Source organism: Mycoplasma sp. CSL7503-lung (assembly GCF_025515455.1).
Taxonomy (GTDB): domain Bacteria; phylum Bacillota_I; class Bacilli_A; order Mycoplasmatales; family Metamycoplasmataceae; genus Mycoplasmopsis.
The window spans coordinates 1-56,490 of record NZ_JAOPHP010000004.1 but is presented as its reverse complement, the minus strand read 5'-3'; the positions used below and the strand labels follow the sequence as shown (position 1 = coordinate 56,490).

General features: G+C 25.8%; 32 protein-coding genes, 1 tRNA gene and 1 riboswitch. Of the genes, 13 read left to right on the top strand and 20 right to left on the bottom strand.

Annotated elements, in window-relative coordinates:
- Positions 1-160: 160 nt before the first annotated feature.
- The 11 genes from N9R85_RS01040 to N9R85_RS00990 form a co-directional block, all read right to left on the bottom strand.
- Positions 161-1,495: an ABC transporter ATP-binding protein gene (locus N9R85_RS01040; RefSeq protein WP_262858225.1), complete on the bottom strand. Its 1,335-nt coding sequence runs from the start codon at positions 1,493-1,495 to the stop codon at positions 161-163.
- Positions 1,488-3,362: an oligopeptide/dipeptide ABC transporter ATP-binding protein gene (locus N9R85_RS01035; RefSeq protein WP_396888735.1), complete on the bottom strand. Its 1,875-nt coding sequence runs from the start codon at positions 3,360-3,362 to the stop codon at positions 1,488-1,490. Before N9R85_RS01035 ends, N9R85_RS01040 begins: the two co-directional genes overlap by 8 nt.
- A gap of 6 nt (positions 3,363-3,368) precedes the next feature.
- Positions 3,369-4,346: an ABC transporter permease gene (locus N9R85_RS01030; RefSeq protein ID WP_262858224.1), complete on the bottom strand. Its 978-nt coding sequence runs from the start codon at positions 4,344-4,346 to the stop codon at positions 3,369-3,371.
- A 5-nt stretch (positions 4,347-4,351) separates the two neighbouring features.
- On the bottom strand, positions 4,352-5,431 hold the full coding sequence (locus N9R85_RS01025; RefSeq protein WP_262858223.1) for an ABC transporter permease: 1,080 nt from the start codon (positions 5,429-5,431) through the stop codon (positions 4,352-4,354).
- Positions 5,432-5,443: 12 nt separating this feature from the next.
- Complete coding sequence (locus tag N9R85_RS01020) at positions 5,444-8,437, bottom strand: ABC transporter substrate-binding protein (RefSeq protein WP_262858222.1); 2,994 nt, start codon at positions 8,435-8,437, stop codon at positions 5,444-5,446.
- Positions 8,438-8,449: 12 nt separating this feature from the next.
- A complete protein-coding gene (locus N9R85_RS01015) occupies positions 8,450-16,429 on the bottom strand; it encodes a PDxFFG protein (RefSeq protein ID WP_262858221.1) in 7,980 nt (2,659 codons plus the stop codon).
- A 17-nt stretch (positions 16,430-16,446) separates the two neighbouring features.
- Positions 16,447-19,638, bottom strand: coding sequence for a hypothetical protein (locus tag N9R85_RS01010; RefSeq protein WP_262858220.1), 3,192 nt, complete (start codon positions 19,636-19,638; stop codon positions 16,447-16,449).
- A 103-nt stretch (positions 19,639-19,741) separates the two neighbouring features.
- Positions 19,742-19,908, bottom strand: a riboswitch (Lysine riboswitch).
- Between the two features lie 327 nt (positions 19,909-20,235).
- Positions 20,236-22,392, bottom strand: a complete 2,157-nt coding sequence (nrdE, locus tag N9R85_RS01005; protein WP_262858219.1) for a class 1b ribonucleoside-diphosphate reductase subunit alpha — start codon at positions 22,390-22,392, stop codon at positions 20,236-20,238.
- The gene (gene nrdI, locus N9R85_RS01000) at positions 22,385-22,840 is read right to left on the bottom strand and encodes a class Ib ribonucleoside-diphosphate reductase assembly flavoprotein NrdI (RefSeq protein ID WP_262858218.1); all 456 of its coding nucleotides are present in this window, start codon (positions 22,838-22,840) and stop codon (positions 22,385-22,387) included. Before nrdI ends, nrdE begins: the two co-directional genes overlap by 8 nt.
- 1 nt (position 22,841) lies before the next feature.
- Positions 22,842-23,894, bottom strand: coding sequence for a class 1b ribonucleoside-diphosphate reductase subunit beta (nrdF, locus tag N9R85_RS00995; RefSeq protein WP_262858217.1), 1,053 nt, complete (start codon positions 23,892-23,894; stop codon positions 22,842-22,844).
- A gap of 390 nt (positions 23,895-24,284) precedes the next feature.
- Positions 24,285-26,174, bottom strand: a complete 1,890-nt coding sequence (locus N9R85_RS00990; protein ID WP_262858216.1) for a ribonuclease J — start codon at positions 26,172-26,174, stop codon at positions 24,285-24,287.
- Between the two features lie 131 nt (positions 26,175-26,305).
- Between N9R85_RS00990 and rsmD the strand changes: the two genes are divergently transcribed.
- Together rsmD and rlmD are read left to right on the top strand one after the other, a co-directional pair.
- Positions 26,306-26,854, top strand: a complete 549-nt coding sequence (gene rsmD, locus N9R85_RS00985; protein ID WP_262858215.1) for a 16S rRNA (guanine(966)-N(2))-methyltransferase RsmD — start codon at positions 26,306-26,308, stop codon at positions 26,852-26,854.
- Positions 26,847-28,157 (top strand): 23S rRNA (uracil(1939)-C(5))-methyltransferase RlmD, encoded by a 1,311-nt coding sequence (rlmD, locus tag N9R85_RS00980; RefSeq protein ID WP_262858214.1) that lies wholly within the window; start codon positions 26,847-26,849, stop codon positions 28,155-28,157. Before rsmD ends, rlmD begins: the two co-directional genes overlap by 8 nt.
- Before the next feature lie 22 nt (positions 28,158-28,179).
- Here rlmD and N9R85_RS00975 read toward each other — a convergent pair whose 3' ends face one another.
- Together N9R85_RS00975 and N9R85_RS00970 are read right to left on the bottom strand one after the other, a co-directional pair.
- Positions 28,180-28,380, bottom strand: coding sequence for a hypothetical protein (locus N9R85_RS00975; RefSeq protein WP_262858213.1), 201 nt, complete (start codon positions 28,378-28,380; stop codon positions 28,180-28,182).
- A gap of 3 nt (positions 28,381-28,383) precedes the next feature.
- Complete coding sequence (locus N9R85_RS00970; RefSeq protein WP_262858212.1) at positions 28,384-29,238, bottom strand: DegV family protein; 855 nt, start codon at positions 29,236-29,238, stop codon at positions 28,384-28,386.
- A gap of 143 nt (positions 29,239-29,381) precedes the next feature.
- Here N9R85_RS00970 and N9R85_RS00965 point away from each other — a divergent pair, with 143 nt between their 5' ends.
- From N9R85_RS00965 to N9R85_RS00955, 3 genes are read left to right on the top strand one after another with little or no spacing between them, the layout of a single operon-like run.
- Positions 29,382-29,747, top strand: a complete 366-nt coding sequence (locus tag N9R85_RS00965) for a PTS sugar transporter subunit IIABC (RefSeq protein ID WP_262858211.1) — start codon at positions 29,382-29,384, stop codon at positions 29,745-29,747.
- Complete coding sequence (locus N9R85_RS00960) at positions 29,737-33,780, top strand: AAA domain-containing protein (protein WP_262858210.1); 4,044 nt, start codon at positions 29,737-29,739, stop codon at positions 33,778-33,780. The genes N9R85_RS00965 and N9R85_RS00960 overlap by 11 nt, the downstream gene beginning before the upstream one ends.
- Entirely contained in the window at positions 33,761-34,129 is a 369-nt protein-coding gene (locus N9R85_RS00955; RefSeq protein WP_262858209.1) for an ArsR/SmtB family transcription factor, read from the top strand. The genes N9R85_RS00960 and N9R85_RS00955 overlap by 20 nt, the downstream gene beginning before the upstream one ends.
- Before the next feature lie 47 nt (positions 34,130-34,176).
- Here N9R85_RS00955 and N9R85_RS00950 read toward each other — a convergent pair whose 3' ends face one another.
- Together N9R85_RS00950 and N9R85_RS00945 are read right to left on the bottom strand one after the other, a co-directional pair.
- A complete protein-coding gene (locus N9R85_RS00950) occupies positions 34,177-35,445 on the bottom strand; it encodes a hypothetical protein (RefSeq protein WP_262858208.1) in 1,269 nt (422 codons plus the stop codon).
- Positions 35,432-35,809 carry an RNA-binding protein gene (locus N9R85_RS00945; protein ID WP_262858207.1) on the bottom strand — a complete coding sequence of 126 codons (378 nt, stop codon included), beginning with the start codon at positions 35,807-35,809 and terminating at the stop codon, positions 35,432-35,434. The genes N9R85_RS00950 and N9R85_RS00945 overlap by 14 nt, the downstream gene beginning before the upstream one ends.
- A gap of 160 nt (positions 35,810-35,969) precedes the next feature.
- Here N9R85_RS00945 and N9R85_RS00940 point away from each other — a divergent pair, with 160 nt between their 5' ends.
- The 7 genes from N9R85_RS00940 to N9R85_RS00910 all read left to right on the top strand — a co-directional run bounded on the left by N9R85_RS00940 (position 35,970) and on the right by N9R85_RS00910 (position 50,126).
- Positions 35,970-41,366, top strand: a complete 5,397-nt coding sequence (locus tag N9R85_RS00940) for a PDxFFG protein (RefSeq protein WP_262858206.1) — start codon at positions 35,970-35,972, stop codon at positions 41,364-41,366.
- Between the two features lie 18 nt (positions 41,367-41,384).
- Positions 41,385-44,429, top strand: a complete 3,045-nt coding sequence (locus N9R85_RS00935; protein ID WP_262858205.1) for an ABC transporter substrate-binding protein — start codon at positions 41,385-41,387, stop codon at positions 44,427-44,429.
- The gene (locus N9R85_RS00930; RefSeq protein WP_262858204.1) at positions 44,429-45,487 is read left to right on the top strand and encodes an ABC transporter permease; all 1,059 of its coding nucleotides are present in this window, start codon (positions 44,429-44,431) and stop codon (positions 45,485-45,487) included. The genes N9R85_RS00935 and N9R85_RS00930 overlap by 1 nt, the downstream gene beginning before the upstream one ends.
- Before the next feature lie 2 nt (positions 45,488-45,489).
- Positions 45,490-46,521: an ABC transporter permease gene (locus N9R85_RS00925; RefSeq protein ID WP_262858203.1), complete on the top strand. Its 1,032-nt coding sequence runs from the start codon at positions 45,490-45,492 to the stop codon at positions 46,519-46,521.
- Positions 46,522-46,527: 6 nt separating this feature from the next.
- On the top strand, positions 46,528-47,913 hold the full coding sequence (locus N9R85_RS00920; RefSeq protein ID WP_262858202.1) for an ABC transporter ATP-binding protein: 1,386 nt from the start codon (positions 46,528-46,530) through the stop codon (positions 47,911-47,913).
- A gap of 83 nt (positions 47,914-47,996) precedes the next feature.
- On the top strand, positions 47,997-49,229 hold the full coding sequence (locus tag N9R85_RS00915; RefSeq protein ID WP_396888736.1) for an ABC transporter ATP-binding protein: 1,233 nt from the start codon (positions 47,997-47,999) through the stop codon (positions 49,227-49,229).
- A gap of 144 nt (positions 49,230-49,373) precedes the next feature.
- The gene (locus N9R85_RS00910) at positions 49,374-50,126 is read left to right on the top strand and encodes a hypothetical protein (protein ID WP_262858200.1); all 753 of its coding nucleotides are present in this window, start codon (positions 49,374-49,376) and stop codon (positions 50,124-50,126) included.
- 42 nt (positions 50,127-50,168) lie between these two features.
- Here the strand turns inward: N9R85_RS00910 and N9R85_RS00905 are convergent, their stop codons facing one another.
- The 5 genes from N9R85_RS00905 to N9R85_RS00885 form a co-directional block, all read right to left on the bottom strand.
- Entirely contained in the window at positions 50,169-51,434 is a 1,266-nt protein-coding gene (locus tag N9R85_RS00905) for a hypothetical protein (protein WP_262858199.1), read from the bottom strand.
- 276 nt (positions 51,435-51,710) lie between these two features.
- Positions 51,711-52,682, bottom strand: a complete 972-nt coding sequence (locus N9R85_RS00900) for a DHH family phosphoesterase (RefSeq protein WP_262858198.1) — start codon at positions 52,680-52,682, stop codon at positions 51,711-51,713.
- Positions 52,682-53,647, bottom strand: coding sequence for a DHH family phosphoesterase (locus N9R85_RS00895; RefSeq protein ID WP_262858197.1), 966 nt, complete (start codon positions 53,645-53,647; stop codon positions 52,682-52,684). The genes N9R85_RS00900 and N9R85_RS00895 overlap by 1 nt, the downstream gene beginning before the upstream one ends.
- A gap of 8 nt (positions 53,648-53,655) precedes the next feature.
- On the bottom strand, positions 53,656-54,795 hold the full coding sequence (locus tag N9R85_RS00890; RefSeq protein WP_262858196.1) for a hypothetical protein: 1,140 nt from the start codon (positions 54,793-54,795) through the stop codon (positions 53,656-53,658).
- Positions 54,796-54,908: 113 nt separating this feature from the next.
- Positions 54,909-54,993, bottom strand: a tRNA-Leu gene (locus N9R85_RS00885).
- A gap of 438 nt (positions 54,994-55,431) precedes the next feature.
- Between N9R85_RS00885 and N9R85_RS00880 the strand changes: the two genes are divergently transcribed.
- Positions 55,432-56,331 carry a GIY-YIG nuclease family protein gene (locus tag N9R85_RS00880; protein ID WP_262858195.1) on the top strand — a complete coding sequence of 300 codons (900 nt, stop codon included), beginning with the start codon at positions 55,432-55,434 and terminating at the stop codon, positions 56,329-56,331.
- Positions 56,332-56,490 lie beyond the last annotated feature (159 nt).

Here is a 56,490-nt window from a genome sequence, read left to right as displayed (position 1 = left end):
CTTTTGATATTGAAAACAAAGTAATAATATTGATTTTTTAAGTAAAATTTTAGATTTTTTTAGATCGTTAAGATATAATAAAAATACCAAGCACGAAAGTGTTGCACTTGATATTTCATTTTAGGAAAGCAAACTAACTTTTATGTTTAGTTTACTTTTTTTAATTCGATTTATTTTTTTTATTTCTATATTCTATTGCTTTTTGTTTAAAACCTTCAATTTCATTTTCGGAAGCTAAAACAAAGTGCTGTTCACCAACTTGAATTCATTTAGGTTGATTTTCCTCATCATAATTATGAATATTGGGATCATATGTTTCTCCAACTAAAGAACCTTTTTCTGCTTCGATAGATGGAACTGCATCAAGTAAACTTTGTGTGTAAGGATGATGCGGATTATGAACTATTGTTTTAGCAGGACCGACTTCTAAAAGAGTACCTTTATTCATAACAGCAATACGATCTGATATATATTCAACCATACGTAAATCGTGTGCTATAAATAAAATTGTTAAATCATACTTTTCTTTTAACTCTTTAAAAATATTTATAACTTGAGCTTGAATAGAAACGTCTAGTGCTGAAATAGGCTCATCAGCGATTAAAATTTGTGGTTTAAGAACAATTGCTCTACAAATACCAATACGTTGTTGTTGACCACCTGAAAATTCTAATGGATATCTCCCTAATACCGTTTCATCCAAACCTACTGAACTTAATATTTCTCTAATCAATAATGCCTTAGCTTCCTTTTCAGTAAGTTTACTAATTCTTTCTCTTTCAATGATATATTTATCTAAAAACTTATTCAAATAATTATTTTTTAGTTCTCTAACTTTTGAATAAAAATCTCCGTAAAAAGCTTGATAAGCTTTTTGTTCATCAATTGCTAATTCTTTATCTAATCATTTTTCATATTCACCAAAAAATTCTTTGTGGTGAATATTACATAATTCTCCATAAATCTCTTTTTTAACTCTACTGTCATAATTATAAATATAGATTTCTTTCGCATTTTTTGTATTAGTTAGACCTTCACCAATAATTGATTCAACATCTTTAAATGGATTTAAACTATTAGTAGGATCCTGGAATATCATTTGAACTTTATTGACCATAAAGTTAATAATATCTTTTCCTTTTTTAGATCACTTAAATACTTTATTTTTATTTTTAGGTATTACTCTATCTAATATTTTAATTTGTCCAAAACTATGAGGAGTTAAGCCAATAATTGCTTTACCAGCCGTTGTTTTACCAGAACCTGATTCACCGACTAAACCTAAAACCTCACCCTTGTAAATATTTAAATTGAAATCTTTAAGTGCATAAAAAGTTTTAGCACCGTGTCCATATGTAACGTCCATATTTCTTATTTCAAGAATTTTTTCTTTATCAACAGAATTTAGCATTTGATCAGTACCTTCTCTAATTACACGGTACTGTTTTTTGCCAAGTCAATTAGATTCAACATAATATTTTTTTTCTTTATTCATCTACTTGCTCCTGTTCACTTTCTTCTTGTTTTTTTATTAATTCAACAACTTGCTCATTATACACTTCTGTTTCTTTTAATTTTTTCAAATATTCATTGTGAGTTACAAAATAATTATCTCCATAAAGTTTTTCTAAACGGTTAAAATATCTTTTTCAAAGATTTTCAATAATTTTATGCGGACGATAAAACGGAGCTTCTTTATCTAATAAACTAGATTTTACATAGTGAGTATCTGATAAATAATAAAAGTCAGATTCTTCCTCTAGATCTTTTCCTAATGCATAATCGTTACGGATAGCAAATGCATCTCCTTGAATATCATTAAGTGAAGATGGAACCGCACCTTTGATAACACTTAAACGCTCGTCATTATTGTAATCAGGCATTGACGAAATTAAACCTCAAGTATATGGATGTTGTGGGTGCATTAAAATTTCTTCACGTGTACCAGATTCAATTATTTGACCAGCATACATAATGTTAATAAATTCAGAAATAGAAGCAACAACTCCTAAATCGTGAGTAATAAACACAATTGCAATTTTAAATTTTTCTTGTAATTCCCTTACTATATCTAAAACTAAAGCTTGAACTGTTGGATCGAGTGCTGTTGTAGGTTCGTCCATAACCAATATTTTAGGTTTTAAACTAACTATGGCTGCTATAGCAATACGTTGAATCATACCACCAGAAAGTTCGTGTGGATATAAATTCATTACTTTTTCAGGGTTATTAATTTTAGCTAATTTAAGATACTTAATAGCCTCTTCTATTGCTTCTTTTTTGGTTTTTGTAATACCATTAATTAACATTCCCTCAGTAATTTGTCTCCCGACTTTCATTGTAGGATCTAAAATTGACATAGGGTTTTGGAAAACTGCACTAACAATTCTTCCTCTTAATTTTGATTTTTCTCAATTAAATAGGTTGAAATTATGAACTTCTAAACCATATAATTTAACAGAACCCGATTCTATAATAGAATTATTTCCTGTAAGTCCATATAAAAGTGAAGTTATAACTGATTTACCTGAACCTGATTCACCAATAATTGCGTGTATTTTTCCTTCATAAACCTTAAGAGAAGGCCCTCTTAAAACTAAGTTTTTTTCGCTTGGATTCGCAGGGTTTTTAAATGTTAAATAAATATCTTCTATTTTGGCAGCAACTTTTAAATCTTGATCTAGTACATGTTCTGTTTTTGCGTTATCAATGTATTTTTGAAATTCCAAAGTTGGATTTTGTTTTTTTAATTTAGATAAATTCTTTAATTTATTAAAGATATTTGATCAAAAATCTACAATACCTCTTAAAAATGATTTATTTTTATCTTTTCTAACTTCTAATAAATTCTTGGGATGAGGTTTTGCAAGTTTTTTAATTATTTCAGGATAAAGTTTTGTATATGGAGCTTTATTCAATTCAAGATTAGAACTTAAATTAGTATTCATTGTTGAAGAATAATATTTAATTTTTTCTTGATAAGATAATGTTTTTCAATTATCTATATTTATGTTCTTTACATCTATATTTTTAATTGTCTTTTCTTCTAATTCCTGTTTTGGTTCTTGAATAGTAGTGTTTTGCTCTTTGTTATTTTCTGTTTCTAATTTTTCTTCTTGGATAATATTTTTTTCTTCGTTAATCTCTATGTTTTTTTCGTCTAATTTTTCTTGTACTTCGATATTTTCATCGTTATTTTCGTCTGCTTCTGCATAAATAGTATTTTCTACTTCTTCTTGATTTGTTTCAGTTACATATTCTACTACATCTTCATATTGTCTAATAAATATATAATCTATTTCTTTTTTAGATTTTTTTGTCTTAAACTTAGGTTTTTTATATCTTTTTGATTTTACTTTCATATTTTCCTATCTTTGTCTTAATAATGAATCTTGGACACTTGCAGATATTAACTGAATTGAAGTTGTAAGTAAAACAAGCATAGTAGACGGAATTAAAACATATCTTGGATATGCTGTAAATACTTTAGAACCTTCTGAAATTAAGTTTCCTAAAGTAGGTATATCAATACTTAATCCAATGAATGCTAAGGATGTTTCACTAAGAATAACACCAGGAATGTGGAACACTATTTCTGTAACTAAAAGTGGAACTACAACAGGCAAATAATTAAGAAGAATTTTATAAGTAGGTGTACCTAAAATGCTTGAAGCTGCGACTCATTCGAAATTTTTAGCTCTTAAAACTTGAGACCTCATTTGATTTGCGATACCTGTTCAGGATGTAAAAGTAAGAGCGAATACTATAACTCAGAATGTAGGTTTTCAAACTATTGTTATAACAATTAAAATAATTATTGACGGCACATTAGAAATAATTTTAATTATGTATGTCATAATGGTATCAAAAATTCTAAAGTGACCCATAGTTATACCTATCAATAGTCCAATAGCAACCTGAATAATTGTAGTAACTAAAGCAAGAGCAAGAGAATACCTTAACCCTCATCATAAACGACCAAATAGATCACGACCTAAATAATCTGTTCCAAAAATAGAACCATTTTCAAAAAAGTTTTCATATTTATTTTCTATATGTAAAGTTTCAGGATTTCTTGTGAAAAAAGGAATTATAAGCGAACTAATAACGATTGTTAGAAATAATATTAGACCAAATACACCTGCATAACTTCTAGAATATCTATAAAATAATTCTGATCATTTATTTTGTTGTTTTTTAATATTTTTAGATTCATGGTATTCAAGTAAATTACCAATTAACTCTCATTTTTTATAATTAAGCGGTTGGATAAAGCGATTTGGAGCTAAATCTTTACCGTGTTCATTATTCGGTGACACATGTTGTTTTTTTGTTTTAAAAATCATTTTTCCTACTTTCTTCTTCTTACACGTGGATCAATTAATTTATAAAGTGCGTCACGAGTTGTATATGAGAGAATTGTTAATAATGAGAATACTGTAACCATGAATAAGATGATGTTGTAATCTTTTGAAGTAATAGCATTAAGTAATAAACCACCAGAACCTGTAATAAAGAATATTTGTTCAACAAACAAACTACCGATAAAACTACCAAAAATAACTACAGGGAAAAATGTTGCGATTGGGAATAATGACGGTTTAAGAGCGTGTGTTCATACAAATCTTGATTTTGATAGTCCTTTTAAATAACAAAACTTAGCATGTTGTGAGTTTAGCTCACGATTTAATTCTGTTCTAATATATTTAATATAAACAATAATTGAACCCAATGATAGTGCTAAACCAGGTAATATATAAGTTGTAATATCGGTTTCTACATATAAATAAGGTATATTAATGATACGACCTAATAATAATAGTCATAAGGCAAAAACTAATGATGGGATTGATGAGAAAATTGAAACAACCACAGTAGCAATATGATCAGGTAATTTATCAGGATTCATACCAACATAAACCCCAATTGGTATTCCAATAACTAAAGTTAACATAACCGAAAATATTCCGATTAAGAAAGATTTGTAAAATCTTACTCAAACAAAATCATTAATATTTTGTCCCGGAAATACTGAATATGAAATTCCAAAATTACCATGGAACAAGTTTTGTAAATAAATTAAATACCTTTGAAATAGCGGTTTATCCAAACCATATTGTGCTTCAATCGCTTTTTTTGACGCTTCATCTAATCCTGATGTTAAGGTTGTAGAACCAGGTATTGAGTTGATTAAGAAGAATGTAATTGTTACAACTATTCAAGCTATAGTAAAGAATTCAAAAGCCATAATAAAAAGTCTTCTTAATGCTCTAACTAAACTTGATTGAGTATTAAAAACTTCATTTACAAGTGATGTTTTTGGTTTAATTTTATTTGCAAAGTCAACAAATGAATTATTATTAATTAATTTTTTATCTTTAAAATTCAGTTCATTTTCCGTTACAAAATTATTTGTATTTTTTATTTTCATCTATTTTTCTCCTTATTTAATTATAGTTGGTAAATTAGCAACAGGTGGGTTAAGAACATCATAAGCATATTGTAATGAATATGAATATAATCCACTAACTCCATTAACTCTTGTAACTTCTCAATATGTATCTACTTCCATAAGTGGGATAACAGGCGCTGTTTCACGCACTATTTTTTCAAAACCTGCAATTACAGCAAAAGCAATAACCTCAGTTCATCCTTCTTCTTTTTCTTTTTCAGTAAACTGACTTGTAAAGAATCTTAAATAACGTTGAGTATAATCATTTAAACTTTCATCGTTGTACATAACTGAAAGATCGACTATTTTTTCTCAAACATTTGGACTTTTTGGCTTATTCGGTGCTTCTTCACCACCTAAAATTCTCAATCTTTGCTTAAGATCTTCTATCTTAACTTTGTCTTCTTCATTTTTGATAACTAAATTATTATTTTCATCTCTTGAATAACCTAAACCTTTAAAATAATCATTATAAATTCAACTTCCAACAGGATTATTTCTAAAACCGGTTGTTTTTTGTTGACTTGAATTTATTTCATCTGGTTTTAGGAAAACTCTTATGTAAGAATAAATATCACTTCCAAAGGTATCAAAATTACGATAAATTAAATCAAATTTACCTGTAGTTCTTCAATCTTCATAAACATTTTCTGGTAAGTTTTTAATATCGATTTCAATAAAATCACCAAAGGCTTTTTGCATAAAATCTTTAAGTGCTAAACCAGCATTTTTTTGTTCATCTGTAGAATTAGAAATAAATCTTAAAGTAACATGATTTACACCTGGATGTTTTTCTTTAAATTTATTTATATATGCTCTAGCAACATCTAAATGGTAACCTTTGTCGGTTCTATCAACTGTCTCAAATTTCATAGCTTTTGAAATATGATCAATGTGTGTATAGTTTTGAACAGGAATTGGTATTCCTCAATTGTTTTTATCTGCTTGTTCTTTAGATTTTTTAAATACTGTTTGGTTTAAATAATTCGATGAATCACTTTGATCTTGAGGATATGTTCCGTATTTTGCATACATATAATCATGTTCAAAACCAGCCTCTACAGCATCCCCAAAACTTGAAGAAGCTTGACCGAATGCAGTTCATGTTATAACAGGGAATGAGGTATTTCATCCAACTATATTTAACATTTCATTTCTATCAACGGCATAATAAATAGCATTTCTTAAATCTTGATCATTAACAAAAGAATCTTTATTAGTTTCCTTATCTAAATTAAATCCAAGAGCAATAGTACCAAAACCATTTGATTTATTCATGTATTTTCTTGTAGCTAAATTTGATCAATAATCTCATTGTAAAACCGATGGAATTCTTGTTGCTGAAATATACCCATCTTCAAACATAGCAGAATTAATATTTGGCTCATTTGAAAAGAATATTTTAATTCTATCACTTATTGTTTTAGAAGCAGAATAATACTGATTATTCTTAGTAAGCAACACATAACCTTGTGGACCTAAAACAAGATCATCAATGTTAAATGGACCATTAGTTAAAAAGTTTTCTTTTTTAAGTCCAAATTCTTTAATCCCACCTATTGACTCTATAAATAATCTGTTAACAGGGATTAATTCACCTTCTAAATCACGATATGCACTATTAATACTTGAAGGTTCATATTCGTCATAACCGATTCTTAAAGTATACTCATCAAGACCTAAAAGTCTATTTTTAAAATATTTTTTAGGGTTAAGTTGTCTAACAAAATCATTATCAAGTGTTGTTTGTCCGTTAGAAACTAAATTTTTATATAATTTATTAATTTTTTCAATATATTCATTTTTAGTTTCTTCAGAATACTTTAAATCACCCATTTTATGTTTTAAACTTCTTGATTCTTTTAATAATGATTTAAAATCATCAGAAACAGTTTGCTTAGGATCGAAATATAAATACTTTCTAATTCTTTTTGGTAATCTTTGTGGTATGGTTTCTAATTCTTTTTCAGTATGAAGTTTTAGTGAATATTCTGGATTAGGTAACATAATTAATGTATCTTCTGCTTCAAAATCAAAATCAGGAGAATAAGGAATAGCACTTAAAATTGTTTTATTATCATAATTTCAGTACATTCTACCAGAATATAAACCTAACGCTAAAGCGTTATTTTTAATTTTTAAAACTTCTTCATCATCTCCTATATTTTGCGATGCTCAAGGTTGATAATCAGGATTAAATACATCATATTCTCATTTACCATTAACCTCTATAACTGGAGGGTAAGCAAAAGGATTTTTAAAGGCAACATTATGTTTTTGAATATATTCTTGTTGAGCTTGCATTAATTCATTTGCATTTTGGAATTTACGTTGTAATGTAGATGTTATTCTTTGAGAACCTGTTTCTAAATCTAAAATATAATGGATTCCGTCGATATAATCATCTGCAGTAACAGAATCACCGTTACTTCACTTACTTTGTCCGTCATTTAAAAATATGTTTGATGTTAAAAATTTATTATTTGTAGTAATAATTGAATTTACTGAATAATATTCTGTTTGGTCAGTATTTATTGTTCCAGGAGCAGATCCAAAATTATCTAAAGAATAAAACATTCCTGAATTTTCTGGATTTGGATTCTCCTTTAAAAACGTATCAACTGTACCATCTTCAGATTGATATAACCCTCAGTTCATTCTTGGTATATTAGCGATTCTTTTAATAGCTTCATTAGGTCCAGATTTAATTGGTGATTCAACTAATGAAGGTAATATTTTATTAACAGAAGGGTACTTAATGTAATTTAAAGAGTTAATTGGATTAGCTGCAAGTCCTAAATTATAGTCTTTTACAGAATTTAATACACTTGCATTAAGTCTAACTTTTTCATTTTCATTCTTAAGACCGTTAACTTCTTTGTCTCCTTCTTTAGTTGAAGATTGCGAACAAGCAACACCAACAAGAGGAATTGAAAAAGAACTAATTGCTAATAAAAATGTTTTTATTTTTTTTCTTGATTTCATCTTTCTCCTTTTTTATTTAGTTCCATTAAATTGAACTCCAACTTTGAATACAGGTACTTTTTTACCATCAATTTCTTTTAAGTAAATTGATGTAGGTGCTTGTGAAAATGTCTTACCATTTTCTGAAATACTTTCCGCTGTACCTAAATCTATTTCTAATGTTTTTGTTCCTCTAGAATTATCTGAAAAGTAAATTTTATATTCATGATTTGGTGTTAATAATTTGTTTGAATAATTAGACATGATTGCATAATCACTTACTCATGCAGTAAACCCTTGTCCTTGATGATGACCATTTGAATCAGTATAATTATATCTTTCATCAGCTAATCAATGACGTGAAGTTGGATCGTTTTCATTATTAACATTTTGTGTTTTGTAATAAAACATATTACTACTGTTCTTTTTGTTAATTTTAACTGTTTTAATTTCTTTTGTTTCTAAATCTTCAAATACTAAATAATCAGCTTTATTTATATCTTCATTATTTAGATAACCAAACATAGCTATTGCATCTTTATCGGTGTTTCTTCAAATATTAGAAACATTACGTTTTCCAACACCTTGAGATTGAATATAGTATTCTCAATAAGCTTTAGCCCTATCTGCTACAACATTACCTTCTAAATCAGTAATACGTATTGTATCATCTTGAATTGAGTTACCTTCATCATCATAAAGTCTAAAATTAATAAAATCTCTATATCAACGATCTTTAAACCAACCATTATTAATTGATTGGAAACGTCCTAAATATAATGGAGATTTATTTTGATCATCAGAGAAATTATCGTTTGATGCTAAATCACTTGGTGAATATGATGTACCTATTTTTTCTGATCTATATTTATCTTCATTATCGTTTTTTTGTTCAAATTCAACAATTGTATTTTGAACAGTTTCTTTTTCTTCGCCTTTAAACTTAAACATTAAATCTCTTCATTTAGCTGTATATGAACCATCTAAAACATATTCTAAACCTGTGTTTGATTCATTTAACCCTGATAAAAAGCTTGGTAAGTTTCTATATTCATCTTGAGAAGGTGAATATGTTATTTGTAAGTTATCACGGTTGATTGTTTCAGCAAATGAATATGTATAATCTGAGAATAATTCATTAAATTTACGTTCTGTTTTTGTTTTGAAGTAAGCTTCAACATCAGAAGTTGGTTTAATTTTTTTGGTTTTTCCTCTTGCAAATGATAATAATATATCTTTAAATTGGAATTTTGAAAGTCTTAAATTGTATAAAAGCTGAGTTGTATACATTTGAATTTTATCGTCTAAAATTAAATCATCAAATAATGAAAATTGGTCTAAGCCAACCTGATTTTCATCCGCAAAACTTTGATATGTGTCAAAGAATTTTTTAACAGAAATTGATCATTGATCAGTTTCTCTTGCTTTGTCGCTTACAACAACACCGTCTGATTTAAATAAACCGTATCCTAAATCTTTATCAAAAATTCAACCGTATCTTAATTCATTTTCCTTACTTTCATTGATTTTATCTCTTATTTGTTTAAATGTATGATCTCTTGTAAATAAGTTTAATGATGAATTAGTGAATCTTTTCATTATTTCATTAGCATATTGTTGTTCATTATTGCTTTCTATTAATTTATTATAGTAAGCTTTTTCTTCAGAAGTTAAATTTTCTTCTTTAGCTAAAGCTATTTTTAATTCTCTTGCAAATTTAGGAATATCAAATCTAGCTTTAACATAGTCTAAATCTCAATTTACAACATTATTTTCAACATCTAAAATTGCTTTTGTTGTATCAACACTCGTGAAAGCAAGGAATGTATCAAAATCATTAAATTGAATATCGAAACCATAATTTTTGATTCCGTTAGTACCTGTTACATAGTAACTATTAAATAGATTGTTTTCAATATCTTTAGCAACAATTCCTTGATTAATTTTTAATGTACGAAATTCAGCAAAATTAGGAAGAGTTGGGTTTATAGTATTTTTTGAAACTACATCACCGCTTCCGTTAATCATTAAGAAACTATTATTTGCAACATCACGTCCGATAAATTTAGCAACAAAAGGACTCATTCAATCCATGAATTGTTTTTGTTCTAATTGTTTTAAAATATCAGCACTTAATTGTCCATCTAGAAAACCAGTTGTAAAAATTTGTTTTAAATTAACGTTTGGTAAATATTGTTCATTTTCGCTTAATCACAATACATGTTTACCACCGGCAGAAAGAGTTTCGTAAGTACCCCCTGTACCTAAATATAATTCAAGTATTACATCAACAAATGATGAATCTGCTTTTGATTTTTCAGAATATGGATTTAAATAAAATTCTTCTTGAACTAATGGGTTTTTGATAATATTGTTTTTATTAATTTTTGCGAATCTATCATAAAGAACTTCTCCATCTTCTCCATAATATTTAGCAATAAAGTAAGCTGCATTTATTCCGCCATCACTACGTTTTCTTGATTTTACGTTATCTAAATACGGTAATAATAATGTTTTATTGTAATTTGGACCAAGTTCTGTGAATAAAGTTCCTAAAAGTGGGAATTCAACACTAGTTTTTGGTTCTAACGAAGTGTTAGATGTATTCGAATCTCACCCATTAATTGAGTAATTATCTACAATAAGTGATTTAATTGTATCTTCAGCATCTTTAATTTGTTTGTTTACATATTGTAGTGTTATATTAACGTTTGTATTTGTTCCTTGTTTACCAATTTGATAAAAAGGGTTATTTTCGGCGGATGTAAAATCAATGCCTAAAGGAACATTTATAATAGGAGTTTTGTCTTTATTAAAGATTAAAACTTTATCTATCTTAATAAATTCACCCTTATCATTTCTTTCGCCTTCAACAATTTTAGGTAATATTTCTCCATTATATTCATAAAAATCTATTAAATTACCCATACCATCTTTAGCTTTACCTTTAAGCATATCTAAAGACGCTTTTTTAAATCTTCAAACTCCATCTACATCTTGAACCATATATTTTACAGGATATTGTTCATCTGAATTTTTTGATGGGTTAAGTGTACCTGAGTTTTGATCTAATGTATTCATCAATCATAGGTCAGAAACATTTAATCATTTTTTATCTTCTGCAGAAGTTAATCCGTTTTGTTCTCTACGTGATTCAGTTGCCTTAAGAAGACCTTCGTATGTTTGTAAAAATCTACGATTGTTATTTAATAACGCTTCTTTTAGGTTTTCATTACCAACTTTATTCCCTCAAACATTTTCAGGTTTTTCAACTGTTGACTCATCATTAATAATTTCGTTATTTTCTTTTTTAGGTAAATTAAATAATAAGTATTCTCCATCATTTTCTTCAGAAACAATATTAGGTTGATTTAGAAGTGGTGAAGAATTTAAACTTAAATGAGTTCTAGCTTTTAAGTATAAATCAATAACATCTCTTTTGTAATAATTTTGTATATTAGGTGTTGAACCAGGTGTTAATGCAGAACCAAAAATTGGTTTGTTACCTTTATCACCTAAATCTTGTGCTGAATTTAAAGTCATATGGTGACCATATTCATGGGCAGCAACAAATTTAAGAAAATCAGCTGCAAGCCCTTTGTAATTTTTGTTATTCATTGCAATTAATGATCAAATACCAACACGTGAATCCGGATTTAATCCAAAATATTTTCCGTTTTCTAAAACATATTCAAATTCACCTTCAGAATTTAATTTTCTTACTAAATGCTCTCCTTCAAGAGTTTCAGTTGCTCAAGGAACTTTTTTAACTAGCGAACTAGCAAAACCGTCATAAGCTTCTACATAAACACTATATGTAGAAACATTTTTAACACCTTCTGGTGTACTAATATTTTTGCTTCCTTCTTCTTTAATTGCGAATGGTTGCACTACTGATTTATATTCAATGACATTAAATAAATCTTTTACTTGATCAAGGATATCACCATTTTCTTTTTCATCAATATTTGCATCTACATTAAACTTAACAAATCTAGTATTTAAATAACTTTCAAAATCATTTCCTTCATTATTAACATATTCTTTAAGTGTTAGATAAAGTTTTGTCCCTTTTTTCTCTACTTTATTTAGTTTTACATTGAAAATATTATTTTCACTAAACTCTACTAAATTGGTCTCTGGTGTTATAATTCCAGCTTTAGTTAATTTTTGGATTAAGTCAATTTTAGAATTTGAAACATATAAAGGGTTTTCTTTTGAAATTGTTAATCCTTCAGAATTATTCATAGCTTCTAATCATACTTTTGAAGCAATATCTCTATTAATTATTTTCTTTGCGTTCTCAAAGGTTTGATCCATTACTGTTTTATATTTTGATTCAATTTCATTAAATGCATCAAAACTTAATTTTAATTGATCTGCGTAATCGGAACTTTTACGTGTGAAAGCTTCTGCTGAATCGTAAGTTTTATCTCTAAGTTTTGTATATTCTGTTACATCTGTATTAAATCTATCTATTTGAGTTTTAAATTGTTCTCAAGCGGCAGGATTTTCTTCTTCGAAATCATATTCCATTTCCCCACCTTCTTCAAAATCTTCATTATCTCAATGTTCACTTAAAATATCATATGCTCCATTTGCAATTTTTCCAAAACTTGAATCTTCATCCATTTCTGCTTGAGACGCCAATTCTTTATAATACTCTGCAAAAACTTCGTATTTTTGCTTCATTTCTTTTAATTGTGCAATTTTTTCAGTATCTTTTTCTTCCTTAGAACTTAATTCATTTATTTCATTTTCAAGTTCATCAATTTTTTCTGTATAATCTTCAACTAATTTGTTATTAGTTTCATATAAATTGAATCTATATTCTATTATTGGTTTAAAAATTGCCGCTATCCATTTAATACGTTGTTCTTTAGTATCGTTTTCACCACGAAAACCTAAACTCATAAAAACTGGATTAGAAATAATAGAAAAGTATCTTTTAATTAAATCATCAAAATTATTTAATCCAAATTCTTGTTCTAATCTTCTTAAATAATTTAAAGAATCTTTAAAATCACTTAATATTGTTTGAAGATTTTTATCCGAATTAGCTAAACTAATATTAAAACTATCTATAGCATCTATACTTTCAGAAATTAAATCATTCATATATTGATTAGCAGTAGGATCTAATAAATCAGCATCAGCTATTTTATTAATTATATTATTTAATGAAACTTTAAATTTTTCTGAAACAAGTTTATGATATGAATCGAATTCTGGTTTTAAACTCCCAGTGATTTCAGTAGCTTCAGTATAAATTCTCACAAAATCTTTTAATTTTTCGCTAACTTTCGCTTTGAAGAAAACTAATTTTTCTTGTATTTCTTGTCTTAATGAATCTGAATTGTCTAAAATAGACATAAAATCATCTTTATATTCTGATAAATCATCATTTTCTAGTAATGATTTTTCAATTTCTTTATAGAATACTCTAGATCCATTTTCTTCTGCTTCTGATAAACTTTTTAAAGTCATAACTACAACATAATTACGAATATTTTGTTTATATTCTTTAGAAAGGTCATCTAGTTGATCTTTTGTATTTTTGAATTCTTCTAATAAATTAGAGTAATTTGAATTATTTAAACTATTATCAATTTGAGTTGATTTATTTTTTAACTCTTCGTCGTTTAAAAATTCATCTTTAACTTTTAAAGTATCACTTAATTTTTTATTTATTTCTGTAATAGCTTTTTGCTTAAATTCTTCTTGTTTTTCAGTTGTAGTGTAAGGATCTGAAATAGAATTAATTTTTGGTGCATATACATAAAAATCACTTCTTTCAGAACGACCAGTAGCTTCTTTATCCGCTTTTGTTCTTAAAAATCCATCAATATTGTAATACTCTCTTCAATTAATTTGAGTATCATCAGACAACTTATTAAGTTCGTCAACTGCTATTAATTGTGTTGGTATATAACCTAAGTCAATAGAATATAGAACATAACGATCTGATTCTGGTTTTAACTCAGCAAAAACATTACCGTTTAAAACTTCGCTATATAAGTTAAATAATGGTCTATTTTGAACAATAAAATCATGCACTAATTTAACATAGTCAAATTTTTGTTGAATAGTAGAATTGTTGTAATCTATCTCTTTTTGTTCAACTTCATTTAATTTATCTAATAATTTTTTCAAATTAATTACAGTTTCAAATTTTTCTGACTCTAATCCCGCTTTAATTAAAGCTTCTTCTAATAATCTTTTTTGTTCTTCTAAATTAATTTCTCTTTTTCTTGCAACTAAGTCAGAAATATTTTTATGAGCTTGTTTTAATTGCTCATCTGTAGGAATTAATTGCGTATATTCATCAATTTTAGCTTGAGATCTATTTACTGCGTCTAAATAATCAGAAATTTGCAATTGTAAATCTTCAATTTCTTTATTTAATTTATAAATTTTAAAGCTTATTTCTTTTAATTCTTCTTCATCTTCTTTTTCTTTTAGTTCTTCTTTATGTTTTAAAATTTCAGAATTTTTAATTTCTACTTGCTCATTCAATTCATTAACTTTAGCTTGATTGGTTTTTTTGTTTTCTTCATACGCAGCTAAAATGTCTTTAAATTCTTTTTTACTTTTTTGAACAACATCATTATTTTTAACGATCTCTTCATCAATCTCTTTTAATGATTGTTGAGATTGTATATATTTATCAATGTTATCAAACACTTGTTGATCTAATGATTCATTTTTTAAAATAAATTGATCATATAATGCTCTAATATCAGATGATAAATTACCAAAATTAATACGATTATGATCTATACCTTGTTCAATACTTTCTACTGTTTCAGGAACTGCATATTGCTCATCACCTTTATCATCTATATATTTGTATTCGGCATCATTAATAGCGTTAAATAAAGCAATCGATTTACCATCATCAAAGAAAATTCTTAAATATTTATCTGAATAACCATGCTCAATACCTTCATTATAGAAATCATATTTAATATTAATAATTGTTTTTTCTTCAAAAGTAAATTTATCTAAATCATTTAAAGTATTAAATTTATCTAAATTTGAATACTGTTTAGCATATTCGCTAAATTTAGCTTTAGCTTCTTCGATGTTTTTAGCATAAACAATTGATAAATAATCTGAAGGTATATTAATTCTTGATTTTTCAATAGAACTAAATGAATTTTCTTTTATTGATTCAGGTAAAGAACCTGAAACAACAAAAACTTTTTTATTCTTTAAAGAACGAACGTCACTAATTTTTCTAAATGAAAAACGACGAAGTGTTTCTAATGATGTATTTGAAAATGAATTATATTTTGTAACATTTGATAAGAATTTTTGAACTTCTTCGTAACTTCATAATTTTTTATTAATTTTATACAATAAAGAATCTGAAGCATTTCCGGCACCACTAAGAGTACTATGTAATGGTATAGACCCAAAAAATGCATCAGGATAAAACTTAATTTGTGTATATTCTTTGTTTTCATTTGAGTGAGCCCCTAAAGTAATACTATTACCATGCTGTTCAACACCTTTAACAATTGAAAATTCTTTAAGTGTTATTATTTCAGGACCTCATGAAACATTTTTCATGAATCATTGCGTAAAATTGTAAAAATCAATGGCATTAACAGCTTCTAGATATTCATTATAAAAGTCAAAATTACCATATCTTATATTTAAAAACGGCAATGAATGATTTTCTTCGAAATAATCATTTAAAAATTTATCGTAATCAACTCAATTACCATTAACTAAAACTTCACCATTTGCCCCTCTTAATGGATCAAATTCAGCAATTAATGTTGCTTTATCAGTAGTAACAAAAGATACTTTTGCTTTGCTAACTTCAACAAATTCATTTCTTAATTCATTTTTTTCAACACCTTTTTCGGCTTGTTGATTAACTGAATTATATTTAAGTAAAGAAATTGTTGTTGCAGTTGCAGCAAAAATAAGAGCAGCTGAAATTACATATTTAGGTCAAACTGAAGCTCTTCAATTGAACTTTTTTCTTTTTTTGTTTTTCATATTTCCTTTCGTAAATATTATTTAATATATTTTTCATGTATTTCTGTCATTATATCGCTAACAGCAGCGGTTTTTGCATAGTAACTTAATAAGTCACTTAATAAGAAGTTACTTGAAGTATCATATTGATCATAAATTAATAAATCAACACCAAATCTAATATAAGAATTAGATAAGAAAACATCCATTTCTGATAATTTATTTAAAAATGAATAATATATTTGTCTCTTTTCAAATAAATCATTTTTTAGATCAACATTATTGTTTTCGTTATTAAATAAAAATTCGTATAAACTTTTTGCATAATTTGTTTCAATTTCTTTAAACTTATCGTAAATAACTTTTGGTGTTATTTGATCTACACCTTCAAAAAATTCATTTTGATGATCATTGTTTTCATTATTATCTTCAACATTAACATCAAAACTTTCTAATGTTCCGTCCACATTTGATATTAAATTGTATCCTTCACCCTTCGAAACATTTGAAATTTCTTTATTTAAATAATTTGCCATTTCTTTATCATGATATGTGTCGTTTCCTTGAGGATCAACATGTAATTGAATTTTGTCATATTCTGGCTTAACATTATTTTTTCAGTAACGAAGCAGAACTACAACTTCTTGAGCAGCCAAAATTTTAGATAACGAAGGAATTGATTCTTTTTTTCTTTGGCTTCTTTCTATTGTTCTATCGTAACTTTCAAGTGTTTCTTTTAAAACCTCCACTATTGGAGGGATTCCATCTGATAAATCACCAACTTTATCATATTTATCTTTAGAATATTCTTTTAATTCTTTTAGTAGTTCACTCTCAAAATTATCGTTATTAACACCTTCTTTAGCTGATTCTATTTTTCTGTTAAATTCATCTAAAGTATTTTTTAATTCATCTCTTATTTCTCCTACCAAGGATTCATAAAGTTCATTTCAAGGTTTTTCGCTTTCAAAAATATGTTCTAATTCATTGATATATATATTAACTAGAGATGCTTTCGATTCTAAATCTTTTTGAATTCTTTCTTTATCAACTGATTCTAAATCAATATTTTTGAAAAAACCAAATAAAGATTTTATATCTAAAAATATTTTTATTTGTGAATCATATGTTGAACCTTCTAAATCATACGCTTCAGATGATAATTTTTCATTAAACTCTCCAACTAAAGATTTTTCTTCTATTTGATTTTCGTTACTTGTTCCTTCTAAATTACCAACAAATAATTTTATAAATTTATTTGATTGATTTTTTATTTCGATCATTTTTTGATTTAAAACATCATTATTTTCAGATTCATTATCATTATTTATTAAACTAACAGCAACACCTATTAATTCTTTAATATTTGTTAAAGAAGTTATCAACTTATTAGAATTTGATTCTCCATACATATAACCTCAGTCACTTATAATGTCATTATTTTCATTCTTAGTTGATTGAAGTTTTTCGATAAATGTATCAATTACTGGAACTAATTTTTCATTAACATCATTAAGTTTATCTTGAACATTTTCTTTATCGGAATTTGAAACGTATTCAATATCAAAGTTTTTTAATAATTCCTTTTGTTCATTGAAGTTATTTGTATCTCTTTCTTTGTTTAAAGTAGCTTGTCTTATAGATTTATCATATTTAGCAGAATTATTCAATCTTAACAAATTGTTTAATTCTTCATTTTCAAGATCATCACCTGTTTTTTTGTAAAAATCAATAATTTTTTTAGAAATCTCTACTTCTCTTTTTGTAACTTGATATTTAACATACCTTAAAAATGATTCTTGGAAAGTGTTTGTGCTCATTGATTTTATTTGATCCATTAATCTCGAATATTTAGTATAAAAATCTTTGTATAAATAAACTGTTTTCTTTTCATTACCTGTTGATAGAGGTTTGAATTCAGTATCAAAAACTTTATAAAAACTACCATCGCGGTTTTTATCAAATTCTTGACTAACCTCATTATCATAATCTTGCTTTTCTTTTGTGTTATCTACTAAGTATCCATCTAACAATACCGCTTTTGCATCGTTAACAAATTTATTTAAATCTTCTCAAACATTAAATTCGTTAAAGTAGGTTAAATTATTTGGTAATAAAAGAACATTTATTCTATCAATTATTGATTTAACAGAATTGTATAATTTATCATATCTAACTGAGTTGATATATGTTCTAACATTAGAATCAATTCATTGTTTATAAATACCTTGTAATTCAAGCACTTTGGCTTTAGCTTCTGATATAAATTTAGGATCAGTTATTTGTTTATAAACAGGGAATAATGAAACTCTAAATTCGCTATCGCTAATTTTTAATGAAGGTAATAAACTACGCATATTTGGTGATGAAAAATCAATAAATTTATTTGCTACACCATCATCACCATCTTGTTCAAGATTATATCAAAATGAAATTTGGTGTTGAAGTAATGATGATTCATCAATTGCTTGTTGATATTTTTCTACATAAGATTGAAGTCTATCTAATAATTCTTGTTTGTTTTCGTAAGTACCTTGAGGTTTTGAATTAACAATACTAATAATTCTATTTAAGTCATTAATTCTTCATTGAAACAATAGATCCATTTCTTCTGATCTAGGTGTATATACAGTTATAGGATTAATTGTATCATCAATATATTCATAAATTAATTTACTTCTACTTAAAAGGTGAAATACTGTACTTTCTCAAGTTCATAAATTAGCAAAATCTTCTTCTGTTGTAGCAACATCTGCATTTGTGCTAACTATACTTGCTACTATTTGATCTAATAAATTTTTCTCCTTATTATAAGTTTCTGGTTTTTGTTCTTTAAGAGCAGTAGTAAAATCAGAAATTATAAAATTACTAATTTGGTTGTATAAATTTCTTATTGATAATCCGTTTCTTTCAATTACGGTTCCGCTCATAACTTGAATTTTTCTAGTTAATTCATCTATTTTTCCAGATAATTCAACTAACTCACTATTTTTAGAATCTTTTTCTGTTACAGATTCGCTCAATTCATTTTTTAATTTTGAAATTTCATCATCTTTTGCTTTTGAATTATTTTCATTTTGTTTTCTATACTTTTTATATTCTAATTGCAACTTTTTATAATCATCGCTATTTTTTGAATTTGAATTAGGATTAGAACAAGAAGCTAAAGATACTAATCCGGCTGATGTTAATGTTAAACTTATTGTTTTTAATCAAAATTTTCTTTTCATTTTTATCTCCCTTTAATAAACAAACAAAAAAAGCTTCATATGCTATATAACATACAAAGACTTTTTAAATATCATAATATATTGAATAATATCAAAAGAAATGTATATCTATAGCGCCAATGGTTAAACCAAAGAGTAGAAATCTTTTATGCTTTTCTACCAGCAAAAGTAATCGTCATTACTTAAGCTTCGGCTATTGAATCCTTTCATTAATTTCTTCGTTTACCAACTCAATTAATTACTAATATTAACAGCACCTCTATAGACACAATAGATTTCAATACAATCATTAAAATCCATTATGTATAGTTCAACAATACAAAGTGAATTTTATGACTAAATTAAATAGATTTAATCCGGGTAAATCTATTTCTAGTAATCATAAACATATTAGAGTAATGTTGATTTGCTTTTTTCATATTTTTATTATATATTAAAAAAATAAAAAATAAAATAAAAATTGTTTTTTACTTTAAAAAGTATATAATTGCTGTTTTTTTACGTATTAAAGTAATTTCCGAACCCATAATATAAACTGCAAATATTTAATAAATTTAATAAATTAAAAAATCAAGTTAAACCCTGATTTTTTAATTATTATATTTTGCAAGCTTGACACTCTAAGTTTTCGCTTCCTTCAAGAACATCTTGACGAACACGTACATAATAAATAGAACTACATTTTTTAGTAAATGCTCTTATGTAAGCTTTATTTAAATCACGTGTAGTTGCTTGATCTGTCATAAATAATGTCAATGAAATCGCTTGGTCAACATGTTGTTGAGCAACAGCGGCAAGATCGATAATTGGATTTGGACCCAATTCATAAGCTCCATCTAAATAATATTTTAAGTTTTCATTACTTACTTGATAAGCTGGTACATAAACACGACCAACTTTTCCTTCTTTACGAACTTCAACAGGAGAAACTACAGGTTGTAAACTTGGAGTACATGAAGATAAATATGAAATACTTCCTGTCGGAGCAACTGCCATTAAATGTGAATTTGCTAAACCATATTTTCTAATATTTAAATCCAATTCAATTCAATCTTCTTGAGTTGGAATTTGAACCTGATATTTATTAAAAATATCAATAATTTTTTGTGTTTTAGGAGTAAACTTATTCGCTTCACATTTTGTATATTTTGATAAATATTCACCATTTGCAAATTCTGAAATATCAAATGATTTAAATTTTCCAACTTCTTTGGTCATTTTGTTTGAAGTTTTAAACGCATGATATGCCACTGTGTAAAAGAAAATATTAGTAAAATCTAAAGCTTCTTCACTATTATAATAAATTTCATTTGTAGCTAAAAATCCATGCATATTCATTGCCCCAAGACCTAAAGCATGATTGTTATTATTTCCGTTATTAACCGAAGGGGCAGAACTTAAATCAGCAATTCTTGATACTTTATCAAGAGCACGAATTGAACGTTCAACTACAGAACCAAATTCAATTCCTGAATCCATAATTTTAGCAATATTTAAACTACCTAAATTACATGAAATATCTTCACCTATTTTTTTAACAGATAAATCAGCATCAAATTCAGTTTCTGTTGAAACTTGAGCAATTTCAGAACATAAGTTTGACATAACAATTCTTCCGCGATTTTTATGTGGATTGTTTTGGTTAACAGTATCGTCGAAAAGTATGTATGGATACCCTGACTCAAAATGTAATTCAGCTATAGTTTGAAATAACTTACGGGCACTAATATAAGTTTTTTTAATTTTTGGGTTTTTAACTAAATTATCATATTCTTTAGTAATTGAAATATCGCTCATTGGGACACCGTAAACATCTTTAATGTCTTTAGGTGAAAATAATGCCATTTGTTGATTTTGTTTAGCTAATTCAAAAGTAATATCAGGAACAATAAGACCTAAAGAAAGTGACTTAATTCTTATTTTTTCGTCTGCATTTTCACGTTTAGTATCTAAAAATGACATAACTTCGGGGTGATGAACATTTAAATAAACAGCACCAGCACCTGGTCTTTGTCCTAGTTGATTTGCGTAACTAAAACTATCTTCTAAAATTTTCATTACCGGAATAATACCAGATGATTGATTTTCTAATTTCTTAATAGGAGCACCAAATTCACGTAAATTAGTTAAACATAACGCAACACCCCCAGCACGCTTAGATAATTGTAATGAAGTTGAAATACCACGAGCTATTGATTCCATATTATCTTCAACACGTAATAAATAACATGAAACAAACTCTCCGCGTTGTTTTTTACCGGCGTTTAAAAATGTTGGTGTAGCAGGTTGGAAATAACCTAAAATCATATCTTTTAATATTTTTTGAGCTAATTCTTTATCACCTCCACCAAGTAATAACGAATTCATTATAACTCTATGTGTATAAGTTTCAAGATACTCTTTTTCATCAAAACTTTTTAAACAATATGTTGAAAAGAATTTAAATGCACCCATAAATCCAGGGAATTTATGATTAAAACTTAAACCATATTCTGTTAATTCAACAACATATTCATAACCATATTTATTTACTAATTCCTCTTCGTAGTAGTCATTTTTTACTAAAAATTGTAATCTTTCTAACTCCGAATCAAAATGTTTTAATCTAGGTAAAACATGCGAAATCATATATTGTTTAGCAGCTTCTTTATCTGCTTCAAAATCATATTTTCCATTCATTTGAAGACCTGCTAAAGCGTTTAATGCAATATATTTATCATCTTCTTTATTTAATTTGTTATATGTCTTATTCATTTATACCTCAAAAATTTTTTAAGATCTTTTGTAATCTTTCTACATCTGAAGGGGTACCTCTAAGTTCATATTGATATAAAAGAGGAACTTTTAATTTTGATGTTAATACACTTCCTGCTAAAGCAAAAGTGTTATTAAAATTTGTATTTCCTGATGCAACAACACCTCTACAGTGAGATCTATTCTTTTCATTATTTAAAAACTTAATGACTTGCTTTGGTACAGCACCACTTGTGAATTCTCCACCACCAGAATATGTTGGACAAAATAAAACATAATCAAAATCAACTTCTATACTTTCTTCTATTTCATAAGGAATAGCCGTACTATTAAAACCTAATTTTTTAACAAATGTTTCTGTATTTTTTGTATTTGTACTAAAGTAAACGCAATGAACATCACCGGTTGGTTTCACAACGTTATCTAATTTAACTGTATCTAATTTCATATTAAAAATCTCAATCCTCATCTTCTGTTTCTTCGCTTACACCCATAACATAACTACTTCCATTTCCTGAGAAGAAATCATGATTTTCGTCTGCACGAGCAGATAGCTGTGCAAATACTTCTGGTTTAATTTTTGTTTCTTCATCTGTAAAAGGTGAATCATAACCTAAATTTTGTAAAAATTTACCAGCATTATATAAACTAAACTTAATCGCATCTTCAGCTAAGTTTTCTCCATCGCTTAAATGGAATCCATCATAAAGTTCATACAAGAATTTTTTCTCCAAATCAATAAGTTCATACATTAATTTGAAAACAAATTCTTTCATTTCTGCTTGTTTTTCTGCTGATTCTTTTTCAATTTTACGTTGATATTTATAACCACTATAATAATTATGAATAACTTTATCACGTAAAATTAAACGAATGATATCACTTGTGTTTGGTAATTTTGAACGTGCCGATAAATAAAACGGTAAGTAAAATCCACCATACAATAAAAATCCAGGCATTAAGGCAGATGCAACTTTAGATTTTAAAGGATCGTCCCCAACATAATAAGGTATAAGAGCTTTAGCTCTTGCCTGTAAAGCATCGTTAGCAACTACCCACTCATGAGCTTCTTCTATTTGTTCACTTGAACATAATGTACTAAAAATTGTTCCATAACTTCTAGCATGTACACCAACCATAAATGCAAAGTTAGCATAAATAACTTGTTCATGATCTGTTACTGAGTGTGGAATCTGTGCTGTATCAGATACTGTTGCTTGTACAGTATCTAATAAAGTTAAACCCGTAAAAGTTCTTGTAACTAATTGTTGTCATTTTTCGTCTAAAGTATTTCATGATTTTAAATCATTAGATACTGGAATTTTTTCTGGTAATCAAAAGTTCTGTGTAACTCTATTTCATACTTCTAGATCTTTGTCATCATTTATTCAGTTTCAGTTAACACTTCTTAGCCTTCCTTTAAAACCATTTTGATAATATTCAATTGGTGAAACCGAATTGTAATAATATTCATTTTTTATTTTTATTTTTTTATTTTCCATTTTTATTGCTCCTCATATTTTGACTTCATATACCCTTTGCAACCACCGCAACGGGTTAATATATAATACAATATTTAGACGTCTTTTTTTAAAAAAAATTAAATAAAAAAAATACTTTAAAAAAATATTTTTTTATACCTAAATTTTGATATGATTTTAGATTAGCTTTTTTTTATTCAGTTTTTGAATTAATATGTTAAAAAAATCTTTTATGCCTAAAATATAGTAATTTTCGTCATCAAAGTTAGTTTGATGAAAAATATTTTCACGTTATAAAAAATGTTTTTTACCACATTTATGCATTTTAATATTCATAACAAAAATAAATCATTTTTTTATTCAAAAAAACAGTTTAAAAAAAGCGACTAAATAGTCACTATTTCATCATAATTAAACTTCGTCGTCTTCATCAATTAAATCATCTTCAACATCAACGTTTCCGAATATTTCATTTTTAATTTCGAGTAACATTTCTTTTTGTTTATTTGAAATTCTTTTATTTGTTTTAATGTTTTTAACTTCTTCTTGAGGTTGTGAATTTCTATTATTTGTAAATTTTATTTTTTTAGTTATTAATTCAGAATCAGGTTTTTCATCTGTAAAAATAATAGTAGGAATTATAATAGGATTTCTTCTTTTTTCTTTATAGAACAATGAACTTAAACGATCAATAATGATTTTTTCTAAATCTTCTTTTGTTCAATCTTTTATATTCTTAATTTGATGTAAAACTGCACCATTACTTACCCTTTTTGCTTCTTCAACTAAATTTTTGGAAGTTTTTACAAAGAAACTACCACGAGTTATTATTTGAGGTCTAGAAACAATATTATTATTTTCTTTATCAATATAGAAAATAATATTTACAAAACCAGATTTTTTTAATGTTTCACGTTCTTTTAATGTCTCTGAACTAGTAGTTAAAACTGTATGACCATCAATATAAACCGGTCCGTAATTTACCTTTTGATTTGTTTTGTAAATTTCTTCATCCAACATTTCATAGACTACGCCTTTGTCAAAAATAATTACATTAGAATCTTTAACTCCATTTTCTTTCGCAGTATTACCATGGGCAACACTCATACGATATTCACCATGATATGGTAAAAAGTATTTAGGTTTAGTTAGCTGAAAAATTTTATCGTGTTCTCATTTGTACGCATGCCCGGAAGTGTGTAAATAACCGTCCACACCATTTTCTTTTATGATTGCGCCTAATTTATAAAGTCTATTAATTAAAAGTTCTACAACCATTCTATTTCCAGGAATTGGACTAGACGAAAAAATAACTGTATCATTTTTTGTTATTTTAACGCTTGCATGTTTACCATAACTCATCCTTGATAAAGCGGCAAGTTGTTCCCCTTGAGAACCTGTTGTCAAAATAACTAAATCTTGATCCTTTACTGTTGCTAATTGTTTTTTTTCAATTAAAACATCATCACCAACGTTTATATAACCTAATTTTCTACCTATTTTAACACCTTGAATCATTGAACGCCCAAAAGTGATAACTTTTTTACCTAATTTTTCAGCAAGTTCAATAATAACTTTAACTCTAGTTAAATTAGATGCGAAAGTTGTAATTATTAATTTTTTCTTAGCGTTAACCATAATGCTTTCTATATCATTTAAAATATCACTTTCAGAAGGCGAATGGTTTGGTCTCATCGCATTAGTAGAATCAGATAATAATGCCGTTAAGCCTTCTTTACCAATTTGATCTAGACGGGCAAAATCAGTATAGTTACCTATTGGTGTATAATCAAACCTAAAATCACCAGTACACATTACACTACCGTTTGGTGTAGTTATTCTAACCCCAAAAGCATCAGGAATAGAATGTTGTGCTGTTCAAAAATCTACTTTACAATTATTTTCAAACTTATATACGGCACTTTTTTCTATTTCTATAAATTCTATTTTTTTATTAATGCGTTGCTCTTCAAATTTAAGTTTTAAATATTGAATTGCAATTCTTGGTGCAAATATTTTGTTTAAATTTGTTTGTTTAACTAAATAAATTACACCACCAATATGATCTTCGTGACCATGTGTTATGAATAAACCTTCAATTATTTTGTTTTCTTGGTTTAAGTATTCATAGTTAGGTATTATACCTTTGACACCTGTGTTAAAAGTATCAGCAAACTTTATACCTGCATCAACTACAAAAATATGATCTTCATGATCAATAACTAAAGTTGATTTTCCAATTTCCTGAAAACCACCTAAAGCTATCAATTTTGTTGGTGTTTTTTCTTTTTTTGATAGCATGAAATCTCCTAAATTATTAAATTTGAAAAAATGAATAATACTTTAATTTTAAGTACTAATACTATTATATAATAAAATAAAATATACTAAAATAAGTATATATATTATAATACTTATACAAGGAGTTTAATATGTTAAGAATAATAAGTGGAATTTATAAAAATAGACTAATACAAGAGCCGGACTTAAAAATAACTAGACCTACAACAAATAAAGTTAGAGAGGCTATTTTTTCATCTATACAATTTAAAATTATTGATAAAAATGTGCTTGATTTGTTTTCAGGTTCCGGAGCTTTATCTATCGAAGCTATAAGTAGAGGCGCAACAAAAGCAGTTGCCATTGAAAAAAACAGAGAAGTTTATAAAACATTAACTTCTAATATTAACTCATTAAAAATTAATAGTGTAAGAACTTTAAATATTGATGCGACTGATTTTTTAAATAAAAACAGTGACTCTTTTGATTTTATTTTTTTAGATGCTCCGTACAATGAATATCAACTTGTAAATAATGTTTTAGAAAAAATTAGCGAAAAATCTTTATTAAACTCAAATGGTGAAATAATACTAGAAACAAATAAAATAAATGAAATAATTATCCCGAATAAATTTAGAATTTTTAAACAAAAAAGATACGGAAGGATAGATATTTTATATATTTGTTATGAAAATGAATAACTTTTTAAAAGATGATATTTTAGAAATTGAATGTAGCGAAATAACCTATGAAGGATATGGAGCTACAAGATTTGAAAAATACAGTATTTTTGTCCCAAACTTTTTACCAGGAGAAGTTGCTAAAATTAAGTTGAATCAAGTTTATTCGAAATATGCATTCGGAGAAGTTGTTGAATTTATAAAAAAATCAAGTTATAGGTTGAAAGATAAACAGTATCTTCAATATAATAATGCTTCATTAGTGAATTTAGAGTATAGCAAACAAATCGAATTTAAAAGTCAGTATTTTTATAAATTAATTAAATGAAATTTAGATATTGAAGATAAACTAATATATGATTTCATATGTTCTCCAGTTACTAAAAATTATAGAAATAAAGCAAGATTTCCTTTTTTGATAACTTTAGATAATATTGACATAGGTCAATACCAAAGAAGAAGTAACAAAATTATAAAACTAGATCAAGAATTAATTTTAATTGATAGAAAATTAGAATTTGAAATTAAACAAATAGTTGAACTAATTAAAAAATATTACTCAAACAGTCAAAATAAGTGATTTTTTAAGGAACTAACAGTTAGAATTGGAGAGAATAACAAGTTACAAATAATAATTGAAATTACTAATTTTTTTAATTTAGACAAAAACCTAATTGAAGAACTAAAAAATACAAATGTTATTAATCAATTATTTTTAAAACTAGAAAACAAATACATAAAATTAATCAATGTTAGTCCTTTAAAAATGCGAATTAATGATAAACAATTTCTTGTAAATCCAACTAATTTTTTTCAAGTAAATAGTTTTGTTTCATCGTTAATGTTTAACAAAATAAAAGAAATTAATTTAAATTCAAATAAAAAAATACTAATAGACTTATTTTGCGGTGTTGGAGTAATTTCTCAACTCGTTGCAACTGATAATCAACGAATAATAGGTGTGGATATAGATAAAAACTCTATAGATTTAGCCAATCAAAATAAACAAATTAATAATGTGAATGGTGCATATTATTCCGGAGATGCTTTTAAAATAATCGAATCTAAGGCTAAAAAAATTAATCTTGAAGATTCATTAATAATAGTTGACCCTCCAAGAAGTGGATTAAACGAAGGTATGATTCAATGATTTGAAACTAAAAAAATTAAAGAAATAATTTATATGTCCTGTGATCCTAAAAGTCTAGTTAGAGACCTAAAATTATTGCAAAAATTAAATTATAAAATTAATTTTATGCAAGGTTTTGATATGTTTCCAAATACAGAACATATTGAGTCAATTACTTATTTAAAAAAAGATTAGAAATATACAATCTAATCTTTTTTTATTTTTCAGTTAAAAAAATCAAATACACAACAACACCTATTAAAGCTAAAACGGCTATAAAAGACAATAGTGCAATTATATAAATAATTTTATTTTTATTATATTTTTTTATTTCTTCAATGGGTAAATGGTTTTCACTGATTACTTCTTCAATAACTTTAGTAAATTGTTTTTCAATTTTATTTTTATTTTTTTTCATAAATTACTTTAATTCAGGCATTATAGAAATCCCAATTGCCTCATTACCTGTATGTGCAGCAATACTTAATGGTAAGTAGTTTTTTGTTGAAGGTTGCAATTGTTCTTGAGAATTAACAAAATCATTAGCTTCTTTATCTAAACCATGAACGATATCTAAGTAAAATTTAGTTTTAGGATCTAATTCTTTCATTTTGTCAATAAAACTATTTGTTAATCCATAAGCTTTGTTAAGAGCATTTTTAAAAGTTAATTTAATAGAATGAGGACTAATTGTACCATCTTCCTTATATTCAAAAATTGGGAAGATTTTAACCTTGCTTAAAATAAACTTCTTAATAGAACTAAGTCTACCGCTTTTTATAAGATTTTCTAGAGCTTTTGGAACAAAATATGTTTTTGAAGTTTCATTAATTTCGTTAACCTTTTCAAATAAATCATTTATTTTAAAATCTTTTTGTTCATAAAGTCATTTTATATGTTCAGCAACTCTAACTAATTGAGTATTAAATAAATGAGTTTCCATTATAAACACATTTTTTAATTTTTGAGCAATATTTCTAGCGTGTTGAATGGTACTTGACATATGTGATGAAATACCTAAATAAACAACTTCATCAAACTCTTTAGATAACTTTTCAAAAACTTCCGTCATAAAACCTAAACTAGGTGAAGAAGTTTTTATAACAAGATCTTTTTTGTCATATTCTTTAAGTATTGTTTCGTTATTTTCTCCTGTATCATAGTATATTTTATTATTAAATTGAATTTCTAAAGGTAAAAAACCATACCCTTTTTCATTTGCTTCAGTAATTGACATGCAAGAAAATGAATCTAAAATAATTCCTAATTTTTTCATATGATAAGTATAGCAAATAATAAAAAAATTAATATTAAAAAAGTACTTTGTTATTTTTAATAAAAAAATTATAAAAAACCTTAAATGAGCACTAATGTTAATTTATATTAATATATTTTATATATTAAAGTATAATTAAAAGCATGATTAAAAATAAATTAAAATTAATTTTTTATACCGTAATATCTTTCGGTTTAATATGAATTAAATGAAAAAAACAAGCTAAAAAACCAGCTAATACTTTTTTTCAATTAGATTACTTACCATTCAAACTTGATGATGTTGTAAAAAATTTAGGTGGTAAAAAAAATATTACTAGTTTAGATTTAAAACCTTCAAGAGTTAATTTACATATTAAAAATTCTAAAATAATTAATGCAGAAGAATTAAAAAATACAAAAGGAATAACAGGTGTATTTTTAAAAAGTAATTCTATTTCATTAATACTTGGGGAATTTTCAAAAATTTTCTATGAATTTGTTTTAAAGGAGATTAATAATGCAAAATAAATATCAAGTTATTTTAGATAATATGTTAGATGTATTACAAAATGATGCATCCATTTTTACTATTGTTGATAATAGAAAATATTTTGATATTTTCAAAATATTAAAAAACGATGATTTTAATAGACTAATCAAAAACAAAGATTTCGAAATCAGCTTAATTAATGACAAAATAAATAATTTAATAACAAAAATATCTTATGCAAATAGCATTGAAGAAATTAATCATATATTGGTAAACCAAAATAAAACCAATTTTGCTTTTAATGAAATTGGCGATGAAGTTGAACTTAAAGTTGCTCAACAAAAAATCATCAATGAATTAAGCAAAAGATATCAAAAATCATTAAGAAGTTGAAATGAACTTAAATTAAAGGTAAATGAAATACTTGATGAAAGTAATGTTTGATCTTTACATATTGGTTTTTTATTTGTTAGATTAAGAAAAGATGAAAAGGCAGTTTATGCGCCTTTATTCCTTAAAGAAGTAGAGATAATCAACAGAAATAACAAACCTTTCTTAAGAAGTAAAGGCGGAATTAAAATTAACGAAAAATTAATTTTTTGATTAAATGCTCAAGGATTTCAAATTAAACTTGATGAAAATTTTGAAGAATTTACAATTTATGACTTAAGAAATAAAATAAAATACGATTGGCAAGATTTATATCAACTTCCAATACATGATTTTGACAAATTCACAAATATCGATCCCGAAAAAATAACAAATGAAAATATTATATTTTATCCCGGTACTATTTTAGGTATTTTTATGCCTTCGGGTGGCTATTCAAGAAATAGAATGAAAGAAATTATCGAAAATAACGAAATTGATTCTATTATAAATGTGGAATTTAATAAAAATAAATATAGAAATACTATAAACAATCGTTTTTACACCGACAATTACACCCTTAGAAACATAACAAAAACAAACAATTCTCAAGATACTGCTATTTTTTCATCACTATTGCAAAATACAGTTATATGAGGTCCTCCTGGTACAGGAAAATCAGAAACAATAATTAATCTTATTTCAAATATATTATTTTATGAATTAACAGCCGTTGTTGCTTCACAAAAAAAGGCCGCACTAGATGTTATTAAAGAAAGATTAGGTGTACTAAGTAGTTTTTGTTTATTTTTAAGCGATTCTAAAACACTAAGAAAAGAAGAGTTTTATAAGCCTATTAAAGAATATATTGATTACTTAGAAAATTATAATTATAATTCTAAATTAGAAGATAAATCAAATTTTAATGAAGCCGAAAAACAATTTGTCCTTCAAGCTTCTGAGTTATTTAAAAATTCTCAAATACACCATATTTTAAAAGCCTATTATTATCTTTATAGAAAAAAAATTAAAGTTAATTTAGATACAGATATTGAATATATAATGAATTTACCAAAAGATATTTATTATCCTTCAGAAGAATTTAACTTAGAGAATAATGTTAAAAAATTAATCTCAGAAAATAAACTAAAATATATGTTCTTCTTGAAAAAATATTGAAATGTAAAAAATATTGCTAAAGATATTAATTTAAAACTACCAGACTTTAATGGTAATTTACAAGATTTAACAAAATTCTTTAATGCAATTAACTATGATGGATTAATTTTTAACAATAATAGTCCTTTCAAACAACTTAACAACTTAATTCAGTTAAGCAAGAAATTAAGAACTAAACAAACATTTTATAAAAAAGAAGACATAAAAAAACATGTAGCCGGCATAATTTTTAGTAAAATAAATGATTTTGACGAAGAAAAAATGAAGCGTTACAAAGAATTCGCTCAATCTGTTAAAGTTGAAAATTACCAACCATATAAGTTCGTAAAAGAGTATATAGACATAATAAAAGTATTATTCCCGATCGTTGTAGCTACTCCGGATTCAGATTTGTCTGGTTGATCAAAAGAAGAATTTGATTATTCAATTTTAGATGAATCAAGTCAAATGTTTATTGAAAACGGCTTACCAATTCTTTATTTATCAAAAACTAAAATTCTTGCCGGAGATATAAAACAGATGCGTCCAAGCAACTGATTTGGATCTAGAAACACTGATGATACTATTTTTGGTAAAGTAGAATCGTTATTAGATTATGTAATTTCCTTGGGTGTTTACCAAACTATTTTAAATAAAAATTATAGATCAAATTACGCTTCTTTAATGTCTTTCTCTTCAAAATATTTTTATGAATCTAATCTTGATGTAGTTGATTCTAACATCGAGAATATCGAAGAACCTATAGAAGTACATAATGTAAATGGTACATGATCTGATAATAAAAATATTGCGGAAGCAAACAAGGTAATCGAAATATTAAAAGAAAATATTAACGATTTTAAAAAAATAATAATTTTAGGTTTTAACGCTAAACAAAGCGATTATGTAACTAATTTAATTTTTGAAGATAAGAAAAATTACGAGTTATTTGCCCAAAAACTAAATAATAGAGAATTATTAATAAGAAACGTAGAGAACATACAAGGTGATGAAGCTGATTTAATTATTGCCACAGTAGCATATGACCAAAACACAAAATTAAGTTCTACATATATTTGTCGTGAAAACGGTAAAAACGCATTAAACGTTGCTGTTTCAAGAGCAAAAACAAAAATGATAGTAGTAAAAACTATTAATTCAAAAGATATACAATTAACCCAAAATTCAACTTCAGATCTTATAATATTTAAAAATTGATTAGAATTTTTAGAATCAGGCCCAGATGGTAGACGTAATTTCTTGAAAAGTATAGATAATTCTCAAAAAGAAACTCAAGAAAGCGACACAATCTATTATGAAGATTGATTTAAAAAATATGTAATAGATAGATTTGAACACACCATCAAAAATGACCAAAATTATGAATTATTAAAAAATTATTCAGTGGGGTCTATAACTTTTGATTTTATGATTCTTAAAAATAAGAGAGTTTTTAAAGGATTTATTTTTGATACATTAAATTATGATAATAGTATTAAAAAATATGCTTTAATAAGAGATAAATATTGGTTTTTAAAAAGCAAAAAATATGATGTAACTATTATTAGTCCAATTTCTTGAATTGAACAACAAAAATTAATTAACATTTGATTCGAAAGAGAAGAAAATAACACAGAGCAACAAACACAAATATTAACAAACTCATATTTATTAAACAAAAATATCGATACTTCTAATGAATATGTAGATAATAATGAAATTAAAATTGACGAAAGAAATACTCAATTTATTTTCGACCAAAATAATATTGACTCAGATTCAAAAGAAATTAATACAGAAATTGAAAATCAAGAAGAAGTTAAAATAATAAGTAACAAAAGTTCAAACACAATTTCACAAACAAAATTTATAAATTTTGTCGAAAAAGAAAAAAGCAACGACATAAGCAATGATATATTACTCAATCCTAAAAATCAATCTCAAAAGGAATACACTCAAGAAGTATTTGAAAATAACTACAATGATTTTGTAACACAAAAAACTAAAGAAATAAACTCGAACAACAATGATGATGATGAAATAAAATTTGAATCTACACAAAATTTTGATAATTTAGAAAAAAACGAAACTTCAAAAAATGAAGAATTAAATTACATTGAAAATAAAATAAAACATTCTGATATTTACGAAATTCCGGAAGATGAATGAAACTTAGATGAAGAAGAACCTGAAGAAATAGAAGACTTACAAAATAACAAAAGTTACTTCTTCAATGAAGAATATTCATTCGAAGAAAAAGATGATGAAATAACTAAAAAGGAATTGAATCTAGAGCAAAAAATAGATTCTGCTATGTCTTTTATTACAAACTCAAACGAAGAAGAAAACAAAAACTTCAATCATATTGACCAAATAGTTGAAAATATTAACAAAGATGATGAATGAATTAATTTCGAAGGCATTCCTGGCACCGAAGAAGATGAAGATCTTTTAGACAACAATGAAGAATTCGAAAATGAAATAAGAAATATTACAAAAAAACTTAAAATAGAATTAGGAGATTATGGACAAAAAGACAAATAATAATGATTTATCATCGCTTTTAGGATTATTCTCCAAGGATATTAAAAGAAAAATTATTTTACATTTATATTCATGTCATGAAAATGAATGCGATGTACTAACACTAGCTAATAAATTTAACTCTAAACAAGCTAATATTTCTAAGCATTTAATGAATTTAAGAACTATGGAAATAGTATACGCAAAAAAAGAAGGTCATAATTTATATTATCAATTAGTGCCTGATTTTAAAGAAAAATATTCCGACTTTTTACAAATGATGTACAAAATGGACGATTCACATGATTTAGAATGTGAATGTGTTTACGATGGGCACGAAGAAGGAAATGAATTATTAAAAAATAATTAATTATAAAAGCCTAAATAAGACTAAAATATCTTATTTAGGCTTTTTTGTTAAAAAGGATTCATATTATTTAGTACACAATAAAATATTTTACTTCAATAAAGCAAGGAAATCAATTCTCCCAAACTTTCTTCGTCGTTTTTTTCGATTTCAACACATAAAGAAGTTACATCATCATTAAAAGAAGTTAAATAATTATCAAAAGACTTATAACTAATTTCATTAAATTGTTGCATAGTTAAATTACTAAAATTTGTTAACAAATCATTATAATCTGCGTTAGAAGATAATTGGAAATCAAAATATTTTTGTTTGATTTTAAAATATACTACTAATTTATTAATGTTATTCGAAAGGATAGATTGTCCTAAAACAGAAATATCTCCAGGAAATTCGGCATAGTCATTAAACGTATTTCTATTTAATGTTTTTTGATTAAAATTATTAGCAAATAAATTCATTAAATTTGTTAGAAAATCATCATATGCAATAAATAAATTTAAACTACTTTTTTTAATTTCCATTTTTTGTTCTTGTTCACTAAATTTATTTAAATATAGAGCTAATTTTAGCGAATTATTGAAATATAGATTATTAGTCAAAATATATTTAGAAGCATTCTTATACCCATTAATTAATTTGGTTATATTCACACCTTGTGTTGCTAAAACAATTAAGCAAATTTCAGTTAATATATTATAAGTTTTATTAATTTGTTCAGATACAATAAAAATATTTTGATTTGGGATATTAAAATTATCAATATATTTTAATCAAGTGCTTTTACCAACAAAATAAATTAATTTTTTTATTAAAAAACTACTAGCTTGACGGCTAAATTTATCCAATAAATAATTAGAATAAAATAAATTATCATTATCATTTTTTGAATTGAAACCATCCAAAAACATTATCGCAAGATTATTACCCTTTGAAAAATTAAAGTAATAATTAACTTTTTCTTTAAAAACATCTTTAGAATCTGAACTATTTAAAAATAATAATTTTACTTTTTTGTCTATATTATAGTCATATAAACCAAAAATATAATTTAAAATACTTTTTAATGCTAATTCAGTATTTTTACTCGACCAAACAATAAGATACTCAACATTATTAGAATAAATCAAATTACAATATTCAATAATTTTATCAATTCCATTAATAGAATAATTTATAGCAATATCATCAAATTCTAAATTTTCTGATCCTTTAAAATTTAAAGATTTAATTTGGTTTAACAAATCACGATAATCTTCGTTTTCAATTTTGTTATTATTAATTAAACTATTATTTGCTATTATTTTAATTTTTGACATTTTCAATACCGTTTTTTATATTTTTATCTACTGTTTTTTTAGAAATATTAGCTAATGTAAAAGATAATAAATTTTTAAATCCACCAGGAGTTTCTTTTAATTTATAAATAGTACGATTATTTAATTCGTTTGTGTGATTTCTCTTAAAACTTCCTTTTCCTTCATTTTTTTCACTGTTAAATGACAAAACGACAAAATTAATTAAATCATTTTGCCTTAAAATATTGTTAATATTTCTATTAAAATCTGTAATTTCGTTTTTAAAAATAACAAATTTTTCTAATTCTTTTGTTTGAATTATTACATAATCATTGAATACTTTTTGAACTTTTCCAATCTTTATTTTTGGGTACTTATTTTCCATATTTTAAATTATAAACTTTTTACAAAAATACCTATTATAATATGCTTATTTTTTTATAATTTATACATTAAATGATATAATAAAAAACATATTAAATTGTTCACTAATATTGCATTTATGCAATAAAAAAATAAAAAATATCAATCTCAAAGAGGTGAAAATGAAGAAAAGAAAACTAAATTTAAAATCTAAAATATTATTATCATTCGGAATAATTGCAGTAGGTTCAGCAATTAGTATTGGATCAATGTTTGCATACGCTAATAATTCTGATGAAGTAAATGGTTCATATTCATATATAAGTTCAAAAGAATTAAAAAATGACTATTCAGCTATTTATGATGAAAATAAAAATTTGAAGCCTGAAATTGTAATTTTAGACCCGCTAAAGAAAAATGTAGTGGCTAAAACAAACGAAAATCAAACTTTATTTTGATTTGAAAATGAAGCTAACAAAAAATATAATTTTGACAACTTTTATAATGAATATTTTGAAAAATATAAAGAGTCATTTATATTAGAAGTTAAATATGGATCATTTAGTTTTTATGATGAGTATGTGTTAGCCGTAAAACCGCAAAAATTTGTTGAATTTACAAAATGATTTATTAATAATGTTTCATGAGGACCGGACTTACTCACACTTGAAAGTTTTAGAATAGTTCCTGGGGTAGAAGAAAACGGAAACGCTATAACTTTAGGTTCCCACTCAACCATACATAAAGAAGTGAGTGAAATAAAATTCTTCCCAGATGCATTCTTTGGTTCTATGCCTATATATTCAATTAAATCCGGTCCGGGTAACGCATCAGACTCTTTAACATACTCATTGTTTAGGGATTTAGCAACCAAACAAAATGTTGATGAATATTTAAAATCAATCCCAGAAGCTTCAGCGATTAAAAATTCAAAATTACAAAATGGGAATGATACATTTTTATCATTAATAGGACCAAAAAGATTAATAGGTAAAAGATTTTTAGTTTATAAACCTGAAAATGTAGACTCAAATAATTCAAGCAAATTTGTTGTTTTACCATACGAATACACTGAAGAAAAATTTAACAAAAATTTCAATTCTAACTCATTTGATACTGAATTACATTTTAGCGATTTTAAAGAAGCTACAATAGAACAAATTATCACTTCGAAAGATAGAAACCAAAATAATAAATCCTTCTTAAACGTTACTTTTAATTTTGGTGATAGCAAAGAAACAATCAATTTAAGTGAAGATATGAATAATAAAAATTTTGAAGTGACATACCAAACATTTGAAAACATTATTTCAAGTTCATTAATTCACTTTTTAGATTTTTATGATGTTAAAATGTATGAAAATAAAAAAATTATCAAATTTATTGATTCACAAAAAAATATTTACTTTTTCTCTTCAAAAATTGAAGCATATAATAAATTAAAGGAATTTAAAGATTTAAATAATGTTAAAGAAGAAGATAAAAATTCTTTAAAAGAATTTAACGTCAATAAAATTGATGTTAAGGATGGAAACATAACTTTTTCATTAAACGATTCTGACAATAACATTGAAGAAATAACATTTAGTTCGAAATCAATAAGTGATGAATTTCTTCAAAAATTAAACGAGCAATACAAAAATAAAAATATAGACAAAACAAATTATCAAAAATTAAAAAATAATTACTTTAAATTAAAAAATGAATTTAATAACTTGAAATCTGCACTTAAATATGGTGGAGCAGTTACACCTAGAGCTCTAACAGCAGGCCCAGAAGATGTCTCATTATTAGACGAAAACGGTAAACCTATAGGTGGTTTAGAAAGTAGAAGATACCAAGTATATAATGATGTATATTCTAGTTTAATTGATAAAGTTGTTGAAAAATATCCTCAATTATTAAAAACACAAAATGGTCCACATATAGTTAAAAAACTAAATGATAAAGGATATTATGAATACCAATTAGAAGACGGTGAATATCAAGGTTTTTCAGAAAGCGACAGAATTGGTATACCACTTATTTTAGGAGCATCATTTGACGATTTTAAAGGTATTTCAACTGACTTTTTAAAATATGTCGCAACTCACGAGTATGGACATCATTTTACTTTGGACCAATCTCAAGCATTAAATGAAAAAGGTAATGCGGTTATTGTTGGTGGTTTATCAACTAGAGGTGGTTTAAATGAGTCATCATACTACTCAATAGAAGCTTTAAAAAATTATCTTTATGCCAGAACTCATTTAGACGTTTCAAGAGTAAATGCACTTGGCACAAACACCGAAAAAGGAGCTTTCTTTAAATTTATTTTCGGAACAAAACAAGAAGACGGTACATATAAATACGGAGAAAAAGAAACAGAAAACCAAATATGAGGAAATAAAAATAATGGTGAAGACATATATAAAACTCTAGAGAACCCTGAAAGAAGATTTTTACAAGATTTTGAAGGATTACAAAACGCTTCAAAAATAAGAAAAAATGATCTAGGTGATTTATTTATAGCTAATTCTTTCGACGAAAATTCTGGTACATTAAATCCGTATATCATCGGAAAAGCAAAAGCTTTCAAAAATAAAAATGATCAAAAACCAAACAATTCTTATGAAGAAATTAGTGTTTTAAAAATAGTAAAAGATTTAAAAGATGGATTAGGTAATAATTACTTTGATTTTATGACAATCAATAATGATGATTCGATAAACTTAAGAATAGTTGAATTATCTCAAAAAGACAATCAAATAATTGCAACAAAAATAAATTTATTTAACGAAGATGGTACCCCTTTAATAAATGTTAAATTAAATGAACCTTTAGATCAAGAAAGCATTAAATTTATTAACGAAAAAACTAGAATTATCCAAAGAAGCATATTAAGTTCCGTTATTTCCAATTACAGCGAAACTGGTTGAAATAACGAAGAAACATTTTTAGGTGGAGAAATTAAATCTTATTTTAAAACACTATTTGGTTATAAAGAAGAAAATGGTTTATATAACTCAATTAAATATAGAAATAACTTAATAGAAATAAATCCACAAACTAATGGATATAGACCAGATTTAGGAAGAAAATCTTTCGAATATACTTCAATAAATGAAGGTCAAAACAACGCAAATACTTTAATTCAATACATTATAACTTCAAATAATTTAAGTAACGCCAGAGTCTCACAAGGACTAGTAGGAAATATTTTAGCGTATGTTAAAGATAATAAAATTACTAAATCATATTCATTCCCTTATGTTAACGATTCGAATTTCTTATCTAGCCAATTTGGATATATAAATGCGCTAAATACTTACAAAGATCAATTTGGTATATCACAAATATCAGGTTTTATTCAAACAAATCCTATTTTTACACTTTTAAGAAGCGGAACAAGACTTTTAACAACAAGAAATAACCAAACAAATCCAGTTATACTTTTTGCTAACTCACAAAATTCAGTATCAACTAGCCAAGAAATATTAAACGCATTAACAACTCAAAATAATGAAAAATTAAATGAATTAACTAATAAAATTATTTTTAACACACAACAAAATGACTCTACACAATTGTTATATAATTCATTCTCAACTAATCAAAACAAAGTTACAATCAATAATGTAGAAACAATTTCATTTGATACCTTTGAAAAACTATGAGAATTTACTTCTATTGATTATTCAAAAGCACAATTAGAAAGTGTAACAGTAAATAATGAAGGTATCGAAGAAAGTAATTTTAATTGAGATATTGATTATGTTAAAACTAAGTTTGATCTAGATACATTAAAAAATAAAATTTCTAGTTCTCAAAACGATCCTTTAAAAAATAGTATTTCAACATATAGCGAACAACAACTTGCTAATATGGCAATGTTTAGGTTTAGACATTCAAATTATTTTATGGCTGTTAAAGATTTTAATCCAATTAATAATTTAATTCAAAATCAAGCTATTTTCTCAAAAGAATATGGAATTGTAATTTCAAACAATAAATTTAGAGAGGGTATAACATTCAATAAGCAAGATCTTCATTTTGTTAATAATGAATCTAAATTTAGCATTCAAGATATTCAAAACGCTCTAAAAAAATATGTTAAAAAAATTCTTAACACAAACGAAGATGATCAAAATGTATATAGTTCTATAAATTCTCAAGACTTATATAAATTTATGGGTAATTTAATTATTTGAGAAGGGAATGGATCATATCAAAGTTACACACTTAATCAAGTTCTTTTTGTTAATTTCTTAAACGGAGAACCAACTAGCGATGTTATAAATTATAATCTTTCAAGAGTTGAGGCTTTATTGAGTGATAAATTTACCGACTATGTTTATAATTTAGCAGAAACACTAACTAGAGATTATGTTCAAACTACATATGTACCAAACTATAACGATTTTGAAAATCTGCCTAAATATCTTAAAGGTTTAAACGAAGCTACTTCAGGACTAGATTATATTGTAGACTCGACAGAATTATCTGTTTGAAATGATAACAAAAATAATCAACAAAACATAAATAACGGTGTATTAGAAGCGGTAAAAGCACTTAAATATAGAGAAATTAATAAGAAAACTTTTGAAATAAATTCTAAATATCAAGAAGATTTAAACCAAAAACATTTAAACATATTAAAAATACAAAATGAAATTAAGAAAGTTCAAAATGAAATCCAACAAATTAAACAAAATGATAATTTAACAGATGAACAAGTACAAAAAATAAAAGAATTAAGCGAACAAAACGATTCAAATGAAACAAAATTAAGCATTCTTAGAAAAGAATTTTCAGATATTTCAAATCAACTTAAAGATGAGATATCAAATATTAAAAAAATAGCACTAGGCGACTTCTCAAATGATAATATCATTTCAAGTAACGAACAAAGAACTTCTTCATATTTTGGTCAATTTTCAGTTAAAAGTAACGGTTTCTTTAAGGATAGATGACAAAAAACAAAAATTGGTATGGAATTATACGACGATAATGGTGAAGAAATTATCGATAATACAATAAGATTAAAAGATTTTAAAGATCAAAAAATTAATTCAAGGCCAAGAGCATTCTTCATATCTCAACTATTAAATTATGGTATAGGAAAAAGAAATGTATCTGGTATTTTTAGAAATAAAAGAAAAGACGCTTTAGCCTTATATGGATATTTAGATAACAAAACTGCTTCAAAAGTAGATAGAATACAATTCATAGACAAAGAAACAGGTGAAGCTAGAACTTTAAAAGTTAACATAAAAGATACAAATAATATTTTTTATCTAACAAAACAAGGTGACCCAAATTCAAAACACACTTTAAATGACGAAGGATATTCAACTTGAATATCAGATTATGCTCTTATGGGTAAATATCGTGATACTTTACTAAAACCAAAACATCAATATTATGCTTACTTTATAGATTCCGAAGGTAAAAAAATTTCAAACATAAGCCTAGGTGATCTTGAATATATAGCAGAAAATGGTAAAACATTTGATCAAGCATCAATCAAGTTAATTAAAGAAGAAAACACAAACGAAACATTAATTTCTGTAGATTATCAATTTAATATCACAGGATAATAAATAAGAAAGGAAAAAATGAAAAATAAAAAAATTCAAAAATCAATTTTTTATTTAGGAAGCATAATTTCTTTTGGTTCAATAACCGCTATCGTATCTTGCTCCACACAAAACAACGATAGCCAACAAATAAATCAAAGTAATTCAATAAATTATGATTTTGGGCTTACAGCAGAACCAATTAACAATTTAAATTACATTAAATATAAATCAATTGATAAAATACTTCCTTCATTAGTTGATTCTTATTTAAAAACAGGTCCTAACACAACCTTAAAAAGTGTTATTACTACAAATAAATTTAATTTCGTTATGGTCGACTCTTCTAACACAATTGACACAGACGGAAATGTATCTTCTAAATACTCAGATTTTATCAAAAACAATAAAAACTCCTTAGAAGAAGAAGGTGGTTTTGGTAGAGTCCAAGGTACTTGGTATAGTATTGATGAATTTCAAATAGTCGGAGGTCTAGGTTCTGCTACCGTAGGTGATCCTCGTACAAATGCAACTTTATATGGTTTTAGAAACCCTAAAAACTCTAATAATTTTATGGCAGTTACAGGAAAAGTAAATGCAAAAAGAAATCGTTGAAGTAATAATGATTTTGTTACAGCAAATGACATTAGAGATTATTTAGAATACATTTTAGACTTAAATACAGGTTCCCAAAAACTTGATGAAATAAAAAAATACGGAATCAGGGGAACAGATAGATTTATCGAAGCTCAAAAAAACTATATTCAAAAATTTAATAAATCATATTCAAATCCATGAGGTAGAAGAAATTATATTTTAGACAAATCTTCAAATACATACATCCAAGATCCAAACCAAAATATATGGCAGCCTCAAATTTTTAATGATAAAAACGAACCTTTAGATTCAAAAGAAGTAGAAGAAATTAAAAACGCAGCATTAGATTTTGGGTTTTATACAGGGCAATTATTTTTAGATTATACAAATGAAGAAATTTCGGAAAATTTAAGATATAACATCCAACAAGAAAATCAAGAAAATAATTTTGATTTAAATAAAGAAATTCAAGATTTTAAATTTATGGACAAAAACACAAATACTTTAATAACAAAGAAAATTATTAAAAATCCATTTGTTAATCCTGACCAAATTTTTAACCTTGAAGGTCAATCAATTTTAGCAAAAATAAAAAGTATTAGTTCAGATGAAAACTCCTTTTCAATGATATTCGACGAGAATAAAACTCCTAGTCTAAACTTTTTATTATCAAACATTTTAAACGGATTATTCCCGGTTAATAGAAAATATATCGAAACAATTGCGGGCGGTATTGATAAGTATGGTTCTGATACAAATAATTTTCTAACTTCAGGTCCATTTTTAATGGATAGAAATAACATTCTACTTGGACCACAAGGATATATTAATTTAGTTAAAAATAATGATTATTTTGATGCTGACAATACAATCTCAAATAAAATTAAAATTTATTTATCAACTGATAAAAATACTAATTCAACATTATTTGAAGATGGTTTTGTCTCACAAACATACATACCAGCCAATAAAATTAACCAATATTGAACAAATCCTGAATATAAGGATTATTTAAACAAAAATCAAGGTTATGGAACTATTGGTTTTGGTTTTAATTTAGATAGCGAAACTAACGGTGAAAGTTATTTAAATGATCAAGATTTGAGAAATGCAATTTATTATGCAATTGATAGAGAAAAAATATTGAAAATGGTTGGCTGAGATTTTTCTTTCCCTGTAAGTACTTGAACTGCTTATGGTCAATATAAAACTTTTGACGGTAAAAATATCGAAAACTATTTTAGCGACTTAAGCATGAATACTAAACCGGACGCTAAAGGGGAAGGTTCTAAGGAAATATTATTACAAAACTATGATTTTGTTGTCCATCTTGCAAAAGGTTTTACATTTGAAAAAACAAGAAGAAATGATATTGCTCACAATGAAGAAGTTGCAAAAATTTATTTAGAAAGATTCAAGAAGAAACACCCTAATCTAAATGATGTAACATTAAGATTTTTAAATAACTCAACTGATGAACAAAAAAAGGCCGGTACTTTTTTATCAACAGAACTAAATAGAGTTTTTAATAATTTCATCAAAATAGAAAATAAAAGTTTACCAGAAAACGCATTTGCTTCTTGAATTGAAGAAGGTAAATATGACATAATTTATCAAAATTACGATAAATTAGGCGGAAATGGTGCACAAGACTACGTATCAGTTTTCTTTAAACCAGACGAAATAGATTCTTCAATACAAAAAAGAATAGCTTTCAAAGATAATCCTGTTGGTTCATTCACTTACTCAACATATATTAGCCAATTAGTTTTAGATAAACTCAACATTAGTAAAGAAGAATTGTTGAACAACTTGCTAAATGATCTTAACACTTTTGCAACAGAAGAATCTCAATTTAAAAATGAATTTAATAAAGTTAAAAAAGAACAAAAGTTTGTAGATATATCATCTTTAGCAACAAAATTAAGTAATGATTTCAACAATCCATCTTTTAGTAAACAATTACTAAAATATGCTTTTGAATTTTTATTAATAAACAATCAAAAAATCAAAAAGAATAGATTAAACCATCTTGTAGAATTATTTATTTTCGAAAAATACGGGATAGATGGTATTAAAAAATTAACATTAGATACTAAGGAAAGATTAAATATACAACAATCAATAAAAGATAAATCTGATACATCATTAATTGATTTTTGATCTAAATTTATTGAATTATCATTCCTTAAAAAAGATGAAACATTTGCTGAATATACAGATCGTTTAAACGCATTCTTTTCAGCAAATTTCACAAACGAAGAAATACAACAAAAATGAACTCAAGAATATGTATATGTTTTTATCGGAGAGCTTGAAAAAATAGTTAGAGATTCTGCACCTGTTATACCTCTTATGGAAGTTGATACCAATTGAGAAATAACAAGAATTGGTGGAGTTGATTCGCTTTTTAGATTTAGTTTACAATACGCTTATGATTTTACAAGACCACCTAGACCAGGATTACCGAGAAAGAGGGGACAATAATGAAATTTAAAAAAGAAATAAGAGATAAAAAAACTTATTTTGTTGATTCAAATAAAATATTTTTTACCAATAAAAGAGTCAATGACTCGACTTTGAAAGAAAAAATATTCACTATAAATTCACCATTTTTAAATTCAATCATTAGGTTTATTAAAATAATGTTAGAATTCTTCGTAATAGGATTGATAGTTATAACAATTACATTTTTCTTAATAAACCTTGTTCCTGGTTCAAATTCAATTACTAGCGGCCTAAGTGACGAAGCTGCCAGAAAAGTTAAAGAAGCTCAATATGGACTAAATTTACCACTTATACAAAGATACGGATTATACTTAAAAGGGTTATTTAGAGGTGAATTCGGAATTTCACTCTCTCTTTTTCCGGAAAGAGAAATTAATAGTTTTATATGAGAGCGTTTTTATAAATCATTTTTAGTTGGAATTTTTTCAGTATTACTAACTGTAGTTATCGGAATTAGTTTAGGTATTTGAGTAGGTAAAAATCCGGGCGGATTGGTTGATAATATTTCGACAATTTTAGTAAGTATTTTTTCATCAGTTCCATCTATTATTTTTGCCTTAATATTAGTGTTTTTAGGAAGGTTAATGAACATTCCTTATATATTTGATGTAGATAATTTTGCAAGTTATATATTACCTGGTTTAGCACTATCATTAGGAAGTATTATTGTATATATTAAATATATTAGAACAGAATTGAATCGTGAACTTAATTCTGTTCATGCTAAATTTGCATATTTAAAAGGGTTAAGTAAAACAAAATTCGTTTGAAAACATGCTCTTAAGCCTTCATTATTCCCGATAGCAACATTCTTTCCAGCGGTTATTTTTGGTAGTTTTATTGGTTCTATATTCATTGAACAAATATTCTTTATACCGGGTTCTGGAGCAACTTTATTACAAGCTATTCAAACAAAAGATTATAACGTTATATTATTTTTAATAGTTATGTTTACACTTCTAACGATTTTATCATACGCAACAAGGGATATGCTATACGAAGTAATTGATCCACGTGTAAGAAGAAAGGGGGTATAAAAATGGCAAATAAATTTAATTCATTTATTAAAAAATACGCTGACAAAATTCGTTCGAGAAGCGATGTTGGCGAATCTAATAATTTAGAAGGCAATATTGCTCCTAATCCATTTTTGCAACCTTTTCAATATCAAGCATGAAAAATAGTTGGTAAAACATTTGATTATCATGCAGATAAAGATCTTAAAGAAGAAACAAAAATATTTAAAGAATTTGTTTTTAGGTATTCTAAAAACTTTGCAGGTGTATTCGGATTTATTTTATTAATTACAATAATACTTTTGGCGTTAATTATGCCTTTTACAACATTTGATCCCAATTTAACAGATGTTAATAATCGAAATTTAACTTTTGATCAATATGACTCAAACAATGTATATCACTTTTTTGGTACTGATGATATTGGACGTGATTATTGAGCAAGGTTATGACACGGATTAAGATACTCTCTTTCACTTGCATTAGTTGTTACTTTGATTGAAGTAGTAATTGGTTTAGCAATAGGTATTATGATGGGACAATTTGAAAAATTTGATAAAGTAATGACTTTTATAATTAAAATTTTATCTGTTGTTCCAACGATAATAATTTTAATATTAATGACAATTGTTATTAGACCAAGTTTTTGAGTTATTGTATTTTCACTTTCTTTCACTTCTTGAACTGGAATGGCAAATCAAATTAGAGCTCAAGTAAAAAGAGCTAAACATTTTGAATGAGTTTCAGCGTCAAAAGTTTTAGGGACTCCTATTTGAAAAATATTGAAAAACTATATACCTGTTATTTTGCCGATTTTAATTACACAACTAGTATTCACAATACCGGGAGTTATATTATCAGAAACATCATTAGCATTTATTGGTTTAGCAATTGATGATGTTCCTACATTAGGTAATTTAATTTCTGAAGGTCAAAAAGTCTTCCCAACATATTTAAGATATGTATTTGTTCCTTCTTCAATTTTAATTTTATTAACAACAAGTGTTCAATTGATAGGCGCAAGTGTTCAAGATGCCCTAAGAAGACAAAGATAGGAAAATATGAAAATAAAATCAAAAAGATATAAAAAACCAAAATTTAAATCAAAAAAAGTTAAAAAAGAAATTGAATACATTTATATTAGAGAATATGAAGAAATCGAAGAATTAATAACCGAAACACATGAACACATATCTCAAAAACCAGTTGAAGAAATTAAATATATCAAACAAAAAAGTGAGAACAAAAATAAACTCGAAAAAGAAATAAAAAATAAAGAAAAAAGAAATAAACAAAAAATAAATTTTTGTAATTGATTTAAAAATAAATTACTAAGAAAAAAAGATTTTGATTGGGAAACATTCTATAAAAATGTTGAATACCAAGAATTTAGTGATGGCACCAAACTAAAAATTGCTGCAGAAATTAAGAATATTAATTTATCATTTACAAATCCGGCACGCCCAGGAGAAAAAAATAAAGTTTTAAGAAACCCTTCATTAAAAATATACGAAGGTAAAGTGCATGCAATTATTGGAGAATCGGGTTCAGGTAAATCTGTTATAACATCTCTTTTATATGGATTAACCGGCGATAATGCTGTAATTGATTCAGGAGAAGTAAAACTTTACAACAATAATGTAGAAAAATTTTCTTTTAAAGATTGAGAAAAATCACATTATCGTGGCAGGGTTGTATCAGCCGTTTTCCAAAATCCTATGTCAACATTAAATCCAACCATGAAAGTTGGAGAACAAATAATTGAAGGTATGCTTGAAAACAGAGTTGTACCAAATCGTAAAGAAGCATATAAAAGAGCAGTAGAATTTTTAAAATTAACAAAAATTAATGATCCGGAAGCAGTTATGAAATTATATCCACACGAAATGTCAGGTGGTATGATTCAACGTGTTGTTATCGCCGCAATAGTTGCACTTGAACCAAAAATATTAGTTATGGATGAACCTACAACTGCACTTGATCCTACAGTTCAAGCACTCGTTTTGGATATAATTAAAGAGTTACAAGAAAAACTTAAATTATCAATTGTATTCATAACTCACGATTTAGGAGTAGTAGCTTCAATTGCTGATTATATTTCAATTATGTACGCAGGACAAATCATTGAAGAAGGTACATCGAATGAAATTTTACATAATCCGCAACACCCTTATACATGAGGTTTAATTTTAAGTATGCCGGATCTAAATAAAGGCAAAAGACTTTCTACAATTCCAGGAAGCGTTCCTTCAAGTTTAAACAATATTGTTGGTGATGCTTTTGCAGTTAGAAATTCATATGCTCTTGGTAGAGATTTCAGTATTGAACCGGATTTTTATCAAATAAGTGAAACTCATAGAGTAAAATCTGCATTACAAGATCCGCAAGCACCAAAATATCAACCACCTGAATTAATCCGAAAACTATGAGAGGAATATAAAAAATAATGACTGAAAAAATTTATAAAACTAAAAAATTCCTTTTTGGTGAAAAAAGATTTATTAGAAAACAAACAAAAGGTGTTGAACAAATGCTAAAACCTAATGAAAATCAAGAAATTTTAGCATCACTTAGAAACGTTGATATAAATTATGGAACTGGAATAAAAGAATTTAGAGCAGTAGCGGACTTAAACTTAAATATATATAAAGGTGAAGTTTTAGGATTAGTAGGTGAATCAGGTTCAGGTAAAAGTACAATTGGTAAAGCACTTGTTGGTTTAGTGCCTTATAAATTTGGAGAAATAAAACTATTAAACAAAATACTGCCCAAAAAAATGGGCAGAGGATTTAAATTTGGTAAATCTCTAAAAGAATATAAAGAAATCGAAAATTTCTTAGTTAATAAAGTTCAAATGATTTTTCAAGATCCTGCAAACTCATTGAATCCTCATGCAAATGTTGAAACAATAGTTTCGGAAGGATTAACTAACACAAAAAACGCTAAAGAAATATATTTATATAATATTGATCAAGAAAATAAAAAAGAATTTTATTCTGAGTTATGTAACATTCACCATAAAGAATTTTTTGGTGAATATGAAACTTGATTAGATGAACAAATTTCTAAAAATAATGAAATTGCATATCAAGCATTTTATGTAGAAACTAATGAGAAAGTTCGAAAAATTAAAAATGAATATTTAAATAAATTTATGGATAAATATCTTGAACAAAGAAATAAACTAAACAAACTTAGCGAAAACGATTGCAAAAGATTATTAGTTCGTGATATTTTAAATTCTGTAGGATTAGACGATTCAGTTTTAAGAAGATATCCACTTGAATTTTCCGGTGGTCAACAACAAAGAATTGGTATATCAAGAGCGGTAGTTTTACGGCCTCAACTTTTAGTTGCTGACGAACCTATCTCAGCACTAGACGTTTCCATCCAAGCACAAGTTGTTAATATTTTTAATGAACTTAAAGAAAAGTATAACTTAACAATTTTATTTATTGCACACGATTTACGTATGGTCGAATACATATCTGATCGTATTGCCGTAATGAACAAAGGTAGATTATTAGAAATCGGAACAACTGATGAAATAATGAATAACTCTTTACATCCGTATACAAAGAGTTTATTAGACGCAGTCCCATCAATTAATAGCAAAAAAGGTAGTTTGATTGGTTATAAATACGACATTAATATGCACAAATATACCGATGATAATCAGCCTCAATGACTTAAAGTTAACGATAATCATTTCATTTTAGCAACAGAAGAAGAGTTAGATTCTTGAAAAAATAATAATTATTAAGCAAAAGAACACGTTTTATTTAAATGTGTTCTTTTTTTAAGATCTTTAATTTTAACAACCAAGTGAATTTATAGGTTTTTAAAAATAATTTTGCATATATAATATATTAGAAAACTATAAACTAAAGAAAAGAGAAAGTAAAATATGAAAAAGATTTTTTTAAAAAAATATTATCCAATATTAACAACTAGTATAATCCCTATTTTTATTGCATCAATTTCTTGTTCAAACAACAATTATGAAAAAAATAAAATAGATAACAAATCTGAAGATGTTAATACTAATAATAAAAAAAATACATCTAACCACAAAATAGAAAAATGTTTATTAGATAAAGGAACTAATAATGAAACCCAAATAGAACAAAAACAAAACAAAAGAATTAGCGCCTTTAAAAAATATTTAAATTTAAACAATGAACAAAGAAAAGTATATGATGATTTTTTCTTTGGTATGTTCACATTACCGTGAGAAACTATTGAAAAAATAGATAATAAAATACTTGATATAGAAAATAATAACAAAAAACAAAGCGAAGAAGTGACAAAAGAACAAATCGATACAGAACCACTAAAATATGGAATAATTACACTTTTAAAAACTAATTCAAGCGTAATCTTAAATATAAGATTAGATGAAGATTCTACAAAATATGATTTTTGAACATTCCCTACAAAAGAAGGTCTTTCGCATAAAATACAAAAAAGTAGCAAAAAAAGTAGCAAAACTCCAAACAACACAATATGAGTAACATTTGATTTAAATGATTATTTAAATAGAAATGATTCTGAAAATTTAACATTCATTTTTTATTATAATATCAATAATGGCGAATATAAAAAATTAGAACTTGACAAAAAAATTATGATAAAGAATAAAAAAATTGTAATAGAATAAAAAACGCATAATAATCTAAAAAAGATTAAATGCGTTTTTTTATTAAGGTTCAGGGTAGTAAGCGTTTAAACTATAATCTTCTAAAAAATCATTTAAAGAAGAATAAATATTTATAATATTTTTTATTTTGGAGAATAATTCGTTTTTGTTGTTTGAATCTAACATTAAAGAATCTAAATTACATTCTTTTATTTTTTCAGCATTTTCAATAATTTGTTTTCCGCGAGCTTTTAATGGATGATAAATATTATGAGTTTCAGAATGCATTTTAGCATGTTTTGCTCGTTCAATAAGTGATTGTAATGTGGTTAAATTAATATTTCTAATGCTATCAATTAATTTTATTAATTCGTTAATTTGATTAATATTTTGCTTAACTTTTATGATATTGCTTAAAATATCATAATTTTGATTGTTTAATTCTCTTAAATTTGATAACTCGTTTTTGAATTCATCGTTTAATTTTATTTTATTATCATTTTGGTTTGTTGCCGTATTTAGTTTATCTTTTAAAGTGTTATATTTTAAAAATAACTCTTTTTGTACATCGAGTAAATTAGATCTATATTCAGACCTTAATTCTTCTTTATGTGTAATTAGTTTTTCTTTTATTTGTTTTAATTCTTCAAAAGTATTTTTAAAACTTTTGTCTTTTACTTTCATTTTATTAATAAGCTCTTTTAATTTAAATAAAGTCGCTTTAGCGTACCCAGATCTTTCGACTTCATTTTTTAAATCTTCAATATCCCTAATACTTTTATTTATAAAGTCAATTTCCTTTCTTTTATCAAGACCTTCTAGTATTGATTGTTTAATATTATTAATCGACTTATCTAGTTTATTTTTATTATTTTCTAAAAGTTGCACGTTTCTAGTTTTATCTGCGATACTTTTTTTATGTTTTTGAATAATTATATATAGATCATTTATATCTATTTGAAATGTTTTAATTTTGACTTGGTTTAAATTTAAAAATTTTTCAACTTCTTTAATGTGTTGCTCATATGGTTGATAATTTATATTTTTATTTAATTTATTTTTTGGAGTTATATTACTATCGGATTCCTGAACCTTTTTGCTTTCCTTAGTTTTATCTTCGCTTCCTAAAATATCTCTCTCTTTATTTAAGGTAACATTTGTATTAATATTATTTTCCTTTCTCTGGTTATCTCCTTTCTGTTGGTTATTTGTAATAATATTTTTCTTTATTTCTTTTTTATCAATAGAACACGAAATAGTTGAAATAGATATTAGAATTCCGGTATTAATTGATAAAAATGATTTTAGTTTATTTTTCAGTTTTTCCATAGTGCATAAAAGTATAACACAAAAATATTTTTTAAATAATTTTTTCAAAAATAGAAAAAATATTTTTTCTTACAAATATCACTACTATTTTACTTTTTTAAAAAACATTACTAATAAAACCTATCTCTTTTTTTACTCCGAAAAGTTAAAAAATGCACATAAAAAAGTTGTATTTTTTAACTTTTCGAAACAAAATTTAAATATTAAAATAAATCAAAAATATTTTTAAAAAAATAAAAAAATCGCAAAAAAATGCGATTTAAATGTGAAATAAAATTATTTTTCCGATAAATATCTAGCAACTTCAGCAGCACAATCATCAATAACTGCTTCAACTTGGTCAAATGAATTTATGATGCAACCTGAGGCACGTTCATGACCTCCACCACCTCATTTAACTGCTACATTTCTAACAATTGGACCATTTGAACGTAATTCAACTCTAATTCTTTTATCTTCTTCTTCGGTAAATTGTACTCATATCGGGAAACCTTTAATATTAGCAATTGCATTTACTTTAACTGATGATTGAGGGTTTTTACCTAATTTAAGAGTATCTTCAAGAGAATTTTGAATATAAGCAACACCATCTCTAGTTTTTAAAGTTGATAATAATCATGAATTATATTTTAAATCTTCTAAACTAGTTGCAGCCAAACTTTTATGTATATAATCAGCATCCAAACCTGCTTCATATAATTTTGAAGCTAAATATAAAGTTCTTGCCTTTACTGTACTGAATAAAAATCTACCTGAATCTGTGTTAATTCCTAAATAAAGATAATTAGCTGCTTTGGGTGTAATTTTTCAACCATTAACTACAGCAATTTCAGTAACCATTTCGTCAGCTGCGGAATATGAGCTATCAACTCATCTAATTGTGTTGTCACCTAAATCATCACCGTTAGGGTGGTGATCAATTCTAATAATTGTAGGGAATAAATTTTTATCTAAAACTTCTCTAGATTCGATTCTTTCTTTACCATTTGCATCCACTACTACACCTAGTGATTTTGATAAAATTTCATCACTCGGAACTTGATCCATTGTAAAATCAAGAAAATCATAAGTATTTTTACTATCTCCTATGGCATAAACTTTTTTATCAGGAAAATTTGTTTGAATTAATTCTTTTAAACCGAATTGTGAACCTAAACAATCACCATCCGGTCTAATATGATGAAATATAACTATTGAATCATATTTATAAATTTCTTTAGTTACTAATTCTAAATTACCAACTTTCATTATTTTGCCTCTCATTCAACTATTAAATCATTAAGTTTAGAAATAACTTCAGGAATTTGTTCGAAATTATCTAAAGTTAATCCTGCGGCATTATCATGACCACCACCATTATATTGTTTTGCAATTTTATTTACGAGTGGTCCGTTAGATCTAAGCCTTCCTCTAACTTTACCATCTTCTAATTGAACAAATAATGCTCAACAAGAATTATTATCAATGTTAGCTAAGTCGTTTACATATTGTGCGGCTTTAAACGAATCAATGTTAAACTCCTTTAAAAAGTCTTCTTTTATAACATAATATAAAACACGTCCTTCTTGTTTAAATTCTGATAAGATACGACCTGAAATTTTAATGTCTAAAAGACTTCTTTTTGAAAGTTCTCTTAAAATTTCTTTTGGATGGAATCCGTTTTTCATTAAAAACGAAACTAATTCGTAAGTTCTTTGTGATGTATCTGGATATAAAAATCTACCTGAATCAGTGTTGATCCCTAAATAAATATGTGCAGAAGCCTTTTGGGTAACTTCTCAATTTCCATCGTAGGCAATTTTTGCTATCATTTCAGCAGCAGCGACATAATGCTCATCTATTCATTGATACTCATATTCAATATCGGCGTCATTTGGATGATGATCAATTCTAAGTCTAGCTGTTGTTTTTTTCTCGTAAAGCAACTCAGAACATTCAATTCTATCACCGCTAGAAGCGTCTACAACAATTGATAAAGAATCATCAAAATCAATTTGATCAATTGGTGTAAATTTATAATCCATAAATTCAAAAATACCATAATTATTACCAATTGTATAAACATTTTTATCCGGGAAGTTTGTCTTAATTAACTCGGCAAGTCCGTGTTGTGAACCTAAACAATCACCATCTGGTCTAATATGGTGAAAAATCACTATATTTTTATATTTTTTTATTGCATCAATTGCAACTTGGGAATTTCCTATTTTCATTATTTCTCCTAAATATTTTTATTAATTTTATCTAAATATTTATCTATTAATTCTAAATCAAAAATATTATCTAAATATGAAATTAGATAACCTCTAAAATCATCTAATTTTTCACTTGATTTATCATTTTTTAGAACATTAAACTTTTCTTCTATTTCTTTTATTTTATCATTTTTAATCACATCATAGCTTATGATTTTTTTATAAATCATTTCTAATGCATCAAATTTATTGTCCGAAAAATCAAAAGCATATAAATTTGTAAAATAATCATCAACAATTTGGCTCATATAATTCCAGTTATTTCTTAGTTTCTGGTAATCTTCAGAAGGAATAATTAATTTAAACTCTAAAGCATTATAATAATTATTTAAGACTTTAACAAAAATACTTTCAGATCTTTTGTAGTATAAATCAAATAATTTATCAAATTGTTCTATAAAATCGAATGATAAAGAAAATTTTGAATCATTATAGTATAAATTTTTAAAATCATTCTGAATTTTGTCAATTTGTTCCAAATCTTCAAACTCAAATCTTTTATTAGCGTTTCTTTTATCGACTAAAGTTTTTATAGATGAAGATAAATTTTTAATTTTACCTTCTTTACTAACTATTGAATAAGTCATTTTTTCAAGAAAGTACAATTTTTGCTCATAATAATCTAATTTTAATTGATATAATTGTCTATTTGATTCTTCAAAATAATAAGAATCTATACCTCCGAAACCATCTATTAAAGCATAAAGTAAAGTCATTTTTTCAGATCTTATTTCAGATTCAATACTCTCGCTCGGTATTTTATCGACTTCTAAAATAACATCTTCAATTAACTTGATTTTAGCTTCCTGATTTGGTATATAATGATTTCAACCGTTTGTATTAATATCATAACCTTTTATATCTTCATTAACCGTTTTTTTCATTAAATCGATATTTTTTTTGATTACAGGCAATAAAAAACGATATCTTGGATCATTTTTAGATTGAATATTTGTATAAATTTTTTCTAAATAATTTATATTGCTTGTAAATTTTGCCTCACTCGGAACCGAACAAGAAACAACCACAATCGGAAACGAAATAATTAAGGAAGAAAAGCTAATTTTAATTAACATTTTTTTTAATTTATTTTTAATAAATAACATATTTATATTTTACTATAATTGTTATTAAATTCACTTAATTATAAAGAAAATAAAACAATTATATTTACTATTTATCACATTTAATAAATAAAAAATATAATTGTTTTATCGTTTGGTGCCCAAGACAGGATTTGAACCTGCACGGATTGCTCCACTAGATCCTTAGTCTAGCGTGTCTGCCAATTTCACCACTCGGGCTTAATATTATTTTACATTATTTCATAAAAATTGGAAATATTATCTTATAAAAATAAGAATTTCAAGAATTAATAATCTATCAAAAATTAAAATTTATTAAAAACATAACTCCTTTTTTATTTTAGATCGAGTTAGGAGCTATACAAATAAAATTATTAGGTGATTAGTGTTTTCACTAATTTAGAAAATAACAAAATCATTTTAAATCTTAATGAACTATTTCGAAAGCATTTAAGACGAATGTTTTAATTTATTTTTCTTTTTTAGGTCAATTAATTTAATCGACCTAAAAAATATTATAATCTTTTTAGAAAATAAATTTAAAAAATATAGATTATAACTTTATTTTTTCTTATTACATATTTTATATAATAAAAATTATGTCTATAATTTACTAGTAAATATAAATATTAGAAATAGAATTTTAGGGACGCAAAAATGAATAATAGTAAAAATTTTAATCTATATTTGATGGATGGTGATGTCACAGGAAGAATAAAATGTACATTAGCAAATTGAACTGGTCTTGTCTATAAAGTTCCAAGATCACATATTGATAAATGCAGGGATAGACAAGACTTAAAGCAAAGTGGTGTCTATTTTCTATTCGATAAAAACGACAATGGTGAAGATGAAGTTTATATAGGACAAGCAGGAATTCGTAAAAATGGTGAAGGTATACTTTTTAGAGTAATGGAACACTTAAGAGATAATACATACTTTGGTGACGCAGTAATGCTCACTACCCAAAATAACTCGTTCGGACCAACTGAAATAAGTTATCTAGAAAATAGATTTACTAACATGGCTGTTTCTACAGATAGATTTAAAGTGAGAAATGAAAACGATCCAAATCCTGGAAACGTTACCGAAGAAAAAGAATCAGAACTAGAAGATTTTATTGAATATTCAAAAATGGCACTTGGTGTTTTAGGATATAAAATATTTGTTCCGTTGGTTAATTACACAAACGAAAATACTTCTAAAGAAACAAAAGAATTAATACTATATCTTTCTCGTAAAAATAAAAAATCTAACAAAATAATTGAAGCAAAATGTATGAGATCTAATGAAGGTTTTGTAGTGTTAAAAGATAGTATTATCGAATTAGAGGATTCTAATTCTATACCTAAAACAATAAAAGAAATTAGAAAAAAATGTAAAAGCAATAACGAAATAGTAAATGGAAGACTTACAAAAAACTATCTTTTCAATAGTCCATCATACGCCGCATCGTTTGTGTTAGGAATGAACACAAATGGTAGAACCGATTGAAAAAATGAAAACGGAGTAACTTTAAAAGATATAGAAGAGAATAGCGGTAATAATATAATATAAAGAAATGAAATTAAGTTTTAATCCTTAATTTCATGCTAAATTGTAATTTCAAGTGCAACACAATTTATATAAAATATAATTGTGGAGCACTTGAAATTTTTTAATAAAAAAATGGCCCCACATGAACCGAGGAACCATATGAATTATACAACAAAAAAT